The sequence below is a fragment of the Microvirga rosea genome, assembly GCF_020595095.1.
In the GTDB taxonomy this organism is placed as follows: Bacteria; Pseudomonadota; Alphaproteobacteria; order Rhizobiales; family Beijerinckiaceae; genus Microvirga; species Microvirga rosea.
The window spans coordinates 852,571-895,713 of record NZ_JAJDOP010000001.1; the positions used below are offsets into that span (position 1 = coordinate 852,571).

A 43,143-nucleotide genomic window follows, 5' to 3' on the forward strand; every position below is an offset into this window, starting at 1 on the left:
GCAGCTTCTGGGTCAGGGCGACATGCTGTACATGGCCGGCGGTGGTCGGATCACCCGCGTGCACGGACCGTTCTGCTCCGACGAGGAGGTCGAGAAGGTCGTCGCCCACCTCAAGCGCCAGGGGCAGCCAGTCTATCTCGAAGCCGTCACGGCCGATGACGAACCGGAATCCGAGGCCGAAGACAGTTTCCTTCCCGAGGAGGAGGAGCTCAGTCTTGGTTCGGGGGACCTCTATGACCAAGCCGTGTCCATTGTGCTGAGGCACAAGAAGGCGTCGACCTCGTATATCCAGCGGCGTCTGCAGATCGGCTACAACCGGGCGGCCTCGCTGATGGAGCGGATGGAGAAGGAAGGCATCGTCGGCCCCGCCAACCATGCCGGTAAACGCGAAATCCTCATGGAAAGCCCAGATTTCCATGAGTGACGTTCCGGTCTCCATCCGGTGAAATGACTGATTCGAAAAAGCCCCGCCATTCGGCGGGGCTTTTTCCATAGACAGGAAGGCGCGGCGCACAAGCCGCTTCAGCGCGGTTCGGATCCGGAAACTCAGGATGCGCACGCCGAGGCTGCGCTCGCAGCTTCAGACGAAATCAGGATAGGGAATTCAGGAAAATTTGGCGGAGAGGGGGAGATTCGAACTCCCGATACGGTTGCCCGTATGCCGCATTTCGAGTGCGGTGCATTCAACCACTCTGCCACCTCTCCGGGTCGCGAAGGCCGTGGGGGCCTGCGGGTTGAGGCCGGGTGGATATCATGCGTTTTTTGACTTCACAAGCACTTAAATCAACGGATTTGATTGACAATGCCAGGATCGTCCCGTAGGGAGGGTGCACTGGAGCGTGGGGACGTATGCCCGCGCTTTTTCGTTGCGGAAGGCTTGATGCTTTCCGTGGTTTGAAGCCGGAACTGCCAAAAAGCCGACCCTGCGGGTTTCCCGCGGAGAGTTGGGTTTGAACACAAGGATCGAAAGATGTTCGCAGTGATCAAGACCGGCGGTAAGCAATATCGCGTTGCCGCCAATGACGTCATCACCGTCGCCAAGCTCGCAGGAGAGCCGGGCGCCGCCGTTACGTTCGACCAGGTTCTGATGGTCACGAACGACAACGGCACCCAGGTTGGCGCGCCCCTGATCGAGGGCGCCACCGTGGCGGGTGAGGTTGTCGAGCACACCCGCGGCGAGAAGGTCATTGCCTTCAAGAAGCGCCGCCGCCAGAATTCGCGCCGCAAGCGCGGGCATCGCCAGGACTACACCGTGATCCGGATCACCGAGATCATGGGTCAGGGAGCGGCGCCCAAGAAGGCTGCGGCAAAGAAGAAGACCACGAAGGCTGCGGCGGAAGACGCTGCGCCGGCCACCGCTGAATAAGCTTCGGCCAACTGACAGAGATACGGGAGTAACCCATGGCTCACAAAAAAGCAGGCGGCTCGTCACGTAACGGTCGCGACTCCGCAGGCCGTCGTCTGGGCGTCAAGAAGTTCGGCGATCAACAGGTCGTGTCGGGCAACATTATTATTCGTCAGCGCGGCACGAAGTGGCACGCGGGCGTCAATGTCGGCATGGGCAAAGACCATACGCTCTTTGCTACGGCCAATGGCCGCGTCCGATTCCTTACGAAACAAGGCCGAGCTTTCGTATCGGTCGTACCGGCCCAAGAGGCCGCAGAGTAAACGGCGAGAGCAAAACGAAGGAGCTCCCGCCGGCATCACACCGACCCGGCGGATCCAGGCAGCTCCTGAAAAGGCCCCAAAAAGGCCAAGCTCCAGATCCGAGATGACAGGGGAGGTGGGATGTCCACCTCCCCTTCGTCATTTCAGGGCTTCTCGAAAGGGCCCAACCGGATCGGAGCAGGACTATGTTTCCCGACCTCACCCGTGACGATGTTTTCCGCCTGGAAACCCGCCGCCTTTGGCTGCGTTGGCCCCGCCTTGCGGACGCCCAAGCCATCGTACGCCTTGCCGGTGAGAAACCTGTCGCGGAGATGACGGCCCGAATTCCGCATCCTTATGCGCCGGACATGGCCGAGCGATTTATCTTTCAAGCGCGGCAGGCCAATGCGGATGGGCGGAGCCTGCAGCTCGCCATCACGCCCAAGGGCAGGCCGAACAACCTGATCGGTCTTGTCGGCATCGGTCCCTGTCCCGAGGATACGCGGCCAAGCCTGGGCTATTGGCTCGGCATGCCGTTCTGGGGACAGGGCTACGCCACCGAGGCGGCGCGGGCTTTGATCGATGCCTTCTTCGCCTATGGGGAAGAAAGCGAGCTGAGGGCAACCGCCCGGGTCATCAACCCGGCTTCACGCCGGGTGTTGGAGAAGTGCGGTTTTGCCTATCAGGGCTCCGGCCTTGTGGAGCTGCAGGCCCGGGGCGGCTTCTTCCCAGCCGATCAGTTCCGGCTTGACCGGCGGGCCTGGGAAAGCCTCAAGACCTGGGGCCATACAGGGCTTGTTCGGGAACCAGCCGGCGTCGAAGCGGAGCCCGAGCTGTCTCTTGCATGCTGAATGGCGCAAGCGCTCCCGAAGAACGGGAGCGCTTGACGCATCCTCTGCGTTGCTCCCGCGCACCTTGTCCCGTAAAGGAAGCGGGTTATGAAATTTCTCGACCAAGCCAAAATCTATATCCGCTCAGGCGACGGCGGCGCCGGATGCGTGTCGTTCCGCCGTGAAAAATTCATCGAGTTCGGCGGCCCCGACGGGGGCGACGGCGGACGCGGCGGCGATGTGTGGGCCGAATGCGTCGAGGGGCTCAACACCCTGATCGACTATCGCTACCAGCAGCATTTCAAGGCCAAGAAGGGCGATCACGGCATGGGCAAGAACCGTGCCGGCGGCAAGGGTCCCGACGTCGTCCTCAAGGTTCCGGCCGGAACCGAGATTCTGGACGAGGATGGTGAAACCGTCATCGCCGACATGACCGAGGTCGGCCAGAAGGTCCTTTTGGCCAGAGGCGGCAATGGCGGCTTCGGCAATGCCTATTTCACCACCTCCACGAACCGCGCCCCGCGACGGGCCAATCCCGGTCAGGAGGGGGAGGAGCGCTGGATCATCCTTCGCCTCAAGCTGATCGCGGATGCGGGTCTCGTGGGGCTGCCCAATGCGGGTAAATCGACATTCCTGGCCACCGTGACGGCGGCAAAGCCCAAGATCGCCGACTATCCGTTCACGACGCTCCACCCGGGTCTCGGCGTGGTGCGGGCCTATAACCGCGAGTTCGTGCTGGCGGATATTCCGGGGCTCATCGAGGGGGCGTCGGAGGGGGTCGGCCTAGGGGACAGGTTCTTGAGCCACGTGGAACGCTGCCGCGTGCTCCTGCATCTCGTCGACGGGACCAGCGAGCACGCCGGCAAGGCCTACAAGGTCATCCGTCACGAGATCGAAGCCTATGGGCACGGTCTGGCGGACAAGCCCGAAATCGTGGCGCTGTCGAAAGCGGATGCCCTGGACGAGGACACGTTGAAGGAGCAGCTCGCGCGCCTGAAGCGGGCCGCCAAGCGGACGCCTTTTGTGGTTTCGGCGGCGTCGGGACGCGGCGTGCAGGAAGTTCTCCAGGCCCTGCTGCGTGTGATCGACGAGGCGAAGACGGAAGAAAAAGTCGCCGAAACCCAGGAGGAGTGGCATCCGTGAAGCCTGATCTGCGTCAGTTCCGGCGTGTCGTCCTGAAGGTCGGCTCCGCTCTTCTGGTCGATCGGGCCCGAGGCCGCCTCAACCATGCGTGGCTTGCCGCTCTCGCGGAGGATATCGCCGACCTGCATGCCCGAGGCGCGGACGTGCTGGTGGTGTCCTCCGGCGCCATCGCCATGGGGCGGACGGTCCTCGGCCTTGCGCCCGGGCCCTTGAAGCTGGAGGAAAGCCAGGCCGCGGCGGCGGTCGGGCAGATCGCCCTGGCACGGACCTGGGCGGAGGTTCTCGCCCATCACGGGATCACCGCCGGGCAGATCCTGGTGACGCTGGCCGACACGGAACAGCGCCGCCGCTACCTGAATGCCCGCGCCACCACCCTGAAGCTCCTCGAAATGCGCGCCGTACCGGTGGTCAACGAGAATGACACGGTCGCGACGAGCGAGATCCGCTATGGCGACAACGATCGTCTGGCCGCCCGGGTCGCCACCATGATCGGCGCCGATCTGCTGGTGCTCTTCTCCGATGTCGACGGGCTTTACACCGCTCCGCCCGCGAGCGATCCCGGCGCGCAGCATATTCCGGTCGTCGAGCGCATTACGCCGGCCATCGAGGCCATGGCCGGAGGCGCGGCGTCCGAGCTGTCCCGGGGAGGGATGCGCACCAAGATCGAGGCGGGCAAGATCGCAGCCGCCGGCGGGACCCACATGGTCATCGCCGACGGACGCACGAAAAATCCCCTGAAACACGTGGCCGATGGGGGCCGCTGCACGTGGTTTCTGACCCCGTCCAATCCGGTCACGGCGCGAAAGACCTGGATTGCCGGAGCCCTCGAGCCCAGAGGGATCCTCTATGTGGACGAGGGCGCCACCCGGGCGCTCCAGGGCGGCGCGAGCCTTCTGCCGGTGGGCGTGCGACGCATCGAGGGCGTTTTCGCCCGTGGCGATGCGGTCACCATTCGCGACGAACATCGCATTCTCGGCCGCGGCCTCGTGGCCTACGATGTGGACGATGCCTCGCGGATCATCGGACGCCCCAGCCGAGAGATCGAGGCGATTCTCGGTTATCCGGGCCGGACGGAAATGATCCACCGGGACGACATGGCGCTGAACGGCGAGTGATCACGCGCCCGTCAGGGTGAGAAGCTGACGGGCGTCGCCGGGGGCCGCGCCTTTGATGTCGTTGTCGAAATAGACAAACACATCCCGCTTTTCATTCCGCCAGCGGCGGAGCATCCCGGCCCATTCCTTGAGCGTCCCGGCTTCGTAGCTTCCCGCATAAAACCCGGTCGGACCATGTCCGCGGACATAGACGAAATCGGCCGTGGCGACCCATGGCGCCGGGGCCGCCCGGTGATCCGAGAGGCACAAGGCGGCGTTGTGGCTGCGAAGGAGATCTAAGGAGCGCTCGTCATACCAGCTCGGGTGGCGGAACTCGACCGCGCAGCGCAACCGGTCGGGGACGCGCGCCAGACAACGGTTCAGCCGCTCCAGATTGGCGGCATCGGCCTTGAAGGAGGGCGGAAGCTGGAAAAGCGCCGGCCCCTGGGTTGCGCCAAGAAGGTCCATGCGGCCGAAAACCAGGTCGATGCTCTCCTCGACGTCTTTCAGCCGCTTGAGATGGGTGATGTAGCGCGAAACCTTCCAGGCGAAGAGGAAACCTTCCGGAACGGCCTTCGCCCATGCTGAAACCGCCTGCTCGGTGGGAAGACGGTAAAAGGAATTATTGATTTCGGCCGTATTGAAATATTCAACGTAAAAGGACAGGAAGTCCTTGGGCTTCAGGTCTGACGGATAGAAGGGGCCGTTCCAAGAGCGGTAATGCCATCCGGATGTGCCGATGCGCAGGTCCGCCGCGCCGAAATCCTGGCGCGGAGGCGGCGTAAGGGAGCTGATTTCAAGAGCGGCTGGTCCGCGAGGCTTGGACATGAACGAGACTGCGACCCTCAGCGGGACGAACCCCGCCAACCGTCTTAACGCCGCAGATGCGGCATCGGTTGAGGGCGGACATGTTCCGGCGATGCTGAACGATCTCGGGCGGCGGGCCCGCAAGGCCGCCCGAAGCCTGGCAACGGCCACCGCGGCCGACAAGGAAAAAGCCCTGCGGGCGATGGCGGCGCGCATTCGTGGAGCCGCCGATGCCATCCTTCGCGCGAATCGCGAGGATCTGGACGAGGCGCGCGAAAAGGGCCAGACGGCCGCTTTTCTCGATCGGCTGACCCTCGATACGAAGCGCCTGGAGGAGATCGCGGCGGCGGTGGAGAGCATCGCGGCTCTGCCCGATCCCGTGGGCCGGGTCCTGGCCACCTTCGAACGGCCCAATGGCCTGCTCATCGAGCGCGTCGCAACCCCTCTGGGTGTCGTCGGCGTGATCTTCGAAAGCCGTCCCAATGTGACCGCCGATGCCGGGGCCCTTTGCCTGAAGGCGGGGAACGCCGCGATTCTGCGCGCCGGCTCGGACAGCTTCCGGACGTCCCTCGCCCTCGTCGAGGCCATGGGCGCGGGCTTGGCCGATGCGGGATTGCCGGCGGATGCGATCCGCCTCGTGCCGACCCGCGACAGGTCCGCCGTCGGCGCCATGCTGGCCGGGCTCGACGGCAATATCGACGTGATCGTCCCTCGCGGCGGCAAGAGCCTCGTCGCCCGCGTCCAGGAGGAGGCCCGGGTCCCCGTCTTCGCCCATCTGGAAGGGATCTGCCACGTGTTCGTCCATGCCAAGGCGGATCCGGCGATGGCGGAAAGGATCGTCCTCAATGCCAAGATGCGCAGAACCGGGATCTGCGGCTCCGCCGAGACGCTGCTCGTCGACCGGGCCTGTGCCGGAACCCATCTGAAGCCTCTGGTGGCGATGCTCCTCGACGCCGGCTGCGCGGTTCGCGGCGATGCGGCGGCCCAGGCGGTCGATCCCCGCGTGACGGCCGCCACGGAGGAGGATTGGCGCACCGAATATCTCGATGCGATCATCGCGGTCCGGGTCGTGGACGGTCTGGCGGACGCCATCGACCATATCGAGACCTACGGCTCCCATCACACGGATTCCATCGTGACGGAGGATGCGGCGGCGGCCGAGCGCTTCCTGCGGGAAGTGGATTCCGCCATCGTCCTCCACAACGCCTCGACGCAATTCGCCGATGGCGGCGAATTCGGGTTCGGGGCGGAGATCGGCATCGCGACCGGGCGCATGCATGCCCGCGGCCCCGTGGGGGTCGAGCAGCTGACCTCCTTCAAGTACCGCATCCGCGGCTCCGGCCAGACACGTCCGTGACATCGCCGCCTTCGAGGTTCCGCTTGAGGCCGTCGGGTCTTGCCCGCCTGCCGTATGCCGCCCCGGGCATGCGGATCGGGCTTTATGGCGGATCCTTCAATCCGGCCCATGCGGGGCATCGGCTGGTGAGCACCCTGGCTCTCAAGCGGCTTGGCCTCGACCGGATCTGGTGGATCGTCACGCCCGGCAACCCCCTGAAGGACCCGGGGGAGCTCGCTTCCACGGCCCAGCGTGCGCAGGAGGCCAGAGCCGTCGCGGCCCATCCCCGGATCGACGTCACGGTTTTCGAGGAAGCCATCAGGGCCCGCTACACCATCGACACCCTGGCCTATCTCAAGCGGCGCTATCCGGGCGTCCGCTTCGTCTGGATCATGGGAGCCGACAACCTGGCGGATTTCCATCGCTGGCGCGGCTGGAGGCGAATTGCCGCAATGATGCCGATGGCCATCATCGATCGCCCCCGGTGGACCTTGAGAGCCATGAGCTCCCGGGCGGCGCTTTCCCTGTCCCACGCCCGGGTGCCGGAGAGGGAAGCGCGAGCCCTCGCCGATCGCCCGCCTCCGGCCTGGATCTTCCTCCACGGGCCGCGCTCCCCCCTTTCCTCCACCGAACTTCGCCGTTTGCGACGAACTTCTCTCGTCACGAGACGTTGAAAAAGGGTGCCGTTCGACATTATCTTAGGGTCACGGCGCGTTGTGTGGCGCTGGTTGAAAGGGTCTGAACCTGAACCGACTATCTTCGTTTGAAGCGGACCTGAATCCGCTTCCCCCTCTCTCCGGAGCGGAGGCTCCGCACGATGAGGATATCCGGGCCGTCGCATTGGCCAGCCTCGAGGATATGAAAGCCGAGAACACGGTCGAAATCGACCTTGCCGGCAAAACCTCGCTTGCAGACACCATGATCATCACGTCGGGCCGTTCCCACCGTCACGTGGGCGCGATCGCCGATCGTCTGGTCAAGGATCTGAAGGACAAAGGCTTCGGCAACGCACGCATCGAGGGCCTTCCGGCCTGCGACTGGGTGTTGATCGATGCCGGCGACATCCTGGTTCACATTTTCCGTCCCGAGGTTCGTGGGTTCTACAACCTCGAGAAGATGTGGGGCGCCGACCGTCCGCAAGACCGCGCGAGCTGACGGGAATCATCAGCGTTGCGACTTAGCGTTCTGGCCGTGGGCCGTCTTAAGAGCGGCCCCGAGCGGGAACTGGTCGAGCGCTATCGCCAGCGCGTCGAGGCGATGAGCCGCAGCCTCGGCATGACCGGGCTCGATATGGTCGAGCTTCCGGAAAGCCGGGCTCGCCGTGATGACGATCGCCGCTCGGAAGAGGCGGCGGCGCTGTTGGAGAAGGCCGGGTCCGCCTTCGTGATCGCTTTCGACGAGCGCGGCAAGAGCCCGTCGAGCGAAGCCTTCGCCGAGCGTATCCGGCAATGGCGGGACGACGGCTGTCCCGGAATCGCTTGCATTATCGGGGGGCCGGACGGGCTCGATCCCCAGGTTCTTCGCCGAGCGAAGGCCGTCATATCCTTCGGTGCGCTCACGATGCCGCATCAAATCGTTCGGGCTCTTGTGGCCGAACAGCTTTATAGGGCGCTGACAATCATCTCCGGTCACCCTTATCATCGGGCCGGTCACGACGATTCCTGAGGGTGTTCCCTATTCCGCTTTTCCTGTCCCGCAAGGCGCCCGGCCTTGCCGCATCTTTGGCCTTTCTGATCCTGGGGACGGCACAGGCCCAACAGGCGCCTGCGCCTGCGGCACCAACCGTGCCGCCGGAGACGCTTGAGCAGAAGAGCCAGCGGGAGAAGGACCTCAAGGTTCTGGAAGAGGCGATGTCGGCAAGCGCCGAGGCCCGCAGGAAGCTGGAGGCCGAAGTCGCGGAGATCGGGGCCGACCGGGCAAAGCTCAACGGCGCCCTCATCGAGACTGCCAATCGCATCAAGGCGACGGAAGACCGTATCCGCGGTCTCGAACAGCGCCTGCAGGACCTGACCGCCAGCGAAGCCGCGATCCGACGGTCCTTGGAGGGGCGGCGCGGCGTCATCATCGAGGTTTTCGCGGCCCTTCAGCGGATGGGCCGCCGCCCGCCGCCGGCGGTTCTGGTGCGGCCCGAGGATATGCTCGAGGCCGTGCGTGCGTCCATCCTGCTCGGGGCCGTTCTCCCGGAGCTCCGCTCCGAGGCCGAGGCCCTGGCGGGAGACCTTTCTGAGCTGATCCGCCTCAAGACCGCGATCACCACCGACCGTTCGACGCTCGCGGCGGAGCTGAAGGCTCTCAACGGGGAACAGGAGCGACTCACCGCTCTCGTCGACGCGCGCCAGAAGCGGATCGCCGAAGCCGAGCGGAATATGGGCGCGGAAAAGGAAAAAGCCGCCAAGCTTGCCCAGCAGGCCGGCACTCTCAAAGAGTTGATCGACCGGATGGAGAAGGAAATCGCGGGGGCCCAGCGGGCCGTCGACGAGGCGCGCAAGGCGGCTGAAGCGCAGGAAAAGGAGGCCCGGGCCCGCTTCGCCCAGGCGGCCTTCCAGGACCCGGCGCGCCTGGCCCCGAAAATCCCGTTTTCCGAGGCAAAAGGCCTGCTTCCAAGGCCTGTGAGCGGCGAGACCATCCAGGATTTCGGAGCCTCTGACGGCTATGGCGGAACGACGCGCGGCATTTCGATCACGACCCGTCCGAAAGCATCCATCGTATCACCCGCCGACGGCTGGGTTGCCTTTGCCGGGCCATTCCGGTCTTATGGGCGACTCTTGATCATCAATGCTGGCGGGGGGTATTATTTGCTCCTGGCCGGAATGGACCAGATCAATGTCGACGTCGGGCAGTTCGTGCTCGCTGGAGAACCGGTTGCCACGATGGGAGACACATCTCTCCTGTCTTTGGCGGGCGGTGCCATAGAAAAGAACAATCCGATTCTCTATGTAGAGTTTAGGAAAGACGGCGGTTCGATCGATCCAGGTCCATGGTGGGCGAAATCGCAAAGCGAAAAGGTTCGCGGATAATGCGCAAGGTGTCCCTTTTAATTCTTGGCGCGGTCATTGGCGCCGGCGGCATGTCAGTTGTGTCGCAGACCAGTCTGCTGTCCTCAACGAGCGCGATTGCCGCCTCCGCGGACACCTACCGGCAGCTGAGTCTCTTCGGTGACGTTTTTGAGAAGATTCGGACCGACTACGTCGAGAAACCCGATGAGTCGAAGCTGGTCGAGTCTGCCATCAACGGCATGTTGACCTCGCTCGATCCGCACTCAAGCTACATGGACGCCAAGAGCTTCCGTGACATGCAGGTGCAGACCCGCGGCGAGTTCGGCGGTCTCGGCATCGAGGTGACGATGGAAGACGGCCTCGTGAAGGTGGTGACCCCCATCGACGATACGCCTGCCTCCCGGGCCGGCATCCTGGCCAACGACGTCATCACCCAGATCAACGGCGAGCAGGTCCAGGGCCTCAACCTGAACCAGGCCGTGGACAAGATGCGCGGGCCGATCAATTCCTCCGTGACCCTCAAGATCCAGCGCAAGGAAGCCAAGGATCCGATCGAGGTGAAGCTCACCCGCGAGACGATCAAGGTTCGCCCGGTGCGTGCCCGTGTGGAAGGCGACATCGGCGTTCTGCGCATCACGCAGTTCAACGAGCAGACCTACGAGGGCCTGCGCAGCGGCATCGAAAAGCTCACGAGCGATATCGGCGCCGACAAGCTCACGGGCTTCGTGATCGACCTGCGCAACAACCCGGGCGGCCTCCTCGACCAGGCGATCATGGTCTCCGATGCCTTCCTCGATCGCGGCGAGATCGTCTCGACCCGCAGCCGCAACCCGGAAGACACCCAGCGCTTCACCGCCAAGGGTGGCGACCTGACGAAGGGCAAGCCGCTCGTGGTTCTGGTGAATGGCGGCTCGGCCTCCGCTTCGGAGATCGTCGCCGGCGCCCTTCAGGATCACAAACGCGCGACCGTGATCGGAACCCGCTCCTTCGGCAAGGGCTCCGTGCAGACTATCATCCCGCTCGGCGGGAACGGCGCGGTCCGCCTGACGACCGCCCGCTATTACACGCCGTCCGGCCGTTCGATCCAGGCCAAGGGCATCGATCCGGATCAAGAGGTCACACAGGACATCCCGGACGAGCTCAAGGGCAAGGACGAGACCAAGGGTGAGGCCGGTCTGCGCGGCCACCTCATGAATGGTGGAGACAAGGAAGAGCGTGGCGGATCCTCCGCCTATGTCCCGCCGGATCCGGCAAAGGACAAGCAGCTCACCGCTGCTTACGATTTCCTCCACGGCGTTCGCAAAGGTGCGTCCAACACCGCCGTGCCGAACTAAGTCGCGGCATCAGCGCAAAGTCTCTCAGGCCCGGCGGCTTTCACCGCCGGGCCTTTCGTCTTTTGGGCAAGACGAGCGTGCGCGGAAAAGCTTGTGCCGGGCGAAGCGTCACGGCACTCTGGTGTGATGTGCTTCGGAACCAACGCACGCACCGGGCGATCATAAAGAGATGCCTGCGTGCACGGGGCACCAACATGTGACAATGGGAGGTCATGGTCTGATGAGAGGCGCCAAAGGACTACAGGCCAGAACCGATCTTCCCTACCGTGCCTGTGTCGGCGTCATGCTCCTCAATCGGGACGGTCAGGTTTTCATCGGTCGGAGGCGCTCCGAGGGCGGCGGAGAACACGTCTCCGACGGCTATGCGTGGCAGATGCCGCAAGGCGGCATCGATCCCGGCGAGGAGCCGTATCAGGCGGCGTTACGGGAGCTCTACGAAGAAACGAGCGTTCGTTCCGTGAAGCTCCTGGCCGAAGCGCCAGAATGGTACTCCTACGATCTCCCGTCCATGGTGGCCGGTCGCGCCTGGCGTGGGCGCTATCGCGGCCAGACGCAGAAATGGTTCGCTTTCCGGTTCGAGGGTGACGAGAGCGAAATCAACATTCTGCGTCCGGGCGGAGGACATCATCGGCCCGAATTCGATGAATGGCGATGGGAGGATATGCGCCGCCTTCCCGAGCTGATCATTCCGTTCAAGCGCCAGGTTTACGAGAACGTCGTCAGCGTCTTCGGCCATCTGCAGCCCGGAACCGCGACACAGCCCTGAGGCGAGACTCTTCCCGGCCGGTGCGAAGGCGCAGCGACCTTGCCGCGCTTCCGGCCCCGGTGATATCGGTGCGGTCCTTCCAAGGCCTCGCTGCGAAGAGCGTCCATGTCCTCACCAAGCCGTCTTCTGGTCATCCTGATGTGTCGGCCGCTCCGGCCCCATCCGTCGGCGGCATGCTGCTTCGGAAACGCGGGCGCATGATTCGGCTCGCCGTTTTTCTCATGGGGCTCGAGACCATGCGCCGTCAGTGGCCATCCTTGGCCGTGCTGGGCGTTCTGTGGTTCGCCCTTGGCCTCGTGATCATGCTCGATGCCGCGGACGGCATGACGGTCGTCATCACGGAAACCTTCGGCTACCTGCTCGTTGCGGAAGGGCTGGTGGCCGTGATCTTTTCCCTTGGGCTCGGCCGCCGCGGAAGGTTCTTCCTCGCCCGCGCGCTGGTGATGATGGTGCTGGGGCTGCTCGTCGTCGATCTTCCGTGGCGCAACGATCTCGCCAACAGCGTGCTGTTCGGAATCGCGTTTCTGCTGGACGGTGCCATCCGGCTCGCGGCCGCGTTCCTGGTGCGTTATTCGCGCTGGCGGGTCGTGGCGGCGCTGGCGCTGGTGGAAATCGGCCTCGCCGGCCTGGCCTTTTCCAGCTGGCCGATCCCGTACACGAAAACGGTTCCGTTCTGCATCGGCGTCGCGCTTTTTCTGTCCGGCTTCACGTTCCTGCGCCTTGCCCTCGGCTTGAGGCGGCTGCCGCCGGCAGCAGGCGCCTGGCCCCTTTTCGCCAAGAGCCGCTGGCTGCCTCCGCCCGCCGATCCCGCTCTCTTCGTTACGCCGGATGTGCCCGAACTGCTGATGATCCGTGTCTGGACGCCGGCCGGAGCGGCCCGGGAGGCCCGCTCGGCGCCGGTGGTCGACCGCTATATCGCGGCTGTCGATCGCAACGGTGTCGTATCGACCGGACACGCGGCCCTCGAATGCGGATCGGATATCTATGTCAGTCATTATCCGGGCACGGAGCTGGACCTGAGCTTGAGCGCGTTCACCCGCGCGCTGCGAGCCGACGCCGCCAACAACATGTCGGGCCGTTTCCAGCCGTCCTATCCCCACGAATCGGCGCGTTGGCGCGAAGCCGATGCCCTGGTGAAGTTTCACCGCTTCGATGCGGCGAAGCTCCGCGCCCATTGGTCCGCCTATCGGGAGGACGACACCTACAACCTCACGGACCGGAACTGTTCCGTCGCGGTTGCCCTGGCGCTGGAGGCGGCTTTGGAAGGGGTTCTGGCCACCGATAAAGTGTGGCGGCGCTTCATGCGCCTCCTGGTCAATCCGGATCTCTGGTTGGCGGCCGCGCTGCGGGAGCGCGCGGAAGCCATGACGTGGACGCCCGGCCTCGTCCTGGACTACGCCCATGCCTTGCGCCGTGTCGTGCATCCTGCGGCGCAGCGCTGGCCGGCTAGGATTCATAACGCCCTTCGCGAGCACCGCCGCGTGCGGGCCGAGCGACAGAACGCCGACGGAACGGCGCCCGTGTAAAGCAGGCTGATGTGCGGGGATATTTGGTGCCCCTGGCCGGGATCGAACCAGCACTCCTTGCGGAACTCGATTTTGAGTCGAGCGCGTCTACCAATTCCGCCACAGGGGCAACGCGGGAAGCCGAGTAACACGGGCCAGGAAGGGTGGTCAATGCGCTTCGGGCGGAGACGCGCGGCAATAGGGGGCTCTCGCCAGGGCGCGCGGCTTGTGCTCAAAGGGGCACGCCCTTATAGCCTCGGCCGCTGCCTGCTGGATCATCATGCTCAGACGCCTCTACGACTGGACTCTCTCCCTCGCGGGCAAGCCTTCGGCCCCTTATGCGCTGGCGGCGGTGTCGTTCGCGGAGAGCTCCTTCTTTCCCGTGCCGCCGGACGTCATGCTGGTGCCGATGATGCTGGCGCGGCCCGACAAGGCCTGGTCCTATGCGCTGATCTGCACCATCGCTTCGGTTCTCGGCGGGATCCTGGGATATTTCATCGGCCTGCTGCTCTATGATTCCCTCGGCGCCTGGCTGTTCCGGCTCTATGGCCTGGCGGAGGGCGCGGAGACTTTCCGGCACGGCTATGCGCAGTATGGACACTGGGTCATCCTGCTCAAAGGCCTGACTCCCATTCCCTACAAGCTCGTCACGATCACGTCCGGCTTCGCCGGATACAGCCTCGGCTGGTTCATCCTGCTGTCCATCATCACCCGCGGCGCGCGCTTCTTTGTGATCGCCCTTTTGATGAGTCGCTTCGGACCGACGATCAAGTCTGTGATAGATCGCCATTTCAACCTGGTGGCCATCCTGGCGATCGCGGCCTTTATCGGCGGGTTCGTGGCATTTCGGTATCTGTTCTGAGGAGGATGAGGATGCGGTCTCGTCTGACGATGCGGCAGGCGGCGCTCGCCCTTGCCCTGGCGGCGGCGGCGGCCGTCGGCGGCGCGCTCGTGTTCCAGCATGTGTGGGGCTATCAGCCCTGCAAGCTGTGTCTCGAGCAACGCTATCCCTATTATCTCGGAATTCCGCTCGCCCTCGTGACGGCGCTTCTGCCGCCACCCTGGATCAGAATCGGCCTGTGGTGCCTCGCGCTGGTGTTTCTCGTCAGCATCGGCATGGGCGTCTACCATGCGGGCGTGGAATGGGGTTTCTGGCTCGGGCCCAGCGATTGCGGAGGCGGGTCGGCGCCCGGCACGGGCAATGTGGGAGATCTCCTCGGCCAGCTGTCCAATATCCGCGTCGTCAGCTGCACGGAGGCAGCCTGGCGCTTCCTGGGTCTCTCGCTGGCCGGGTGGAATGCGCTGATCTCCGGAGCCCTCGCGGCCCTGGCGGGCTTCGCCGCCCTGAGGGGCAGGGCTTGATTTACGGCTCCAGCTCGCTGTCCCAATAGAGATAATCCAGCCAGCTGTCGTGGAGATAGTTCGGCGGGAAAAGGCGGCCGTTGGAATGAAGATCGTGAAGGGTCGGGGCGAAGGGACTTTGCCGTGGCCACATCTCCACGTCGTGCGGCATGCGATCCCCTTTTCTTAAGTTGCAGGGGGCACAGGCGGCGACCACGTTTTCCCAGGTTGTCTGACCGCCCTTGGAGCGGGGAACGACGTGGTCGAAGGTCAGATCCTCATGGGTGCCGCAATATTGGCAGGTGAAGCGGTCGCGGAGGAAGACGTTGAAGCGGGTGAAGGCGGGGTTTCGAGAGGGTTTGACGTAGGTCTTGAGGGAGATCACCGAAGGAAGTCGGATCTCGAAGCTCGGACTTCGTACGACTTTATCGTATTCCGATACGATATTGACCCGATCGAGAAAGACCGCCTTGATCGCATCCTGCCAACACCAGATGGACAAGGGGTAGTAACTCAAAGGCCGGTAATCGGCATTGAGGACAAGGGCCGGGCAGGCTTCCGGCCGTACAACAGGCTGGACGTGTATCGTCACATCACCTCCTCATGAAGAAGAGCCGCATCCCGTTCCAATATGACTATAGAGAGTGTGACGCTGTTGTGAAGCGCGGGACGCGAGCGACTGTGACGCACCCACAGAAAACGTTCGAAAACAGGGGAGGCGACTTTGGTCAGGACTGATCGCAGCGGCGGCTTCGAGCCCGGGACGGCTCGGGACACGCGGCCTTCTCCATGAATTTTCTTCACGAAGCCCAGTCCTGGATCGAGCCGATGATCATGGCCCACGGCGCGCTGGCTCTGTTCCTGATCCTCTATGGCGAGTCCTTCGGCCTGCCTTTGCCGGGTGAGAGCGCGCTCATCGCTGCGGCCCTGCTGGCGGCGCATGGGGATCTGCCGATCGGCAGCGTCTTCCTGGCGGCTTGGGGCGGGGCGGTCCTGGGCGACAGTACGGGCTATCTCATCGGCCGATGGGGCGGGCGCTATGCGCTCAGGCGATATGGCGGGTTCTTCAAGCTCACGCCCGAGCGTCTCGACCACCTTGAAAAGACGGCGCGCGACAGGGGCTTCCTCGTCGTGTTCACCGCGCGCTTCGTCGTGGTTTTGCGCCAGCTCAACGGCATCGTTGCCGGCTCCGTGGGCATGCCCTGGCCCCACTTCGTGCTCGCGAACGCCCTGGGCGCCGCACTTTGGGCCGGGCTCTGGAGCTTCGGCCCCTACCTGTTCACGGACTGGTTCCGGCGCTTCCTTTAGGGGGCTCGGATGACGTGCTTTGCGCTGCCTTGAGCCGGGCCAGCTCCGCACGGATCGGCCCGAAGGGGCCATAAACATGCTGCTCCCGGTTGAACCCGTCGGCGTAGGGGCCATAGGGCGTATCGACGGGCTTTTGCAGAAGGTTCGGATAATCCTTGTCGCTATCGGGCTTTTGCGGCCGGGGCCGCGAAATCACAAAAGCGGCGACATCCCACGCGTCCTCGGGCCCCAGGCGCGGAAAGAGGTAGTTCGTGCCGTTGGGCATGTTGTCATGGACGAAATTCGCGATCGTCGAGAGCCGGTTCATTCCCGCGCCCGTATTGAAGGTGTCGGGCCCCCAGAGGGGCGGCACCATGTAGCCGAGATCCGTGCCCGGCAGACTGCGCCTGAGCCCCTGGCCGTCCGTATTGTGGCAGGCCGCGCAGGTCTGCCGATAGATGGCCTCGCCGCGATGGGGATCGGCGGCGCGTTCCAGCTCCGCGATCCGGCCTGCGCCATAGCCCGTCAAGGTTTCCCCCGGGTTCACGCCTTGGGACAGAAAATCGATATAGGCCGTGATGGCCTGCATTTCGGGCGCGTCGAGAGGAAGGGGGCGGCCGTTCATGCTGCGCGTCATGCAGGCATTGATCCGTTCCGGCAGGGAGATCGGGCGGCCGGTTTCCGCGTCATAGGCGGGAAACTGGTCCTTGAGGCCCCAGAGCGGATTGCCGAACTTCTTGGTGCCCGCATCAAGATGGCAATTGCGGCAGGCGAGGTTGTTTCCCGCATAGCGTTTGGACGGATCCACGACTTCGGGGCCGATATGGGCGTAGGTCGCGGTGATCAGGTCGCGGCCCTGCCGCACCAGCCGTCCGTGGTCGTTGTCGGGGAGCGACCCGAGATCGGGAACATTCCAGAAGGGGTCGGGTGCCGGGGAGGCCGTTTGCGCAAAAAGAAGTGGCGCTCCGAGACAGAGCGCCAAGGCACAGGTCGCCGCTTGGACGATGATGCGCAGTCTGCTTTTCATGGACCTTCCATCTTCCCGAACGGAAGCCATGATGCCAGCTGTCAGGGCCGGACGCCAGAACGAAGCTTGACAGGAAAGGCGATGGCTTCAGCGGGTCGGGACGGGCTTCTCGCCGCGGTAGTCATAGAACCCGCGCTTGGCCTTGCGGCCGAGCCAGCCGGCCTCGACATACTTCACGAGGAGCGGGCAGGGGCGATACTTCGAATCGGCCAGGCCTTCGTGAAGCACCTGCATGACGGACAGGCAGGTATCGAGGCCGATGAAGTCCGCCAGCTGCAGCGGGCCCATGGGATGATTGGCGCCGAGGCGCATCGCCGTGTCGATGGCATCGACCGAACCGACACCCTCGTAAAGGGTGTAGATCGCCTCGTTGATCATCGGAAGCAGGATGCGATTGACGATGAAGGCCGGAAAATCCTCTGAAACCGTCACGGTCTTCCCGAGCTTTCCGATGAACTCCTTGGCGGATTCGTATGTCGGATCCTCGGTGGCGATGCCGCGAATCAGCTCGACGAGCTGCATCACCGGCACGGGGTTCATGAAGTGGATTCCGATGAACCGTTCAGGCCGGTCCGTGGCCGCCGCAAGGCGCGTGATGGAAATCGACGATGTATTCGTGGCGATCATCGCGTCGGGGCGAAGGGACGGGCAGAGATTCGTGAAGATCTTGCGCTTCACTTCCTCGTTCTCGGTCGCCGCCTCGATGACGAGGTCGCAGCCGCCGAGATCGTCGTATGTCAGGGCCGGGACGATCTGAGCGAGCGCCGCCTGACGCTCCGCATCGGTAATGGCCTCCTTGGAGACCTGCCGCGCCATGTTTCCGTTGATGGTCGCGAGACCGGCCTTGATCCGCTCCTCGGAAATGTCGTGGAGCCGAACCGCGAAACCTGCGAGCGAACATACATGGGCAATGCCATTGCCCATCTGACCAGCGCCGATCACGCCAACGGTTTTGATCTCGATACCCATCTTCCTGCTGCCCCGGGCACCTTACGCGCCCTCAAAAGAGACCGGGCAGCGATCCGCCCGGTTCAGTCTTATTCCTGGACTCACTGACCCGCCTTGGTCAACTCCTCTTGGAGCTGTGGCAGAAGCTGGAACAGGTCGCCCACCAGTCCGTAATCGGCGACCTGAAAGATCGGTGCCTCTTCGTCCTTGTTGATCGCCACGATGACTTTCGAATCCTTCATACCGGCGAGGTGCTGAATGGCGCCTGAAATGCCGACGGCGATATAAAGATCCGGAGCCACCACCTTGCCGGTCTGGCCGACCTGCCAATCGTTCGGCGCATAGCCGGCATCGACCGCCGCGCGGGAGGCGCCCATGGCGGCTCCGAGCTTGTCGGCGATCGGCTCGATGTACTTCGTGAAGTTTTCCGCCGAGCCCAAGGAGCGGCCGCCGGAAATGATGATCCGCGCGGAGGTCAGTTCAGGACGGTCGGATTGGGCGATCTCCTCACCCTTGAAGCGGGAGATACTGGGATCCTCGGCCGCATTCACGCTCTCCACCGGAGCGGAACCGCCCTCGCCGGCCGCCGGAAAAGCCGCCGTGCGCACGGTGATGACTTTCTTTCCGTCGGTGGCCTGGACCGTCTGAATCGCGTTGCCGGCATAGATCGGCCTCTCGAAGGTGTCGGGGGAGACGACCTTCGTGATGTCGGAGATCTGCATGACGTCCAGCAGGGCTGCCACGCGCGGCATCACGTTCTTGCCGTTCGTCGTCGCGGCAGCCACGAGGGCGTCATAGGAGTCCGCGAGCGATACGATGAGGGCGGCAAAAGGCTCCGCGAGCTGGTGCTCGTAGGCAGCGGCATCGGCCAGAAGAACCTTCTCGACACCTTCGAGTTTGGCGGCTGCGTCGGCGGCGGCTTTTGCATTCGATCCCGCGACCAGAACATGAACCGGGGCGCCCAGCGCCTTGGCGGCCGACAGGGCCTTGTGCGTCGCGTCCTTGAGGTGAGCGTTGTCGTGCTCGGCGATTAGAAGCGTCGTCATCGAATAATCTCCCTTAGAGCACGCCGGCTTCAGTCTTCAGCTTCTGAACCAGCTCGGCCACGGAGCCGACCTTCACGCCGGCCTTGCGGCCGCCGGGCTCCGTGGTCTTGAGGACCTTCAGACGGGGGCTGACATCGACGCCGAGCGCTTCCGGGCTGGTTTCGTCGAGGGGTTTCTTCTTCGCCTTCATGATGTTCGGAAGGCTGGCGTAGCGCGGCTCGTTGAGACGCAGGTCGGTCGTCACGATGGCCGGCAGATTGAGGGCGACCGTTTGCAGTCCGCCATCGACCTCGCGGGTCACGTCGATGCTGTTGCCGTCGACGTTGAGCTTGAAGGCGAAGGTTCCCTGAGGCCAGTTCAGAAGGGCGGCGAGCATCTGGCCCGTCTGGTTGGAATCGTCATCGATCGCCTGCTTGCCCATGATCACGAGCTGGGGATTTTCCTGCTCGATCACCTTCTTGAGGATCTTGGCGACCGCGAGCGGTTCGACTGTCGCGTCGGTCTTCACGAGAATGCCGCGGTCGGCACCCATGGCGAGGGCGGTACGGATCGTCTCTCCGGCCTGAGCGGGGCCGATGGACACGGCAACGACTTCGGTTGCCTTGCCTTGTTCCTTGAGGCGGATGGCTTCCTCGACCGCGATCTCGTCGAAGGGATTCATCGACATTTTCACGTTGGCGAGTTCGACGCCGGATCCGTCTCCCTTGACCCTGATTTTCACATTGTAGTCGACGACCCGTTTTACAGGCACCAGAAGCTTCATTCGTCTGTCCTCATCGAAAGGTCAGATCCGGCTGCGGTCGTTGGCCAGCTGTCCGGATAGGTAGGGAAAGATGATCGGGACCGTAGCGGGCGGCGTCCGATTGTCAACGCGGCGCCTTCATTTCGTGCGTCTCGATCCTGGCCAGGAGAGGATCGAACCGATGCCGCATGAAAGGAATGAGCAGGGCGCCCGCCACGAACCCGGCGAGATGCGCAAACCAGCCCACACCCTCGTCCGTGCCGAAGAAGGCGGATACGAATTGCAGCACGAACCAAAAGCCGATGGCCCAGTAAGCGGGGAGGCGCAGGGGGATGCCCTGGAGAAAGAGCCCCCAGATGCGAACCCGCGGGTAAAGGATCAGGTAGGCTGCGACCACGCCCGAAACGCCCCCGGAGGCGCCGATGAGAGGGCGGTGCGAATTCGCGTCGATCAGGGCATGCACGAAGCTTGCGAAGCCGCCGCACAGGAGGAAGAACGCCAGAAAGCGCCAATGCCCCATCGCATCCTCCACATTGTCCCCGAACACCCAGAGAAACGCCATGTTGCCGAGCAGGTGGAGCAGGGACGCATGGAGGAAGATGTTGGTGAAGAGCGTCAGCGGAACGGGAACGAACGGATACCCGTCGGGCAGGATCTCGGTGCCGAAAAGAACCGACGGGATAAGTCCGAGGCCGGCCACCATCGCGTCGGGCCCGAGAGGGCCATAGAACGTGAACAGATAGAGGAGCGCGCAGAGCACGAGCAGGCTTCGGGTTCCCGCCGGCGTCTTCAGGTTCTTCAAAGGAACGCCGTCATGCAGCGGGAGAAACATGGGCCGCCCTCAGCGGTTCTGACCCGGTACCCAGAGAACGTCGATCTGGCCCTTGTCGTTCACATAGCGCGACGCGACGAACAGAAAATCGGACAGGCGGTTCAGGTATTTCACGCTTTCCGCCGACACCGCCTCGTCAGGCTTGTCCATCAGCTCGACGACACGTCGCTCGGCGCGGCGGCAGACCGTGCGGGCGAGGTGCAGGGCGGCTGCGGCTGCCGTGCCGCCCGGCAGGACGAACGAGCGCAGCGTCGACAGATGCTCGTTGAGCCGATCGATCTCCCCCTCGAGGCGGTCCACCTGGCCCTGGGTGATGCGCAAGGGCTCATAGGGAAGGGGTTTCCCGGTCTCGACGGTGGCGAGATCGGAGCCGAGATCGAAGAGGTCGTTCTGGATCCGGCTGAGCATCGGGTCGATCTCATGTCCCGCCGTGTGAAGGCGCGCGAGGCCGATGCACGCATTCGTCTCGTCGACGGTGCCGTAGGCTTCAACGCGCAGGTCGTATTTCGGCCGCCGGCCGCCTGCCGCGAGGGCCGTCGTGCCCTTGTCGCCTGTTCGGGTATAGATTCGGTTGAGGACGACCATATCGGCCCCCGTCTGGAGGGGTCAGGATCAGAATGTATAGCCGACGCGGGCGCCGATATTGGTCAGACCTCGGTTGTCGGAGCAGGCGCCTGCGTTGGACAGGTGCTCGATCGTCGCCATCACGCTCCAATTGGCGGACAGGCGCACGCCGACCGAGCCCGATTCGCGAAACAGGGGCGAACAGCCCAGCGCCTGGTGATGCTCGGAGACTCCGAACGGATCCTTGTCGCCGTTATGGATGGCGCCGCCGAGGGAGCCTTCGACAAACAGGCTCGGGGTGATGTCGATGGTCCAGGTCAGGCCCGCATACGCGAAGCTCGTCCGCCCATCGAAATTGACGCTTCCGCCGATGTGGGGACGGGGAATGAAATAGCTGGTGAACAGGTCCGAGGCGGTGAAAGGCTTGGCGAAGAGGATCTCGCCCGTCAGATTCGCGGAGCCGTCCCGGCCCTCAGGTCCCCATGGATCCTGCGCCGAGAAACCGATTCGGAATTCCGACAGGAGGCTCGGCTGAGTGCTCGCGGGATAGGTCGCCGGGGAAGGCCGCTTCACGTCGGCGGCGAAAGCCCCCGTTGCTCCTAGGGAGGATACGACCAGAAGGCCCAGAGCAATGCCGGCGCGCATCAAAAAATCCATCGCTTTATTAAAAAGGGCATGCCGAAGCAGCTATGCCTAACGGTGTCTTATAAAGAACGATGGCGAGAAAGTGTCAATATGGAGCAAGCTAAGCCGCTCTCCACCAGATAATGCCCATGATGATCACGATCGCCAGGAACTGAAGCAGAACGCGCATCCGCATCAGGTGCTGGGAACGGTTCGGGCTGCCCCCCCGCAACATGTTGACCAGGCCGAGGAGCAGCACGAAGGCGACCGCCAGGACGGCCGCAAAGACAAGCATATTCGAGATATCGGTCATGATGATTCCATCAGGGGAGGGCCGGACCGTGGCCCAAATCCCCTTCTCGTGGCAAGTGCTTAAGACGCTCCCTCAGTTCCGTCGCAGAAGCCGGTCGAAATAGTCGAGCTCCTCCTGAGGACGGCTGGGGTCGCCGAGTTTCCGACGCAATTCGTCCAAAATTCGTGCGGCGCGGGCAGCCGCCGATTCATCCACCCCCGGAACCCGAACGTTTCCATCTGAATAATCCCGGTTCCGGGTGGGGCGTCCAAGGGGATCATTGTTGCGCTGATTGGCCTGACCCTGCCCTTGAGGGTCTCCGGGGCCGGGCTGGTCCCCGGCCTGTTCGCTGCCCGGACCCTGCTGCATCTGCTGGGCCATGCCCTGCATGCCCTTGCGCAGACTCTCCAGAGCGCGCCCTTGGGCGTCCACCGCTTCCCCGTTCTGTCCTTGGCCGATGGCGTTTTCGGCCTCTCGCATGGCCTGTTCGGCATCGCCCAGGCCTTGCTCGTTCTCCATCCCCATGCCCTGCATGCGCCGCTGCAGTTCCTGGAGACGCTCCCGGAGGGCCTGTTGCCGCTGATTCAGGCCGAGCGGGTCGTCCTGGTCCCCGCCCTGGCCGTTTTCGGCGTTTTCCTGCCCTTGTTGTCCTTGCTGACCCTGTTGGCCGCGCTGGCCTCTTTGCCGCTGGCCCTGGCGCTGCCCTTGCTGGCCACGCTCGCCCTGCTGCATGCGGCGGTTCTGACCGTCCCGGAAGGTCTCGTCACGCAGGCGCTGCTGCTCCCGTGCCATGTCCTCGAGATCGCGCATGGCCTGATTCATTTCCCGGCCGAGCGGATCGCTCATCCGGCTGTCGGGCCGCGCCATCTGAAGATTGTTGAGGATGTTCCGGAGTTCCTCCAGAAGACGCTGCGCCTCGGCCATATCGCCTCGGCGCATGGCATCCTCCATCTGCCGCAGCATTTGGTTGAGATCGTTCTGAGTGATCACCCGGTCGGCCTGCCGCTGGTTTTGATCCTGGCCTTGCGGGTTCTGCCGCATGCGCTCGGCAAACTCGCGCAGGAACTTGTCCATGGCCTGCCGCAGCTCTTCGGTCAGACGCCTGATTTCGTCGTCCGTCGCCCCACGCTCCATGGCGTCCTTCAGCCGCTCCTGGGCGGCCCGCAGGTCACGCTCCGCTTCGGACAGGTTCCCGTCTTCGATTTGCAGGGCCATGGTCCAGAGCCATTCCGCCACGTCGAGCAGATCCTGATCGGAGCGCGCTTTGCGGAGGCGGTCGGAAGCGAGGCGCAAGCCCATGAACACCCCCCATTGCGGGGTAAAGGCATCGGGAGCGATGAGAAGCGCGTCGAGGGCCGTCTGGACCCGTTTCCGGTCGTCCGGAGTCAGCACGAGGTTGCGCCGCTGCTCCACGAGGGCCTTGGCCAACGGGTTTGCGAAGGGCCGCTGCGGCAGGGTGAAGGCGATGGTCTCGCTCATTCCCTCCTGTCCGGCTTCGTCCTTGACCCGAAGTTTGAGCTTCACGGCTGCGCCGGCCCAGGGATGATTGGTCAGGTCCACGGGGGATTTGGTTTCGGCCGCGTTCTCCTCATGGCCGGGGATGGCGAGGGTGATCGTGGGAACCGGCACGAGGGACCGCTCCTTCGGTCCCTTGGCCTTCTCGATCAAGCCTTCCGCGGAGGTGATTCCGTAATCGTCCTTGGCCTTGTACGCCAGGGTGAAGACGCCCCGTTGATTGACCTCCGGCGGGCCGGTCAGGGCCACTTCCGGCGGGCGGTCCGGAATCGCCTCGATGGAAAGGCTCACGCTGCTGGCAAAGCCCGTGCTGACCGTCAGGCTGGCGCTGTTCTCCAGGGTGTAGCGTTCCTCCCGCAGGTCCGTCCGCTGGTTTCCTTTCGGCGGCAATGCCGTCAGGCCCTGCCCGGGCGTGATCTCGGCGGTTCCTTCACCCGCGACGCGGATCACCACGGTCGAATGGATCGGAGCCTTCAGGTGCTGGCCCTTTGCCAGATCGATCATCAGGGGCGGAGCGCGGGTATAGAGGGGTGGGTCGATCCAGCCGTCGACCCGAAAACCCGGGGCGGCTGCTCCCGGCCCATGCTGGTCGAAGGCGGCGGCGAGGCGTGAGCCCAGCTCCGGGCCCGCCACGAAGGCGCTTGCGACCACCGACAGAACGGCTGCGGCCCGCAGGGCGAAGCGGTCGCGGCGGGGCATGTCCGGATCCGGCAGCGCTACGCGCATGCGCCGAATCGCATCCTCGGCGCGGCGACGGTGGAGCGACCAAAGCGCGCGGGATCCCGGATCGTCGGAGCCGAGCGCGATCGTATCGTCGAGGGCGCGGGCGGGACCATGCGCGAGGCCGGTATCCCGGTCCAGACGGTCGAGGGCCGGTTGCCGCCCGGGAAGACGCAGGCGGAGCAGCGGCCAGAGGGAGAGTACAAAGGCCGCACCGAAAAACAGCAGGCTAGCGCGCCGCCAGAGGGGAGGGGTTTCGAGCCAAAGGCCCAGCCAGGAAAGGGTCAGAAAAACGAGGATGATCGCCAGGGGGATCCAGAGTCGCGGCCAGGCCCGCTCGAGCCACAGGGCCCAGCGCGCCCGCTCCACAAGACGCCCGAAGCGCTTGTTCAGAAGGTCTTGAGCCGGCGGCGGGTTCGAGCCTTCGCTCATGCCATGCAACTCCTCTTGCGCGGTTTCCCGCGCTGACGACCCCCTCTCGATCAAGGTAGCACGGGAAGCCGTGCTGACCAGCGGTCATATCGGCACAAGGCCTGGAAAGAGGGAGCGATTCTTAAACTCTCTTCCTTCGGGGGCATGCGGATAATTCAGCTGCCTGACGACAGGGCGATCCAACGAGATCGATCTTGTCCGAAACGGGCGCCTGGGGAAGCCTCAACGGGCCGATTTAAGGCCAGCTCGCGTGATCTTGATATTTTTACGATATAACGTTAGAAAACCGGCCTCTTTTTTGGGGGAATAATAGCAATCATGGCTGTGACCATCACGATCGACAATCATCTTATCGACGAAAACGTAACCGACGCCACCAATCCGGTGCTAATCGGCACTCTCACCGCAGATGACGGTGAAACCTATACCTACGTGCTGGCGGATCCCGCGATGCAGGATCTCTTCACCATCGACGGCGACAAGATTTATCTGGCTGCCGGCAAGTCATTGAATTACGAAGAAATTCAACGCTACGACCTCACCCTCGATCTGACGGATTCCAACGGCGACGATGCGGGCGATGCCTCGATCAGAATCGACGTTAACGATCTGAACGACAACGCTCCGACGGAAGTGACGCTGAGCGGCCTGACGATTGCGGCCAATGCCGAGGCTGGCGATGCCGTCGGCTCGCTGGGCGCGGTCGATGCCGACACGCCAGCCGTAAACACCTTCTCATACAAGATCGTCGATGCCCAAGGCAATGAAGTCGATGATGATCTGTTCGAGATCGTTGCCGGCCAAGTCGTTGCCAGGACTAATGCGCCCCTGGCTGAGGGTGCCACGCATGAGATCCGCATCCAGGTCTCGGACGGAGCGAATACCTTCATTCAGAACATCATCATCACTGGCTCGGAGCCGAACAACACCGATCCGTACGATGTGACGCTCAAGAATGCCGCCAATGAAGGCGTCACTTCCATCTCCGAAGCTGCCACGGGCGTGATCGGCGTTCTCGGTGCCACGGACGATGAAGGGAATGACATCAGCTTCACCATCAAGGATGACGACGGCACCTTCGAGATCGTTCAGAACACCACGACCGGCGCGTATGAGCTGAAGGTCAAGGACCCGAGCGGGATCGACTACGACACGGCTGCGAACCATACGGTCAGCGTGACAGTGATCGGCGATGACGGGCATGGCGGCACGGTCGAGAAGACCCTGACGCTGGCCCTGACCGACGTCAACGACAATGCTCCGACGGAAGTAACGCTCAGCGGTCTGACGATTGCGGCCAACGCCAAGGCTGGCGATGCCGTCGGCACCCTGAGCGCGGTCGATGACGATACGGCAGCGGTGAACACCTTCACCTATACGATCGTGGACGCCAACGGCGACCCGGTGGCCGATGACCTGTTCGAGATCGTCAGCGGCAAGCTCGTCGCCAAGACCGATGCGCCGCTGGCCAAGGATGCGCCTCACGAGATCCGCATCCAGGTCTCCGATGGCGTGAATGCTCCTTGGGTCGAGACTTTCGTCATCACCGGTGCAGAGGCGAACAACACCGATCCGCACGACGTGCTGCTGAAGAATGGGGCCGGCGAAGCCGTCATCTCCATCTCCGAGACCGCCACGGGCGTGATCGGCGTTCTCAGTGCCACGGACGACGAAGACAACGACGTCAGCTTCACCATCAAGGATGACGACGGCACCTTCGAGATCGTTCAGAACGATCAAACCGGCGCGTATGAGCTGAAGGTCAAGGACGCCAGCAAGATCGACTACGAGACCGCCGCGAACCATGCAGTGAGCGTGACGGTAATCGGCGATGACGGCCATGGTGGCACGGTCGAGAAGACCCTGACCCTCGCCCTGACCGACGTCAACGACAATGCTCCGACGGAAGTGACGTTGAGCAATCTGACGATTGCTGCCAACGCCAAAGTCGGCGATGAGGTCGGTACTCTGGGTGCCGTCGATGCCGATACGGTAGAAGTCAACACCTTCACCTACAAGCTCGTCGATGCTGACGGCAACGAAGTGGTTGATATCATGTTCGGGATCGTCGACAACAAGATTATTGTCGAGTCCAATGCGCCTCTGGATGAGGGTGAGACCCGCACCATCTACGTCCAAGTCTCCGATGGTGTGAATGCTCCGTATATTCAACAATTTGTCATTACCGGCTCGGAGGCAAACAACACCGATCCGCACGACGTAACGTTGAAGAACGCTGCCGGTGAGGGTGTTACGACGATTTCCGAGGCTGCCACTGGTGTGATCGGTATTCTCAGCGCTACGGATGACGAAGACAACACGGTCAGCTTCACCATCAAGGATGATGACGGCACCTTTGAGATCGTCCAGAACACCACGACCGGCGCGTATGAGCTGAAGGTCAAGGACCCGAGCGGGATCGACTACGACACGGCTGCGAACCATACGGTTAGCGTGACAGTGATCGGCGATGACGGGCACGGTGGCACGGTCGAGAAGACCCTGACGCTCGCCCTGAACGACGTCAACGACAACGCTCCGACGGAAGTCACCCTGAGCAATACTCACATCATCGAGAATGCCAAGGCTGGCGATGAGGTCGGTACTCTGGGTGCCGTCGATGACGACACGGCAGCGGTGAACACCTTCACCTATACGCTTGTTGACGGTAACGGCGATCCGGTAGTGGATGACAAGTTCGAGATCGTCAGCGGCAAAGTGGTGGTCAAGGCCGGCGCGGTCTTCGATCGGGAGGCGGAGCCGACATACATGCTCCATATCAAGGTCTCCGATGGCGTGAATCCTGCTCACATCGAAGACCTCACCATCACCATCGATCCTCCCAACACGGCACCTCACGATGTGACGCTGAAGGACGCTCAGAACGTGGCCGTTACCGCGATCGCCGAAACAGCGGCGTCGGGAAGCACGGTCGGCCTTCTGGGAGCATCGGACGCCGAGACCGACGACGTCAGCTTCACGATCAAGGCCGGTTCGGGCGATGCGTTCGGCATCCGACAGAACAACGAGGGCACCTACGAGCTCTATGTCAAGGATGCGAGCAAGCTCAACTACGAAACGGCTGCAAACCACAAGGTGAGCGTGACCGTTCTGGCAAATGACGGTTACAGCGTCACCGAGGAGACCCTCACCCTTGACATCAATGACGTCAACGAGGCTCCGACGGGTGTCAATCTCGGCACTGCAACGGTGAAGGAGCTCGCCGCAACCGGAACGGTTGTCGGAGCGCTCAGCACTCAGGACCAGGATGGCGGCGACGCCTTCACCTATAAGCTCCTTGATGATGCCGGTGGCCGCTTCGCGATCAGCGGCAGCAACGTCGTGGTGAAGGACGGTCTTAAGCTCGATTATGAGCAGGCCAAGTCTCACCAGATCAAGGTTGAGGCCAAGGACAAGGCCGGCCATACCTTCGAGAAGATCCTGTCCGTCGGGGTGCTGGATGTCGCTACCGAGAAGGTGACCGGCAGCGCCACAAACGATGTCGTCAAGGGCGGAAAAGCCAACGACGTCATCAAAGGCAACGCCGGCAACGACGTGCTGTGGGGCGGACTTGGCAAGGACACGCTGTATGGCGGGACGGGCAAGGACGTGTTCGTGTTCAACACCAAATTGGACAAGAAGACGAACCTCGACAAGATCGCCGACTTCAACGTCAAGGACGACACGCTCTGGCTCGACAATGCCATCTTCAAGAAGCTCGGCAAGGGCAGCGAAGCCAGCCCCGGCAAGCTGAACAAGGGGTTCTTCACCATCGGCACACAGGCCAAGGACAAGAACGACTTCCTGATCTATGACGACAAGAAGGGCGTGCTCTTCTATGATGCCGATGGCTCGGGCGCCGGCAAGGCGATCGAGATCGCCACGCTCTCCAAGAAGCTCAAGATGACCGCCGACGACTTCAAGATCATCTAACGTTCTGAGCGACCTAAAAAGAACCCCGGCGAAAATCGCCGGGGTTTTTCTTTTGATTCCTCAAAGCCTAATTTGCGCGGAAGCCCACAAGCTTTCAAGAATACCTTATTCCAGCCAATCCGGCACCTGATCCATGCCGATCAAAGCCTCGTATGAGGGGCGTGGCCGGACAACCGCGTGGTTTCCTCCCTTGACCAGGACTTCCGGGATCAGGAGGCGCGTGTTGTAGGTGTTGGACGTGACAGCCCCATAAGCCCCTGTTGTCATCAGGGTGAGCAGATCCCCCGCTTTAACGGAAGGCATGTCGCGGGAGAGGGCCAAGTAATCGCCCGTCTCGCAAACCGGGCCGACCACATCCGCGATGATGTGCTGCGTGTTGCGGTCCGGCTCGATGACCGGCTTGATCTCATGATAGGCGTCATAAAGGGTCGGACGGATCAGGTCGTTCATCGCCGCATCGACGATCACGAAAGTCTTTCCGGCGCCTTCCTTGACGTAGATGACCCGTGTCACGAGGACACCGGCATTGCCGGCGATCAGGCGCCCCATCTCGAAGATGAGCTTCAGGCCCAGATCCTTCGTGTGCCGCTTGATGATCTGCGCATAGGCCTGCGGATCCGGCGGGGGCTCGTTGTCGCCGCGATAGGGAATGCCGAGCCCGCCGCCCAGATCGATATGATGCAGGGCGTGGCCATCGGCCAACAGATCGCGCGCCAACTCCGCCAGAAGCGCGCTCGCATTGTCGAAGGGCTCGAGATCCGTGATCTGGCTGCCGATGTGCATGTCGACGCCGGTGATCCGAATCCCTTTCAGTTTCGCCGCATGAGCATAGACCTCGCGCGCTCGGGCGATCGGGATGCCGAACTTGTTCTCGGACTTGCCGGTGGAGATCTTCTTATGCGTCTTCGCATCCACGTCCGGGTTGATGCGGATCGAAACGGGAGCGCGAAGCCCCTTCGATGATGCGACTTCGGAGAGGGCCTGCAATTCAGGTTCCGATTCCACGTTGAAGCACAGGATTCCGCTGTCCAGCGCGAAGGCCATTTCCTCTCGGGTCTTGCCGACGCCGGAGAAAACAATGCGTTCGCCGGGCACGCCGGCTGCCAGGGCCCGACGCAACTCCCCTTCCGAAACGATATCCATTCCGGCGCCGAGGCGACCCAGGGTTTTCAAGACCGCCTGGTTCGAATTTGCCTTCATCGCGTAGCAGACGAGGGTGTCCGTGTCGGCGAAGGCCTCTGCAAAAACACGATAATGACGTTCGAAGGTCGCCGAGGAATAGCAGTAAAAGGGCGTGCCGACCTCGTCCGCCAGTCGGCGCAGATCGACGTCCTCGGCATGGAGACTTCCCTGGCGATAGTTGAAATGATGCATGAGGCGGCTCAAAAAGCTTCAAAGAGGGTTACGTCCGCCCTGACACCGGCAGGCGGACGCGCTCCCGTGACGATGACGGCGTTAGAGGATCGGGTCGAGGATGAAGCGATCTTTTGGGATCGTGAAGCCGCGATGGGTCTTGTTCGAGGGATTCGTCCCGACCGGCGACGGGAGAGCGCCGCCTGGGCTGGGCTGAGCCGTGGTCTGCTGCGGAGCCGACGGGTCCGGCGGCGGCTCGAGCGCGCCGCGACGCCCGCAGGCGGAAAGACCCAAAGCGAGAATGCCAGCAATCAACACGATGCGGGGAAAAGGAAGGCTAGACGACATCAGTTGCTCCAAAACGTGGCGGCACCATAACGGGATCCGGAACGGGATGCGAGGGGAAGCTGAGCTTTTGGGCCAAGTCTTCTAAGCCAAGTCCTGTGAGCTGGAGACTGTAAACGCGGCCTCTGCCACAGGATCGTGAAGGACGGATCGCCGGTCCTGCGGCGACAGGGGCTTGAGGCTTGGCGAAAAACGCGCCACATCGGGCGGCATGACGCCCGCACCTCGCTCTTCCCGTTCGCTCACATCCTGGCTTGCCGTTCCCGTCCTGCTCGCACTGGCGGGAGGGGCCGCCTGGTATGGTTTCTCCGGTCGCCTGGGAGGGTCTCAGGGGCCTGCCGAGTGCAAGATCGCCCAGACCATGGTGGACCGGCTGAGGCCCTTGGCAAAAGGCGAAATGGCTGCCGTGGGGGTGAGCAATACGCCCAAGCCGCCACCGGAAATCGCCTTTAACGGTCCGGACGGTCAGGTGAAAACCTGGAAGGACTTCAAGGGAAAGACCGTCCTGGTCAATCTTTGGGCGACGTGGTGCGTGCCCTGTCGCCAGGAGATGCCCGCCTTGGACAAGCTGCAGGCGGAGCTGGGGGGGCGGGATTTCGAGGTGGTGGCCATCAACGTGGATACCCGCAATTCCGAGAAGCCCAAGGCCTGGCTCCAGGAAAACGGCATCCACAACCTCGCCTATTATGCCGATCCCGTCGGCAAGGTGCTGCAGATCTTGCAGAGGTCAGGTCATGTGGTGGGGCTGCCGACGACCCTCATGATCGGAGCGTCCGGGTGTGAGGTCGCTCTATTGAAGGGCCCGGCGGAGTGGGCGTCCTCCGATGCGCTGGCTTTCGTAAAGGCCGCCGCCGAGCCTCAGACGGGGCGCTGAGCGGGGCCCTGCCCGTCCGGAACGCCGAGGGTGCCCGAGAAAGCCGGTTTGGACAGGCGCCAGGGCCGATCCATGGCCTTCCTGGCCTGGCCACGGGCAAGCTGGCGCAACGTTCCGTCGGCCAGGACCTCCTCGATCACCAGAAAGCCGAGGGACTGGAGCATGACCGCCGCCGTCTTCGTCGAAACATCGTCGGACGGAAGGGCCAGGGAGCCCGCCGTATAGATTCTCTCGAGCAGGCTCTTGGGATGAGCCTGCACGGCCGAGGCAGCACGGGGCCGGAAGGCGACCACGTTCGTCGCTGGATCGTTCATGGAAAACCCCCATCGAAATTGACCGCTTGGTTTTATTGTTGCGGCCGCTCCACGACGCGGAGCACCTTTACTGTGCCGAAAGGGGGATGGGCGCGATATGCGACAAAGGTGCAAACAGGCAGCAAAAAGCGGAGCGCAGGTATGCGCTCCGCTCCTGTGTCGATGGAAAGGGGCTTTTAGGCGCTCTGCTGAACCGCGATTCCCTTGTCGGCAAAGAGCTGTTGCAACTCGCCGGCCTGGAACATCTCGCGGGTGATGTCGCAGCCGCCGATGAACTCGCCCTTCACGTAAAGCTGGGGGATCGTCGGCCAGTTGGAATAATCCTTGATTCCCTGGCGGATAGTCTCGTCCTCGAGAACGTTGACGCCCTTATAGGGAACGCCGAGATAGTTCAGGATCTGGACGACCTGGCCCGAGAACCCGCACATGGGGAATTGGGGTGTGCCCTTCATGAAGAGCACGACGTCGCTGGACTTCACTTCGTTGTCGATCACCTGGTGGGCGTCGGTCATAGGCTTCTCCTTTCCACGGCGGTCAAGGCGCCGGGTTCGTCTCAATTGTCGGGGGCTTGGGTCGTCAGCGCAAGAGCATGGAGCGCCCCACCCATGCGGCCTTGCAGCGCTGCATAGACCATCTGGTGCTGCTGAACCCGGCTTTTGCCCTTGAAAGCTTGGGAGACCACGGTGGCGGCATAGTGGTCGCCGTCCCCGGCGAGATCCTTGATCTCCACCTGGGCGTCCGGCAGGGCCGCCTTGATCATGGTCTCGATGTCATGGGCGTTCATCGGCATCGTGTCAGCTCCTCAGGCCTTGCCGGCCATATAGTCCGGCAGCCACGATTCGTGCGCCGCCTTCAGCTTCTCTATCGATATGGCCTCCCGTCCCGGGAGAATCAACGAATCGCCGCCGGTCACGCCGAGCACCATGGCGGGAATGCCGACCGCGTTCGCCTCGTAGAGAATGTCGGCTGCGTCGTCGGGCCGGACCGCCAGGAGGTAGCGGGCCTGGTCTTCGCCGAACAGGAAGGCGTGAAGCGGCATGGTCTCCGGAGCGCTGGTCACGATGGCGCCGGTCCGTCCGGCCATGGCCATCTCTGCGAGGGCCAGCGCAAGGCCGCCATCCGACAGGTCATGAACGGTGTCGACCTGCCCCGAGCGGATGAGCTGGCGGACGAAATCGCCGTTGCGCCTTTCCGCCGCCAGATCGACCGGGGGCGGAGCTCCTTCCTCACGGCCGCAGACATCGCGCAGATAGATCGACTGTCCGAGCCAGCCGCGCGTCTCGCCGATCAGGATGAGCGCGTCTTCCTCGCGCTTGAAGGCGACGGATGCATTGACCGTCACGTCATCGAGCACGCCGACGCCGCCGATCGCCGGGGTCGGGAGGATGCCCTGGCCATTGGTCTCGTTGTAGAGAGACACGTTGCCGGACACGACCGGGAAATCGAGGGCCCGGCAGGCTTCCGAGATGCCGCGCAGGCAGCCGACGAACTGGCCCATCACCTCGGGCCGCTCCGGATTGCCGAAATTCAGATTGTCGGTGATCGCCAGCGGCAGGCCGCCGACCGCCGTGATGTTGCGCCAGGCTTCCGCCACCGCCTGCTTGCCGCCCTCGACCGGATCGGCCTCGCAATAGCGGGGCGTCACGTCGGTGGTCATCGCAAGACCTTTGGGACCGTCCTCGACGCGCACCACGGCGGCGTCGCCCCCCGGCATCTGGACCGTATTTCCGAGAATCAGATGATCGTACTGCTCCCAGACCCAGCGCTTCGAGCACTGGTCGGGGGAGCCCACCAGCTTCAAAAGCGCTTCCCCGTGGGACACGGGCGGCTTGACGCTGTCCGGCGCGATCACCGGCTGGTGCGTGTTGGCGAGGTGCGGGCGGTCATAGATCGGCGCCTCGTCGCCCAGCTCCTTGATGGGCAGGTCGGCCATGACCTCGCCCTGGTGCTTCACGACGAAGCGCAGCGTGTCGGTGGTCTTGCCGATGATCGCGAAATCGAGACCCCACTTGCGGAAGATGGCTTCCGCGTCCTTTTCCATGCCGGGCTTGAGCACCATGAGCATGCGCTCCTGGCTCTCGGAGAGCATCATCTCGTAGGCGGTCATGCCTTCCTCGCGGGTCGGCACCTTGTCGAGGTCGAGTTCGACGCCGAGATTGCCCTTTGCGCCCATCTCCACGGCGGAGCAGGTCAGGCCGGCGGCCCCCATGTCCTGAATGGCGATGACGGCGCCGGACTTCATCAGCTCGAGGCAGGCCTCCAGCAGGAGTTTCTCCGCGAACGGATCGCCGACCTGAACGGTGGGACGCTTTTCCTCCGACGCATCGTCGAACTCCGCCGACGCCATCGTGGCGCCGTGAATGCCGTCACGGCCGGTCTTCGATCCGAGATAAACGATGGGATTTCCGACGCCCGTCGCGGCCGCGTAGAAGATCTCGTCCGTCCGGGCGAGGCCGACCGCCATGGCGTTCACGAGGATGTTGCCGTTGTAGCGAGGATGGAAGCCGACGCTGCCGCCAACGGTGGGAACGCCGAAGGAATTGCCGTAGCCGCCGATTCCCGCGACGACGCCGGACACAAGGTGGCGGGTCTTCGAATGATCCGGTTCGCCGAAGCGAAGGAAGTTGAGGGCCGCGATTGGCCGTGCCCCCATGGTGAACACGTCGCGCAGGATGCCCCCGACCCCGGTGGTCGCGCCCTGATAGGGTTCGATGAAGGACGGATGGTTATGGCTTTCCATCTTGAAGATGCACGCCAGACCGTCGCCGATATCGATGACGCCGGCATTCTCGCCGGGACCCTGGATCACCCATGGGGCGCTGGTCGGAAGGCCGCGCAGGTGAAGGCGGGAGGATTTGTAGGAACAATGCTCGTTCCACATGGCGGAGACGATGCCGAGTTCCGTAATGGTCGGCGTGCGGCCGATGAGCTTTACGAAACGGTCGTACTCGTCGGGCTTCAGCCCATGCTCCTTCACCAGCTCCGGGGTGATGGCCACATCGTTGCGAATCATCGGGGTCTCGTTTCTTGCCCGCTCCCAAAAGAGGGACGAGGGGATCGACAGAAGGTTTCAGGCCGCCTTGTTTTTAGGCCGCCGTGGCGAAGGACGACACGAGGCTCTCGAAAAGGCCGCGCCCGTCCGTTCCGCCCACGAGATCTTCGATCAGGTTTTCCGGATGAGGCATCATGCCCAGGACGTTGAGCTTGTCGGAATAGATGCCGGCGATCGAATTCATGGAGCCGTTGCGGTTCGCATCCGCGGTCACCTGACCGCTCGCGTCGCTGTAGCGGAAAGCCACGAGGCCTTCGCCTTCCAGGCGCTTCAAGGTCTCGCCGTCGGCCGTGTAATTGCCTTCGCCGTGAGCGACGCAAACATCGATGGCCTGACCCTTCGCATAGGCGCGCGTGAAGGCGGTGTCGTTGCGCTCCACCCGCAAGAACTGGCGGTGGCAAATGAACTTCAGGTTGGCGTTTCGCATCAGGATGCCGGGAAGGAGCCCGGATTCGCACAGAATCTGAAAGCCGTTGCAAATCCCGAGCACGAGACCGCCCCGGGCCGCATGGGCGCGCACCGCATCCATCACGGTCGCCCGTCCGGCGATGGCGCCGCAGCGCAGATAATCGCCATAGGAAAAGCCGCCGGGGAGCACGACGAGGTCGGTGCCCGCCGGCAGATCGGTTTCGGCATGCCAGACCTTCTCCACCTGGGAGCCGGCCGACCGGAGCGCCCGCATCACATCGCCTTCGCGATTGGATCCGGGGAAGACGACGACAGCAGATTTCATGGAGCCCTCACGCGATCTCGACGCGGTAATTCTCGATCACCGTATTGGCCAGGAGCTTTTCGCAGGCCGCCTTGAGCGAGGCCTCCGCCTGGCCCTTGTCCGCGGTGTCGAGTTCGATATCGAACACCTTGCCCTGACGGACATTGGCGATTCCATCGACCCCAAGGGACTTGAGGGCGCCTTCGATGGCCTTGCCTTGGGGATCGAGAACGCCGTTCTTGAGGGTCACGGTGACACGGGCTTTCATGGGGGCCTCAGGCTGTTTTTCGGAAGATGGCCAACGCCATAAAGGGAAAGAGGCCAAGAAACAACGGCTTCACAGCCGCAATTCACGCCTCGCGACCTCCCGCACGGTCCTGTGCACCGCGGCTTCGTCCTCGCCGACAACCAGCACGATCTCAAGGCCGTCGTCCGTGCTTCGGCCGAGAGAGGCCCCATAGGCCGGCTGCTTGCTGGCATCCGCCGGGGCAAGGCTGATCGTGAAGCCATGGAGCGAGCCCTCGTCCAGCGGCTGGGCGTGAGCGACGGTCCGGACCGGCTTGCGCTGACGAGAAGGTGCCTTACGGGATGGTGATTGGAGGGCCTGGACCAGGGCGGCCGGGTTTTTCAGCACGGCTTCGGCCTGTGCCGCGTCCTTCCCTTTCAGCCTGACGACCCCGACCGCGAGGCCGGGGGTACATTCGGGCGGCGCGCAGAAGGCGAGGGCGATCGGCTCCGCCCGGTCCTCGGCGAGCCATTTTCTCAAGGGAAGGGCTTCCCAGGGAGCTCCCGGCGGGACGCCTTCCACGGGACGTGGAATGTAGCCGCAGGATGCGAGACCTGCGCCAGTCAGAACCAGAAGGGCAAGGAGCAAGGAGCGAAACGGCATAGCTCGTTTTTAGACATCGGATGATGTCGCGGTCGAGTCGTCCGGCCTCGGAGGCTGGCCGGACATCGTCAGAGGAGAAGAGGGCCTAAAGAAAAGCCCGGCACGGGCCGGGCTTTCGGAAGCAGGCGGGTCGCCTCACTGGACGAGGCGGGGGCCGCTCATGGTCGGATTCTCGTTCTCGGACATGATGCCGAGGCGGCGAGCGACTTCGGAATAGGCCTCCACCAGTCCACCCATGTCGCGGCGGAACCGGTCCTTGTCGAGCTTGTCCTTGGACTTGATGTCCCACAGGCGGCAGGAATCCGGAGAAATCTCATCCGCGACGACGATGCGCATCATCTCGCCTTCCCAGAGGCGGCCCGTTTCCATCTTGAAGTCCACGAGGCGGATGCCGACGCCCAGGAAGAGCCCCGACAGGAAGTCATTGACCCGAATGGCAAGGGCCATGATGTCGTCGATCTCCTGGGGGGTCGCCCAGCCGAACGCCGTGATGTGCTCTTCGGACACCATCGGGTCGTTGAGCTTGTCGTTCTTGTAATAGAATTCGATGATCGAGCGGGGCAGCTGCGTGCCTTCCTCGAGGCCGAGGCGCTGCGACAGGGAGCCGGCCGCGACATTCCGGACGACGACCTCGAGCGGAATGATCTCCACCTCGCGAATCAACTGCTCGCGCATGTTGAGACGGCGGATGAAGTGGGTCGGAACGCCGATATCGTTCAGGTTCTGGAAAATGTATTCCGAGATCCGGTTGTTCAGGACGCCCTTTCCGTCGATCACTTCATGCTTTTTGGCATTGAAGGCGGTGGCATCATCCTTGAAGTGCTGGATGAGCGTTCCGGGCTCGGGCCCTTCATAGAGGACCTTCGCCTTGCCCTCATAGATGCGACGGCGGCGATTCATAGGCGTGTACCGTGGTTTGAGGAAATCCATGGCCGTGGCTCCTTGAGTGTCATGTGCAGATCCGCGGCTGGCACGGGTTCGATAAAGATCGTCCCCGGCTTGGGCGCAACCTATCCGATCCCTCTGCCGAGCACAACGGAAGGAGTTCGGCCACTTCCAGGCCGTCTCCTCAGGTGGTTTTCGAATGGGATTACCCCTGGCGGTGACGCCTGTGCGCCTTTATATCGCAGGAATCACAATCTGGGAGATGAGGACCATGACCGCCTTCGACGAGCGTAAGGACGCATTCGAGAAGAAGTTTGCACACGATGAGGAACTTCGTTTCAAGGCGACCGCTCGCCGCAACAAGATGTTTGGCCTTTGGGTCGCGGCCCAGATCGGCAAGACCGGGGCCGAGGCGGACGAGTATGCCAAAAGCGTCGTTCTGGCGGATTTCCAGGAAGCGGGCGACGCGGACGTGATCCGTAAGGTGAAGGCCGACCTGGAGGCCGCGGGCAAGCCCGCCGACGAGGGCGCGCTGAACCGCACCCTGCAGGAGCAGATGGCTCGCGCTATCGACGACATCAGAGCCGGCCGCTAAGCTTTCGGCATCGCCCGATCCATCCTCCTGAAAAGGCTTGCTGCATGTCCCTTCCGTCACTGCCTGACCGGCTGAGGGCCGGGACGCCCGCCTTGGCTGCCTGGTGCGGATTGCCGGAGCCGAGCATCGCGGGCGTTCTGGCCCGCGAGGCCTTCGACGCGGTGGTCGTGGACATGCAGCATGGCGCGATCGACTTCGCCGCGACGGTCAAGGCCATCCCCCTCGTGGCGGCGGCCGGCAAGCCGGCGATGGCCCGCATCGCCGTCGGAGAATTCGCGACAGCCTCCCGCCTGCTTGACGCCGGCGCCTCCGGAATCATCGCGCCGATGATCAATACGGTCGAGGACGCCCGCCGCTTCGCGGGCGTCATGAAGTTCCCCCCTGTCGGGGAAAGGAGCTGGGGCCCTCATGGAGCCCTCAGCCTTACCGGCCTGCAGCCGGGGGAGTACTTCAAGGCCGGAAATGATCTGTCGGTCGCCCTCGCGATGATCGAGACCCGGGAGGCGCTCGGCCTCATCGACGAAATCCTGGCCGTACCGGGGATCGATGGGGTCTTCATCGGCCCGTCCGATCTGTCGATCGGTCTGTCCCAAGGCCAGGAGCTCAATCCGACCAGCGCCGCCGTGGAAACGGCGATCGACCATGCCTTGGGGCGTGCCCGCGCCGCAGGGAAGTTTGCAGGAATCTATGCGGCATCGGGGGAAAGGGCCTCGGAGCTCGTGCGCAAGGGTTTCCATCTGATCTCCATCGCCAGCGATACCGCGCTCCTGCGCATGGGGGCCCAGGGCGCTCTCAAGGCCGCGCGCGGCTGATCTCCCGATCCGTTTGACCGGTCTTCGCGAGTGTCCTCGACCGCGCCCGTCTTCCGCTTCGCTCCCAGCCCCAATGGGCGGCTGCATCTCGGGCACGCCTATTCCGCCCTGCTGAACGCGGATTTTGCCGCCAGATTCGAAGGGCGGCTCCTTCTTCGCATCGAGGACATCGACATGGCCCGATGCCGCCCGGCTTTCGAGGCGGCGATCTACGAGGATCTGGCATGGCTCGGCCTCCGGTGGGAGCAGCCGGTCCGCCGGCAATCCGAACATTTCCCCTTCTATCGCGAGGCCGCCGCAAGGCTGAACCGGAAGAATGTCCTTTATCCGTGCTTCTGCACGCGTAAGGAGGTGGCCGATGCCGTGGCCCATAGGGAGGCCGCCGCGGCGGTCCCGTGGCCGCGCGATCCGGACGGTGCCCCGCTTTATCCCGGAACATGCCGGTCTCTCGCTCTGCATGAAGTGGAAGGCCGCGTGGCCGCCGGAGAGCCTCACACGCTGCGGATCCATATGCCCGCCGCGCAATCCTGCATCACCCGGCCTTTGACTTATGGGCGGTTCAGTCGCGACGGGGAGATCGAAACGATCCCGGTGAATCCGGCCAGGTGGGGCGATACGGTAATCGTCCGCAAGGATATCCCGACGAGCTACCATCTATCCGTCGTGACGGACGACGCATTCCAGGGGATCACTCATGTGGTCCGGGGCCAGGATCTGGAGGCCGCCACGGATCTTCATGTGCTGCTGCAATTCCTGCTCGATTTACCGACGGCGCTCTATCACCATCACGGCCTCGTCCTCGACCCGGGAGGCGACAAGCTGTCGAAAAGCCGGCAATCGGAAGCGCTGACGGATTTGCGCGCCCGGGGCATCACCGCTGCGGCGCTCCGGCAGCGGCTTGGCTTTTGAAGGTCAGCCGATGCCCAAGACATATAGCCAAAGAAGCGTCGTTCCGAGAGCGAGCACCGTTGAAAGGGTGACGGCGCTGGATGCGAGTGCGACGCCTTCCCCGTATCGCTCGGCGAAGAGATACGCATTGATCCCCGATGGACAGGACGCAAAGAGAACCGCCACCCCGGCCCAGACGGGCGGCATCGAGAACACGTGTGTCGCCAGCAGCAGCACGATGAGAGGATGCAGGAGAAGTTTGAGGGCGGAAATCAGGGTCGGGAGCTGCCAGCCGGTCTCCAGGCCGTAGCGGCGCAGGGCAATCCCCATGGAGACCAGCGCACAGGGAACCGCGGCGCTTCCAAGGAGCTCCACCACCTGCCAGATCGGGCCGGGCAGGTGAGGCGCAAGCGGCCTGCAGGCGGAGCCGGCCAGAATCCCGACCACGATGGGGTGGGTCAGAAGGCGGCGGACGATCACGAGGGGAGAGGCCTGGCGCCCTTCGGCCATGATGGTGGCCAGAGTCATGGTCACCGGAAGATGGACGGCGATCAGGAGAAAGAGCGGTACGGCGCCGGCCTCGCCATAGGCCTTGAGAATCATCGGGACCCCGACGAAGACCGTATTGGCTTGGCCGGCCGAGAAGCCCGCAACGACCGCGGACACGCCTTTAAGGGCGAAAAGGCGGCGTCCGGCAATCATGGCCAGGGTCCAGACGACGGCGACTCCGGCGAAATAGGAGATCCAGTAGCCCCAGGGCTGGACCGCGGGAATCTCGGCCTTCACCAGGGTTCTGAAGATCAGGCAGGGGAGGGAAAGAGAGAAGACGAATTCCGAGAGGCCTTCCCCCATGCGCTCCGAGACGAAATTGGTCCATCGCGCGGCGTATCCGATCCCGATCAGGCCAAAGACCGGCAGAACGATCGCAAGAAGGTCAAGCATCGGATCTCAGCGCAGGTCGGCCCGTTGGGCGATGCTGGCCGATGCGCTCGCATGCGCCATGAGGTCGTCGACCTGTTCACGCTGGCGCTTGAACTCGACCAGGGTGCGGCCTTCGAGCTCGCGGCTCTTGGGAAGGCGGATCTTGAGGGGATCGACGAAGCTGCCGTTGATCAGGACTTCATAGTGCAGGTGAGGACCTGTCGAGAGGCCGGTGCTGCCGAGATAGCCGATCACCTGCCCCTGCTGGACCCGGGCTCCGGGCCCGACTCCTTTTCCGAACCCGGACATATGGTTGTAGGTGGTCACATAGCCGTTCGCATGCTGAAGCTCGACCCGGCGGCCGTAGCCCGATTCCCAGCCCGCCTTGATGACAGTGCCGTTACCGGCGGCCAGGATCGGCGTGCCGATGCGGTTGGCCCAATCGATGCCGGTATGAGGCCGCGAATAACCCAGGATGGGGTGGTAGCGGGATCCGAACCCGGATCTCAGGATACCTTCCGCAATCGGTTTGCGGAGCAGGAACTTCTTCAAGGAGCGTCCGCTTTCGTCGAAAAAGTCCACGATGCCGTCGTCGCCCTGGTATCGGTAAACCCGTCGGGCTTCCCCGCCGACCGTCAGAGACGCATAGAGAACTTCCGGAGCCCCTCCCTCTTCGTCGGCCCCATAGAACACTTCGAAGGTGTCGCCCGCCGAGACACGGCGCTGGAAATCCACGTCATAGCCGAAGATGCGGACCAGCTCGTCCACGGTCTTTCGGGGAAGGTCGTTCTTGAGGGCCGTTTCGTAGAGGCTCTCGTAAAGCCTGACGCCGCGCCCGTCGTCCTCCTCCTCATCGTCGTCTTGAGCGGCGGCAACCTGGGGAGACGCCTCTTCATTGATGGGGGTCACCGAGACGAACACCCCTCGGTCGTTGGTGGCCGCGATGGCATCGATGCCGCGCTCGCCGAGAACGATCACGCGGACGATCTGACGAGGATCGCCGAGCCGGGGGCCCGGAGCGATCAAAAGCCGAAGGTGCTGGCCTTCCACGAGATTGGCTGTCTTGATTCTCGCCGAGAGCGCGGTGGTGATCGCGAGAATCTGCTCCGGGGTCGCCCCGTAGGCACGCAAAACCGTTTCCGCGGTCTCTCCCTTCTTCAGGGCGACGTCGCGTTCTTCCACGAGGGGGGCCGTGCCGCGCAGGTCGGCTTTGGGCAGGTTCGTGACGTTTTCCGGAACGACCCGCACTTCGATGGAACTGAACGGAGCGTCCACGATCCGGGCATAGCCCAGGGCCTCCCCGAGGGAATCGGGCTGGCGCAGGGTGCGGGACAGCATCTGCTGAGCCGGAATCGGGAAAGCCGCACGGCGTCCGGCTTCGGAAGAGACCCGGCGCTCCTCCTCAAGGATGGCGATCACGTCATCGTCCGACAAGGAGGGGGCGCTCGCCTCGACGGCAAGGCCCGCCAGATCCCGGCGAACGACCGACACGTCCGCATCGGCGACCTCCGGGGGCGGCTCGACCGCCTTATCCTGGTTGCTGTCGTTGAACAGGCGCATCGGATCGAAGCGGGGGATGTCCGTGGCGTAGACGCCGGCCGTAAGAGACAGGTTGGTGGCGACACGGACGAATTGCCTGACCTTGATCGCCTCCCTGTCCCCGTTCCGGATCGTCATGGGCGCCCGGAAGCTCTGCTTGGCCAGAGCCACGGTCTCGCTTCGATTCAGCCGATCCGCTTTGCGGGCGGTATTGATGGTGCGGTTGTCCGCTCCCGTATCCGTCGATGCGACGCGGACGCTGGCCCGCTCGGGAGGAGATGCGGACGTGGTCTCGCCCTCGAGGGCGATATAGATCGACGTGCCGATCAGCAGAGCTCCCGTGACCCCGGTCAGGATGCTGGCTCCGAGCCACCGGAGATTCACGTCGCGCCGATCGACCTCCTGAGGAGCTCCGCCGGCATTCAGGGCGGGCTCATGGCCCAGATCCACGCCCGACGCGATACGAGCGCTCTCCCTGAAGGGGAGGCCGGCCCGGGTGTCGTCGGAGGAGGATGAACTCATGAGGACTTCGGTTGAATGAAAGCAGGGACGCCAGGGCTCTAGCACAGGAGGGCTCGCCCGGACAAACACGAGCCGGGCCCAATCTCATATGCCGATCGACGGCGGGCGGATCGTGCATCGGGCGACACTGTGACGGCAGTGAGGCGGATCGCCAGATACCCACCGTAGAAAAGGGCCGGCGAAGAATTTTGCGCCGCCGTCAAAAAACTTTCACAAGGCTGTTGACACCTGAAAGGGCATGGGCCTATAAGACGCCCATCGACGCCGCCGCTGACGCGAACGGCGCCAAACGCTTCCTTGACAAGGCGCGCTGAAGCAAACCGGATCAAACCGGCCCGCTAAGCTGTCTTTCAGAGAGGCTCCATCCTCCGGATGGACGTCAAATACGAAATGGTCTTCAAATCGTAGTTGACAAAGAAAAGAGATGAACTTAAATCAGGTTCATCACCGGGTTGCCGAGGATCGGTTGCTCCGGGTTTTCTTTTGAAAAATCGCGGCTGGGGCCGGAAGTAAAATTCCGGGCTTGGGCGCTGTTTTCTTCGGAAGACGAAATTTGCTCTTTGACAAGTGAAGATGAGAGAGAGAAGCGTGGACGGCGGTGTCCTTGCGGGGTTGCTTTCGGGCAGCCTGAGAAGATACCGACCAAGTCTATGCTTTGGTGAGTACCACCGTTCAGTGGAA

The 43,143-nt window shown here is 63.3% G+C and carries 45 protein-coding genes, 2 tRNA genes and 1 pseudogene (1 of these 48 only partly in view); 22 read left to right on the plus strand and 26 right to left on the minus strand.

All coding sequences use genetic code 11. The features are described from left to right. A pseudogene (locus LJD17_RS04000) lies at positions 1–424 on the plus strand (DNA translocase FtsK) (its annotated part extends 1,094 nt beyond the left edge of the window); the annotation flags it as partial. Between the two features lie 191 nt (positions 425–615). On the opposite strand, the gene LJD17_RS04005 reads toward LJD17_RS04000, so the two are convergent. After that, positions 616–705 (minus strand) — tRNA-Ser (locus LJD17_RS04005). Between the two features lie 265 nt (positions 706–970). On the opposite strand from LJD17_RS04005, the gene rplU reads away from it, so the two are divergent. The 5 genes from rplU (at position 971) to proB (ending at position 4,735) form a co-directional block, all read left to right on the plus strand. After that, positions 971–1,366, plus strand: coding sequence for a 50S ribosomal protein L21 (gene rplU / locus LJD17_RS04010; protein ID WP_227382835.1), 396 nt, complete (start codon positions 971–973; stop codon positions 1,364–1,366). Between the two features lie 35 nt (positions 1,367–1,401). Continuing rightward, complete coding sequence (gene rpmA, locus LJD17_RS04015) at positions 1,402–1,668, plus strand: 50S ribosomal protein L27 (RefSeq protein WP_227382836.1); 267 nt, start codon at positions 1,402–1,404, stop codon at positions 1,666–1,668. A gap of 185 nt (positions 1,669–1,853) precedes the next feature. Further along, positions 1,854–2,498: a GNAT family N-acetyltransferase gene (locus tag LJD17_RS04020; RefSeq protein ID WP_227382837.1), complete on the plus strand. Its 645-nt coding sequence runs from the start codon at positions 1,854–1,856 to the stop codon at positions 2,496–2,498. A gap of 87 nt (positions 2,499–2,585) precedes the next feature. Then, a complete protein-coding gene (gene obgE / locus LJD17_RS04025) occupies positions 2,586–3,620 on the plus strand; it encodes a GTPase ObgE (RefSeq protein WP_227382838.1) in 1,035 nt (344 codons plus the stop codon). Continuing rightward, a complete protein-coding gene (gene proB, locus LJD17_RS04030) occupies positions 3,617–4,735 on the plus strand; it encodes a glutamate 5-kinase (RefSeq protein WP_227382839.1) in 1,119 nt (372 codons plus the stop codon). The genes obgE and proB overlap by 4 nt, the downstream gene beginning before the upstream one ends. Here proB and LJD17_RS04035 read toward each other — a convergent pair whose 3' ends face one another. Further along, positions 4,736–5,542 (minus strand): DUF72 domain-containing protein, encoded by an 807-nt coding sequence (locus tag LJD17_RS04035; protein WP_227382840.1) that lies wholly within the window; start codon positions 5,540–5,542, stop codon positions 4,736–4,738. 91 nt (positions 5,543–5,633) lie between these two features. On the opposite strand from LJD17_RS04035, the gene LJD17_RS04040 reads away from it, so the two are divergent. The 8 genes from LJD17_RS04040 (at position 5,634) to LJD17_RS04075 (ending at position 13,479) form a co-directional block, all read left to right on the plus strand. Beyond that, complete coding sequence (locus LJD17_RS04040; protein ID WP_406600758.1) at positions 5,634–6,878, plus strand: glutamate-5-semialdehyde dehydrogenase; 1,245 nt, start codon at positions 5,634–5,636, stop codon at positions 6,876–6,878. Positions 6,879–6,946: 68 nt separating this feature from the next. Continuing rightward, complete coding sequence (locus LJD17_RS04045; RefSeq protein ID WP_406600759.1) at positions 6,947–7,531, plus strand: nicotinate-nucleotide adenylyltransferase; 585 nt, start codon at positions 6,947–6,949, stop codon at positions 7,529–7,531. A 100-nt stretch (positions 7,532–7,631) separates the two neighbouring features. Next, the gene (gene rsfS, locus LJD17_RS04050) at positions 7,632–8,012 is read left to right on the plus strand and encodes a ribosome silencing factor (protein WP_406600760.1); all 381 of its coding nucleotides are present in this window, start codon (positions 7,632–7,634) and stop codon (positions 8,010–8,012) included. A gap of 15 nt (positions 8,013–8,027) precedes the next feature. Further along, positions 8,028–8,522, plus strand: a complete 495-nt coding sequence (rlmH, locus tag LJD17_RS04055) for a 23S rRNA (pseudouridine(1915)-N(3))-methyltransferase RlmH (protein ID WP_227382844.1) — start codon at positions 8,028–8,030, stop codon at positions 8,520–8,522. 2 nt (positions 8,523–8,524) lie between these two features. Beyond that, positions 8,525–9,874, plus strand: coding sequence for a murein hydrolase activator EnvC family protein (locus tag LJD17_RS04060; protein ID WP_227382845.1), 1,350 nt, complete (start codon positions 8,525–8,527; stop codon positions 9,872–9,874). Next, positions 9,874–11,187 carry a S41 family peptidase gene (locus LJD17_RS04065; RefSeq protein ID WP_227382846.1) on the plus strand — a complete coding sequence of 438 codons (1,314 nt, stop codon included), beginning with the start codon at positions 9,874–9,876 and terminating at the stop codon, positions 11,185–11,187. The genes LJD17_RS04060 and LJD17_RS04065 overlap by 1 nt, the downstream gene beginning before the upstream one ends. Positions 11,188–11,407: 220 nt before the next feature. Further along, on the plus strand, positions 11,408–11,953 hold the full coding sequence (locus LJD17_RS04070; RefSeq protein ID WP_227382847.1) for an RNA pyrophosphohydrolase: 546 nt from the start codon (positions 11,408–11,410) through the stop codon (positions 11,951–11,953). Between the two features lie 68 nt (positions 11,954–12,021). Beyond that, entirely contained in the window at positions 12,022–13,479 is a 1,458-nt protein-coding gene (locus LJD17_RS04075) for an HdeD family acid-resistance protein (RefSeq protein ID WP_227382848.1), read from the plus strand. Between the two features lie 24 nt (positions 13,480–13,503). Here the strand turns inward: LJD17_RS04075 and LJD17_RS04080 are convergent. Further along, a tRNA-Leu gene (locus tag LJD17_RS04080) sits at positions 13,504–13,588 on the minus strand. Between the two features lie 150 nt (positions 13,589–13,738). Between LJD17_RS04080 and LJD17_RS04085 the strand changes: the two genes are divergently transcribed. Both LJD17_RS04085 and LJD17_RS04090 read left to right on the plus strand, forming a co-directional pair. Further along, positions 13,739–14,320, plus strand: coding sequence for a YqaA family protein (locus tag LJD17_RS04085; protein WP_227382849.1), 582 nt, complete (start codon positions 13,739–13,741; stop codon positions 14,318–14,320). Positions 14,321–14,331: 11 nt separating this feature from the next. Continuing rightward, entirely contained in the window at positions 14,332–14,820 is a 489-nt protein-coding gene (locus LJD17_RS04090; protein ID WP_227382850.1) for a disulfide bond formation protein B, read from the plus strand. A gap of 1 nt (position 14,821) precedes the next feature. Here LJD17_RS04090 and LJD17_RS04095 read toward each other — a convergent pair whose 3' ends face one another. Continuing rightward, on the minus strand, positions 14,822–15,391 hold the full coding sequence (locus tag LJD17_RS04095; protein WP_227382851.1) for an HNH endonuclease: 570 nt from the start codon (positions 15,389–15,391) through the stop codon (positions 14,822–14,824). Between the two features lie 197 nt (positions 15,392–15,588). Here LJD17_RS04095 and LJD17_RS04100 point away from each other — a divergent pair, with 197 nt between their 5' ends. Beyond that, positions 15,589–16,107, plus strand: a complete 519-nt coding sequence (locus LJD17_RS04100) for a DedA family protein (RefSeq protein ID WP_227382852.1) — start codon at positions 15,589–15,591, stop codon at positions 16,105–16,107. Here LJD17_RS04100 and LJD17_RS04105 read toward each other — a convergent pair. The 9 genes from LJD17_RS04105 to LJD17_RS04145 all read right to left on the minus strand — a co-directional run bounded on the left by LJD17_RS04105 (position 16,079) and on the right by LJD17_RS04145 (position 24,828). After that, a complete protein-coding gene (locus LJD17_RS04105) occupies positions 16,079–17,113 on the minus strand; it encodes a c-type cytochrome (RefSeq protein ID WP_227382853.1) in 1,035 nt (344 codons plus the stop codon). The genes LJD17_RS04100 and LJD17_RS04105 overlap by 29 nt on opposite strands. An 87-nt stretch (positions 17,114–17,200) precedes the next feature. Next, positions 17,201–18,082, minus strand: coding sequence for a 3-hydroxybutyryl-CoA dehydrogenase (locus LJD17_RS04110; protein WP_227382854.1), 882 nt, complete (start codon positions 18,080–18,082; stop codon positions 17,201–17,203). An 80-nt stretch (positions 18,083–18,162) separates the two neighbouring features. After that, on the minus strand, positions 18,163–19,107 hold the full coding sequence (locus tag LJD17_RS04115) for an electron transfer flavoprotein subunit alpha/FixB family protein (RefSeq protein ID WP_227382855.1): 945 nt from the start codon (positions 19,105–19,107) through the stop codon (positions 18,163–18,165). A gap of 13 nt (positions 19,108–19,120) precedes the next feature. After that, entirely contained in the window at positions 19,121–19,870 is a 750-nt protein-coding gene (locus LJD17_RS04120; protein WP_227382856.1) for an electron transfer flavoprotein subunit beta/FixA family protein, read from the minus strand. Positions 19,871–19,973: 103 nt separating this feature from the next. Continuing rightward, positions 19,974–20,681: a rhomboid family intramembrane serine protease gene (locus LJD17_RS04125; protein ID WP_227382857.1), complete on the minus strand. Its 708-nt coding sequence runs from the start codon at positions 20,679–20,681 to the stop codon at positions 19,974–19,976. Positions 20,682–20,690: 9 nt separating this feature from the next. Next, entirely contained in the window at positions 20,691–21,266 is a 576-nt protein-coding gene (locus LJD17_RS04130) for a cob(I)yrinic acid a,c-diamide adenosyltransferase (RefSeq protein WP_227382858.1), read from the minus strand. 27 nt (positions 21,267–21,293) lie between these two features. Further along, positions 21,294–21,890 (minus strand): acyloxyacyl hydrolase, encoded by a 597-nt coding sequence (locus LJD17_RS04135; RefSeq protein WP_227382859.1) that lies wholly within the window; start codon positions 21,888–21,890, stop codon positions 21,294–21,296. Positions 21,891–21,990: 100 nt separating this feature from the next. Continuing rightward, entirely contained in the window at positions 21,991–22,182 is a 192-nt protein-coding gene (locus LJD17_RS04140; protein WP_227382860.1) for a twin transmembrane helix small protein, read from the minus strand. 72 nt (positions 22,183–22,254) lie between these two features. After that, positions 22,255–24,828: a TIGR02302 family protein gene (locus LJD17_RS04145; protein WP_227382861.1), complete on the minus strand. Its 2,574-nt coding sequence runs from the start codon at positions 24,826–24,828 to the stop codon at positions 22,255–22,257. A gap of 318 nt (positions 24,829–25,146) precedes the next feature. Between LJD17_RS04145 and LJD17_RS04150 the strand changes: the two genes are divergently transcribed. Next, a complete protein-coding gene (locus LJD17_RS04150; protein WP_227382862.1) occupies positions 25,147–28,761 on the plus strand; it encodes a cadherin domain-containing protein in 3,615 nt (1,204 codons plus the stop codon). Between the two features lie 105 nt (positions 28,762–28,866). Here LJD17_RS04150 and lysA read toward each other — a convergent pair whose 3' ends face one another. Together lysA and lptM are read right to left on the minus strand one after the other, a co-directional pair. Beyond that, complete coding sequence (lysA, locus tag LJD17_RS04155; RefSeq protein ID WP_227382863.1) at positions 28,867–30,135, minus strand: diaminopimelate decarboxylase; 1,269 nt, start codon at positions 30,133–30,135, stop codon at positions 28,867–28,869. Positions 30,136–30,216: 81 nt separating this feature from the next. Beyond that, complete coding sequence (gene lptM / locus LJD17_RS04160) at positions 30,217–30,462, minus strand: LPS translocon maturation chaperone LptM (RefSeq protein ID WP_227382864.1); 246 nt, start codon at positions 30,460–30,462, stop codon at positions 30,217–30,219. Positions 30,463–30,634: 172 nt separating this feature from the next. Here lptM and tlpA point away from each other — a divergent pair, with 172 nt between their 5' ends. Then, the gene (tlpA, locus tag LJD17_RS04165) at positions 30,635–31,333 is read left to right on the plus strand and encodes a thiol:disulfide interchange protein TlpA (RefSeq protein WP_319799671.1); all 699 of its coding nucleotides are present in this window, start codon (positions 30,635–30,637) and stop codon (positions 31,331–31,333) included. Here the strand turns inward: tlpA and LJD17_RS04170 are convergent. From LJD17_RS04170 to purC, 8 genes are all read right to left on the minus strand, one after another. Continuing rightward, positions 31,318–31,647 (minus strand): hypothetical protein, encoded by a 330-nt coding sequence (locus LJD17_RS04170; protein WP_227382865.1) that lies wholly within the window; start codon positions 31,645–31,647, stop codon positions 31,318–31,320. The two genes, tlpA and LJD17_RS04170, sit on opposite strands and share 16 nt — an antisense overlap. Positions 31,648–31,823: 176 nt before the next feature. Next, the gene (gene grxD, locus LJD17_RS04175; RefSeq protein ID WP_227382866.1) at positions 31,824–32,159 is read right to left on the minus strand and encodes a Grx4 family monothiol glutaredoxin; all 336 of its coding nucleotides are present in this window, start codon (positions 32,157–32,159) and stop codon (positions 31,824–31,826) included. Positions 32,160–32,200: 41 nt separating this feature from the next. Beyond that, positions 32,201–32,437 (minus strand): BolA family protein, encoded by a 237-nt coding sequence (locus LJD17_RS04180; protein ID WP_227382867.1) that lies wholly within the window; start codon positions 32,435–32,437, stop codon positions 32,201–32,203. Positions 32,438–32,449: 12 nt separating this feature from the next. After that, a complete protein-coding gene (gene purL, locus LJD17_RS04185; protein ID WP_227382868.1) occupies positions 32,450–34,660 on the minus strand; it encodes a phosphoribosylformylglycinamidine synthase subunit PurL in 2,211 nt (736 codons plus the stop codon). Positions 34,661–34,733: 73 nt separating this feature from the next. Then, complete coding sequence (gene purQ / locus LJD17_RS04190; RefSeq protein ID WP_227382869.1) at positions 34,734–35,432, minus strand: phosphoribosylformylglycinamidine synthase subunit PurQ; 699 nt, start codon at positions 35,430–35,432, stop codon at positions 34,734–34,736. Between the two features lie 7 nt (positions 35,433–35,439). Then, positions 35,440–35,679, minus strand: coding sequence for a phosphoribosylformylglycinamidine synthase subunit PurS (gene purS, locus LJD17_RS04195; RefSeq protein WP_226742720.1), 240 nt, complete (start codon positions 35,677–35,679; stop codon positions 35,440–35,442). Positions 35,680–35,748: 69 nt separating this feature from the next. Next, positions 35,749–36,300, minus strand: coding sequence for a hypothetical protein (locus tag LJD17_RS04200; RefSeq protein WP_227382870.1), 552 nt, complete (start codon positions 36,298–36,300; stop codon positions 35,749–35,751). A gap of 135 nt (positions 36,301–36,435) precedes the next feature. Further along, positions 36,436–37,230, minus strand: a complete 795-nt coding sequence (gene purC / locus LJD17_RS04205) for a phosphoribosylaminoimidazolesuccinocarboxamide synthase (RefSeq protein ID WP_227382871.1) — start codon at positions 37,228–37,230, stop codon at positions 36,436–36,438. A 226-nt stretch (positions 37,231–37,456) separates the two neighbouring features. Between purC and LJD17_RS04210 the strand changes: the two genes are divergently transcribed. Genes LJD17_RS04210 through gluQRS form a run of 3 tightly spaced genes read left to right on the plus strand, consistent with a single transcriptional unit; the run spans position 37,457 to position 39,501 of the window. Further along, positions 37,457–37,780, plus strand: coding sequence for a DUF1476 domain-containing protein (locus tag LJD17_RS04210; protein ID WP_227382921.1), 324 nt, complete (start codon positions 37,457–37,459; stop codon positions 37,778–37,780). Positions 37,781–37,824: 44 nt separating this feature from the next. Next, positions 37,825–38,592 carry an HpcH/HpaI aldolase family protein gene (locus tag LJD17_RS04215; protein WP_227382872.1) on the plus strand — a complete coding sequence of 256 codons (768 nt, stop codon included), beginning with the start codon at positions 37,825–37,827 and terminating at the stop codon, positions 38,590–38,592. Positions 38,593–38,622: 30 nt separating this feature from the next. Beyond that, positions 38,623–39,501: a tRNA glutamyl-Q(34) synthetase GluQRS gene (gene gluQRS / locus LJD17_RS04220; RefSeq protein WP_227382873.1), complete on the plus strand. Its 879-nt coding sequence runs from the start codon at positions 38,623–38,625 to the stop codon at positions 39,499–39,501. Between the two features lie 3 nt (positions 39,502–39,504). Here gluQRS and LJD17_RS04225 read toward each other — a convergent pair whose 3' ends face one another. The 3 genes from LJD17_RS04225 to LJD17_RS04235 form a co-directional block, all read right to left on the minus strand. Continuing rightward, positions 39,505–40,422, minus strand: a complete 918-nt coding sequence (locus LJD17_RS04225) for an AEC family transporter (protein ID WP_227382874.1) — start codon at positions 40,420–40,422, stop codon at positions 39,505–39,507. A 6-nt stretch (positions 40,423–40,428) separates the two neighbouring features. Then, positions 40,429–42,462 carry a M23 family metallopeptidase gene (locus LJD17_RS04230; protein WP_227382875.1) on the minus strand — a complete coding sequence of 678 codons (2,034 nt, stop codon included), beginning with the start codon at positions 42,460–42,462 and terminating at the stop codon, positions 40,429–40,431. A 430-nt stretch (positions 42,463–42,892) separates the two neighbouring features. Continuing rightward, positions 42,893–43,143, minus strand: a 251-nt coding sequence (locus tag LJD17_RS04235; RefSeq protein WP_227382876.1) for a hypothetical protein, incomplete at its 5' end; no start/stop codon positions are given.

Excerpts from the sequence above, each read along its gene's own strand:
- LJD17_RS04115 (WP_227382855.1), bottom strand. The coding sequence starts at position 19,107 with ATGACGACGCTTCTAATCGCCGAGCACGACAACGCTCACCTCAAGGAC.
- LJD17_RS04065 (WP_227382846.1), top strand. The coding sequence starts at position 9,874 with ATGCGCAAGGTGTCCCTTTTAATTCTTGGCGCGGTCATTGGCGCCGGC.
- LJD17_RS04040 (WP_406600758.1), top strand. The coding sequence starts at position 5,634 with ATGCTGAACGATCTCGGGCGGCGGGCCCGCAAGGCCGCCCGAAGCCTG.
- purQ (WP_227382869.1), bottom strand. The coding sequence starts at position 35,432 with ATGAAATCTGCTGTCGTCGTCTTCCCCGGATCCAATCGCGAAGGCGAT.
- LJD17_RS04150 (WP_227382862.1), top strand. The coding sequence starts at position 25,147 with ATGGCTGTGACCATCACGATCGACAATCATCTTATCGACGAAAACGTA.
- obgE (WP_227382838.1), top strand. The coding sequence starts at position 2,586 with ATGAAATTTCTCGACCAAGCCAAAATCTATATCCGCTCAGGCGACGGC.
- LJD17_RS04110 (WP_227382854.1), bottom strand. The coding sequence starts at position 18,082 with ATGGGTATCGAGATCAAAACCGTTGGCGTGATCGGCGCTGGTCAGATG.
- LJD17_RS04085 (WP_227382849.1), top strand. The coding sequence starts at position 13,739 with ATGCTCAGACGCCTCTACGACTGGACTCTCTCCCTCGCGGGCAAGCCT.
- LJD17_RS04070 (WP_227382847.1), top strand. The coding sequence starts at position 11,408 with ATGAGAGGCGCCAAAGGACTACAGGCCAGAACCGATCTTCCCTACCGT.
- LJD17_RS04125 (WP_227382857.1), bottom strand. The coding sequence starts at position 20,681 with ATGTTTCTCCCGCTGCATGACGGCGTTCCTTTGAAGAACCTGAAGACG.
- LJD17_RS04100 (WP_227382852.1), top strand. The coding sequence starts at position 15,589 with ATGAATTTTCTTCACGAAGCCCAGTCCTGGATCGAGCCGATGATCATG.
- LJD17_RS04130 (WP_227382858.1), bottom strand. The coding sequence starts at position 21,266 with ATGGTCGTCCTCAACCGAATCTATACCCGAACAGGCGACAAGGGCACG.
- lysA (WP_227382863.1), bottom strand. The coding sequence starts at position 30,135 with ATGCATCATTTCAACTATCGCCAGGGAAGTCTCCATGCCGAGGACGTC.
- LJD17_RS04105 (WP_227382853.1), bottom strand. The coding sequence starts at position 17,113 with ATGAAAAGCAGACTGCGCATCATCGTCCAAGCGGCGACCTGTGCCTTG.
- LJD17_RS04135 (WP_227382859.1), bottom strand. The coding sequence starts at position 21,890 with ATGCGCGCCGGCATTGCTCTGGGCCTTCTGGTCGTATCCTCCCTAGGA.
- LJD17_RS04200 (WP_227382870.1), bottom strand. The coding sequence starts at position 36,300 with ATGCCGTTTCGCTCCTTGCTCCTTGCCCTTCTGGTTCTGACTGGCGCA.
- purC (WP_227382871.1), bottom strand. The coding sequence starts at position 37,230 with ATGGATTTCCTCAAACCACGGTACACGCCTATGAATCGCCGCCGTCGC.
- LJD17_RS04215 (WP_227382872.1), top strand. The coding sequence starts at position 37,825 with ATGTCCCTTCCGTCACTGCCTGACCGGCTGAGGGCCGGGACGCCCGCC.
- LJD17_RS04180 (WP_227382867.1), bottom strand. The coding sequence starts at position 32,437 with ATGCCGATGAACGCCCATGACATCGAGACCATGATCAAGGCGGCCCTG.
- LJD17_RS04020 (WP_227382837.1), top strand. The coding sequence starts at position 1,854 with ATGTTTCCCGACCTCACCCGTGACGATGTTTTCCGCCTGGAAACCCGC.
- LJD17_RS04090 (WP_227382850.1), top strand. The coding sequence starts at position 14,332 with ATGCGGTCTCGTCTGACGATGCGGCAGGCGGCGCTCGCCCTTGCCCTG.
- LJD17_RS04170 (WP_227382865.1), bottom strand. The coding sequence starts at position 31,647 with ATGAACGATCCAGCGACGAACGTGGTCGCCTTCCGGCCCCGTGCTGCC.
- grxD (WP_227382866.1), bottom strand. The coding sequence starts at position 32,159 with ATGACCGACGCCCACCAGGTGATCGACAACGAAGTGAAGTCCAGCGAC.
- LJD17_RS04045 (WP_406600759.1), top strand. The coding sequence starts at position 6,947 with ATGCGGATCGGGCTTTATGGCGGATCCTTCAATCCGGCCCATGCGGGG.
- lptM (WP_227382864.1), bottom strand. The coding sequence starts at position 30,462 with ATGTCGTCTAGCCTTCCTTTTCCCCGCATCGTGTTGATTGCTGGCATT.
- LJD17_RS04120 (WP_227382856.1), bottom strand. The coding sequence starts at position 19,870 with ATGAAGCTTCTGGTGCCTGTAAAACGGGTCGTCGACTACAATGTGAAA.
- purL (WP_227382868.1), bottom strand. The coding sequence starts at position 34,660 with ATGATTCGCAACGATGTGGCCATCACCCCGGAGCTGGTGAAGGAGCAT.
- LJD17_RS04225 (WP_227382874.1), bottom strand. The coding sequence starts at position 40,422 with ATGCTTGACCTTCTTGCGATCGTTCTGCCGGTCTTTGGCCTGATCGGG.
- LJD17_RS04210 (WP_227382921.1), top strand. The coding sequence starts at position 37,457 with ATGACCGCCTTCGACGAGCGTAAGGACGCATTCGAGAAGAAGTTTGCA.
- purS (WP_226742720.1), bottom strand. The coding sequence starts at position 35,679 with ATGAAAGCCCGTGTCACCGTGACCCTCAAGAACGGCGTTCTCGATCCC.
- LJD17_RS04035 (WP_227382840.1), bottom strand. The coding sequence starts at position 5,542 with ATGTCCAAGCCTCGCGGACCAGCCGCTCTTGAAATCAGCTCCCTTACG.
- LJD17_RS04230 (WP_227382875.1), bottom strand. The coding sequence starts at position 42,462 with ATGAGTTCATCCTCCTCCGACGACACCCGGGCCGGCCTCCCCTTCAGG.
- LJD17_RS04140 (WP_227382860.1), bottom strand. The coding sequence starts at position 22,182 with ATGACCGATATCTCGAATATGCTTGTCTTTGCGGCCGTCCTGGCGGTC.
- rpmA (WP_227382836.1), top strand. The coding sequence starts at position 1,402 with ATGGCTCACAAAAAAGCAGGCGGCTCGTCACGTAACGGTCGCGACTCC.
- LJD17_RS04145 (WP_227382861.1), bottom strand. The coding sequence starts at position 24,828 with ATGAGCGAAGGCTCGAACCCGCCGCCGGCTCAAGACCTTCTGAACAAG.
- rplU (WP_227382835.1), top strand. The coding sequence starts at position 971 with ATGTTCGCAGTGATCAAGACCGGCGGTAAGCAATATCGCGTTGCCGCC.